The following is a 57,039-nucleotide window of genomic DNA, read 5'->3' on the forward strand; positions in this document are numbered from 1 at the left end:
CGGTGTTTCCGACTCTATCAGACTCTTTCGAGTTCCGATTTCCTCGGTGCTTTCCGGTTCTGGCTTTCGCCTTTCCCTTCCGACGGTGTCGACTCTATCAGATCCTTTCGGGCCTGACTCCCGGTCAACTCGGGTTGTCTGCGCGGCCGTTGCGGGCCGTTTCGACGTGGTGAGACTTTAGCGGAATCCTCGCTCCCGACCTAATCGGGGGTGAATCCTCATTTCGTAAGCGCGCACAAAAGCGATGCCGCGTTCGAAGCGCGGATTACTTGAGTGGTTCTTGCGGAATGGTCGCCCGGGGCCGACTGGAGTCGGTGCTCACGTCGGACAACTCGGAGAACACTACGGATCTCCGAGGGCCGTGTCAACCTGCCGCCAGCTCGCGGCTGCGGTCGCGGGCCGCCTCCAGGGCGGAGAGGAGTGCGGCGCGTACGCCGTGGTTCTCCAGCTCGCGGATGGCGTTGATGGTGGTGCCCGCGGGGGACGTGACGTTCTCGCGGAGCCGCACCGGGTGCTCGCCGCTGTCGCGGAGCATCACCGCGGCGCCGATGGCGGCCTGGACGATGAGGTCATGGGCCTTGTCGCGCGGGAGACCGAGCAGGATGCCCGCGTCCGTCATCGCCTCGACGAGATAGAAGAAGTACGCCGGTCCCGAACCGGAGAGTGCGGTGCAGGCGTCCTGCTGGGACTCCGGCACATGGAGGGTCTTGCCGACCGCGCCGAAGATTTCCTCCGCATGGGTGAGGTCGGCGGGCTCGGCGTGGGTGCCGGCGGAGATGACGGACATGCCCTCGTCCACCAGGACCGGGGTGTTCGGCATGACGCGGATGACCGGGGTGCCTTCGGCGAGTCGCGCCTCGATGAAGGAGGTGGTGATGCCCGCGGCCGCGCTGATGATCAGACGGTCGGCGGTGACGTGCGGGGTCAGTTCGTCCAGGAGTTTGCCCATGTCCTGGGGCTTGCAGGCCAGGATGAGGGTGTCGGCTCGCTTGGCTGCGTCGGGGTTGGTGACCGCCTCGATTCCGTAGCGCTGACGCAGTTCCTCGGCGCGTTCGGCGCGGCGGGTGGTGACCAGGAGGTTTTCCGGGGCCCAGCCTGCCCTGAGCATGCCGCTGAGCAGGGCCTCGCCGATCTTGCCGGTGCCGAGGACGGCGACTTTCTGGGTCATGCGGAGCCTCCTGGGTACGTCGTGCCTGCCGTCATCCTCGCACCGGGGGCCGATCCGTTGGCGGGGCGTCTCAAGGAACGGCCGGGGTGGGGATCAGGGGGTGGGGATCAGGTCGTGCGGCGGCGCAGGGTCGCGGCGCCGAGGCCGAGGACCAGGAGGGCGCAGAGGGCGACGATCAGGGTGTCGCGGATGAAGTCGGATGTGATGTCCGTGTGTTTCAGGACCTCTCCCATGCCGTCCACCGCGTAGGACATGGGGAGGACGTCGGAGATCTTCTCCAGAACCGGCTGCATGTTCTCGCGGGCCGTGAACAGGCCGCAGAGCAGGAGCTGGGGGAAGATCACCGCCGGCATGAACTGGACGGCCTGGAACTCGGAGGCGGCGAAGGCCGAGACGAAGAGGCCGAGGGCCGTGCCGAGGAGGGCGTCGAGCAGGGCCACCAGGAGGAGCAGCCACGGGGAGCCGATGACGTCCAGGCCGAGGCCCCACAGGGCGAGGCCGGTGGCGAGGAGCGACTGGAGGACCGCGAGGGCGCCGAAGGCCAGGGCGTATCCGAGGATCAGGTCGGCTTTGCCCAGGGGCATGGCGAGGAGGCGTTCCAGGGTGCCCGAGGTGCGTTCGCGCAGGGTCGCGATCGAGGTCACCAGGAACATCGTGATCAGCGGGAAGATCCCGAGGAGGGACGCTCCGATGCTGTCGAACGTCTGCGGGCTCGCGTCGAAGACGTAGCGCAGGAGCAGCAGCATCACGCACGGGACCAGGAGCATCAGCGCGATGGAGCGGGGGTCGTGGCGGAGCTGCCGCAGGACCCGGGCCGCGGTGGCGAGGGTGCGGGAGGTGTTCATCGTGAGGTCTCCTCGGACGTCGTGGGGCCGCTGCTCCGTACGGCGCTCACCGCGTCCACCAGGCGGAGGAAGGCCGCCTCGACGGTCTTCGTGTCCATGCGGTGGCGCAGCGCGTCGGGCGTGTCGTCGGCGATGACCTCGCCTTCGCGCATGAGGAGGAGGCGGTGGCAGCGTTCCGCCTCGTCCATGACATGGGACGAGACGAGAAGCGTGGTGCCGCGGCCGGCGATGTCGTGGAAGAGGTTCCACAGGTCGCGGCGCAGGACCGGGTCGAGGCCGACGGTGGGTTCGTCGAGGACCAGGAGCTCGGGAGTGCCGAGCAGGGCGACCGCGAGGGAGACGCGGCTGAGCTGGCCGCCCGAGAGGGTGCCGGCGAGTGCGTCGTGGTGGGTGGTCAGGTCCACGTCCTCGATGGCGCGGGTGACGTGGTCGCGGCGCAGGTCCGCGTGGCCGCGGCCTGGGAGGAGGATCGCGGCGAAGTAGTCGAGGTTCTGGCGGACGGTGAGGTCCAGGTAGACGGACGGGGCCTGGGTCACGTATCCGATGCGCGAGCGCAGGGACGCGGAGCCGGCGGGTTCGCCGAGGACGTCGAGGGTGCCGGTGACCTTGGCCTGGGTGCCGACGACGGCACGCATCAGGGTCGACTTGCCGCAGCCGGAGGGGCCGAGGAGGCCGGTGATCTGGCCGCGGGGGACCTCGAAGTCGAGTCCCTTGAGGACGGTGCGGGGGCCGCGGACCACGGTGAGGTCCGCGGCCTTGACCGCGGGGGAGGGGGGCGCGGTCCCGGATTCATAATTCATCATGTGATGAATATGCGGCGCGAAGGGGTGCGGAGTCAAGGAGGGGGTGCGGGAAGAGGCGGAAGGCGCGGGAAGAGGAGGAAGGAGCGGGTCAGGCGGCTTGGAGGGCCAGGGTGAGTTCCACCGTGTAGTGCTCCTCCAGCCGGCCGTCGGGGAATCGGCGGAGGAGTGCCGTGCGCTCCTCCGCGAGGAGCGGGGCGGCACGGTCCGGCCCGAGGGCGGCGAAGTACGAGCGGCTGCCGAGGTGAGCGAGGTGGGCGTCCACCGAGGTGCTGCGGGTCCAGTGCAGGCGGGGGTGGGTGCGCGATGCGGCCGGGGCGTACTGGGCGAGGAGCCGTTCCGTATCGACCGCCACGGCGTAGCGGTGGTGGCCGGGGACGCGGGCCGCGAGGCGTTTTTCCTGCTCGGCGATCCAGGGGCTGTCGGGGACGTTCCAGAACAGGGCGAGCGCGCCTCCCGGGCGCAGGACTCGGAAGGCCTCCGGGATCGAGCGCGCCGGATCGGTCCAGTGCCATGCCTGGGCATACGTGATGAGATCGGCGCTCGCGTCGGCGAACGGCAGTGCTTCGCCGGCCGCCCTGACCAACGGGATGTGCGGCAGGTCGGTGTGCAGTCGGGCGGCCATGGCGGGGCCGGGCTCCACCGCGATGACTCGGGCGCCGCGGTCGTGGAGCCGACGGGTGGCGATGCCTGTGCCCGCGCCGACGTCCAGGACGTGGCGGTCGCGGAGGAGGTGGCCGGTGAGATTCTCGATCGTGTCGAGGAGTTCCTCCGGGTAGCCGGGGCGGGCCGTGGCGTACTGCGCGGCTATGGCGTCGAAGGAGAGCGCGAAGTCGGTCATGGCCTCATGGTGGCTCCCGGCCGGTGGCCATGGAGGGTTTCGCCGGCTCCGGTCGGCTTCAGCCGGCTCCCGCCGGCTTCCGTCAGCTGCGGCGCTTCTGCTTCCGGCGGTTCGAGGGGTTGCCCGTCCGGCGGGCGGAGCGGCGTTCGTACTGGGTGCGGGCCGTTTCGTACTCGGTGCGGCGGAGGCTTTCGCCGGGGGCCTCTTTGAAGGTGCGCAGGAAGTACGCGAGCAGGGCGCCGATGAAACCGATCGCCATCAGGCCGCGCTGGGAAGCGGCCTGCTCCGGTTCCGGGCGCTTGCTGTACGACTCCCAGGTGCGGCGGAAGGCCAGTGCGCTGCAGGCGGAGAAGGCGACGACGACGAGGAGGTTGACGAAGCCGCCGACCTTGGCGATGGCGAGGCCCTCGTAGGCGAAACGGAGGAGGAGGGCGCCGGCGGTGGCGAGAGTGAGAGCGCCTGCTGCTGCGCCGATCCGGCGCCATGTGTAGCCGTTGCTGTGGTCCAGCCACGTGGTGCCGAAGAGGGGGAGGGCCTCGGGTCGGGGGCCCTTGGGTGTCTCGTGCGGGGTGGCGCTCGGTTTCTCGTGCACTGTCTCGTGCGGTCTATCGCGTGGTGTCTCGTCTGTGCCGGTTTCTTCGCTCACGAGGTCGATTATCGCGGACGGCTCGATTCAGGGTGCGCGCGTGGGGGTGCGGGGGTGCGGGTCGGAATGCTGGTGCCGCCCGGCGGGGGTGCCGCCGTGCCCACCCTCCCCCAAGCTCTCAGCTCCGTTCGAGCAGGGGGTGCCCCCTCGCCCTGCGGCACGACTGCCCACAGCCGGGCAGGCGGACAGGTGGGTGGTCGGGCCGGACAGTTGGGTGGGGTCAGGGGAGCTTTGAGATGTCGCGTACGGCGCCCTTGTCGGCGCTGGTGGCCATGGCCGCATAGGCCCTGAGGGCCTGGGAGACCTTGCGGGTGCGGGATTTGGGGGCGTACGTGCCGTTCAAGGCCGCCTCGCGCGCGGCGAGGGTGGGCTCGTCGACGAGGAGTTCGATGGTGCGGTTCGGGATGTCGATGCGGATGCGGTCGCCGTCCTCGACCAGGGCGATCGTGCCGCCGGAGGCCGCCTCCGGGGAGGCGTGGCCGATGGAGAGGCCCGAGGTGCCGCCGGAGAAACGGCCGTCGGTGATCAGCGCGCAGGCCTTGCCGAGGCCGCGGCCCTTCAGGTACGAGGTCGGGTAGAGCATCTCCTGCATGCCGGGGCCGCCCTTGGGGCCCTCGTAGCGGATGACGACGACGTCGCCCTCCTCGACCTGCTTGAGGAGGATCTTCTCGACGGCCTCCTCCTGCGATTCGCAGACGACGGCGGGACCCTCGAAGGTCCAGATCGACTCGTCTACGCCCGCCGTCTTCACCACGCAGCCGTCTACGGCCAGGTTGCCCTTGAGGACCGCGAGGCCGCCGTCCGCGGAGTACGCGTGGGCCGCGTCCCGGATGCAGCCCTCCGCGGCGTCCTCGTCGAGGGTGTCCCAGCGCTCGGAGGTGGAGAAGGCCTCAGCGGAGCGGACGCAGCCGGGGGCCGCGTGCCACAGCTCGACGGCCTCGGCGGACGGGGAGCCGCCGCGCACGTCCCAGGTCTTGAGCCAGTCGGCGAGGGACGGGGAGTGGACGGAGTGCACGTCCTCGTTGAGCAGGCCCGCGCGGTGGAGTTCGCCGAGCAGGGCGGGGATGCCGCCCGCGCGGTGCACGTCCTCCATGTAGTACGTGCGGTTCTTGCCGACGTTCGGGGCGACCTTGGACAGGCACGGGACGCGGCGCGAGACGGCGTCGATCTCGGCGAGGCCGAAGGGGACCTCCGCCTCCTGGGCCGCGGCGAGCAGGTGCAGGATCGTGTTGGTGGAGCCGCCCATCGCGATGTCCAGGGCCATGGCGTTCTCGAAGGCCGCGAAGGTGGCGATGTTGCGGGGCAGGACGGAGGCGTCGTCCTGCTCGTAGTAGCGGCGGGTCAGGTCGACGACGGTGCGGGCGGCGTCCTCGTACAGGGCCTTGCGGGCGGTGTGGGTGGCGAGGGTCGAGCCGTTGCCGGGGAGGCTCAGGCCGATCGCCTCCGTGAGGCAGTTCATCGAGTTGGCGGTGAACATGCCGGAGCAGCTGCCGCAGGTGGGGCAGGCGTTCTCCTCGATACGGAGGATGTCCTCGTCCGAGACGTTCTCGTTGACGGCCTCCGACATCGCGTCGACCAGGTCGAGGGTGCGGACGCTGCCGTCGACGAGGGTGGCGCGGCCGGACTCCATCGGGCCGCCGGAGACGAAGACGGTGGGGATGTTGAGGCGCAGGGCCGCGTTCAGCATGCCCGGGGTGATCTTGTCGCAGTTGGAGATGCAGATCAGGGCGTCGGCGCAGTGCGCCTCGACCATGTACTCCACGCTGTCGGCGATCAGGTCGCGGGAGGGGAGGGAGTACAACATGCCGCCGTGGCCCATCGCGATGCCGTCGTCGACGGCGATCGTGTTGAACTCGCGCGGGATGCCGCCGGCCGCGGTGATCGCCTCGGAGACGATACGGCCGACGGGGGCGAGGTGGGTGTGGCCCGGGACGAACTCGGTGAAGGAGTTGGCCACGGCGATGACCGGCTTGCGGCCGATGTCCGCGCCCGGTACGCCCGAGGCACGCATGAGGGCTCGGGCGCCCGCCATGTTGCGGCCGTGGGTGACGGTGCGGGACCTCAGCTCGGGCATCGCGGGTTGCTCCTTCGGTGCGTGTGGTCTTGTCGAGCGTACGCCCCGGATCCATGATCCGGACGGGGTGTCCGATATGCGGGACGGCGCCTGAGAACGCCTCAGGCCTCCGTGAGGTAACGCTGGAGGGTGGGGGCGACGAGGGCGATGATGTCCTCCGGGTCCGCGGAGGCCAGGGGTTCGATCTTCACCACGTAGCGGAGCATCGCGATGCCCACCATGTGCGAGGCGGCGAGTTCCGCGCGGAAGCGGGGGTCGGGGACGTGGAGGTCCGACTCCACGCGTTCGATCAGGCGCTTCAGGACGAAGTTGCGCAGCGCCTTGGCGGCCCGCTCGTGCGTGACCGCCGAGCGGACCACCGCGAGCAGCGGGACGCGGGTCGTCGGGTTCTCCCAGACCGCGAAGAAGGAGCGCGCGAGGCGTTCGCCGGCGCCCTCGGGCCCGGGGCCGACGATCCCGGCGGCGAGTGCCTGCGGGCCGCCGGCGACCGGTTCGAAGCTCGCCTCGATGGCGGCCGCGAAGACGTCGTCCTTCGTGCCGAAGTAGTGGTGCACCAGGGCCGGGTCCACGCCTGCCGACTTGGCGATCGAGCGGATGGAGGCCTTGTCGTAGCCGCGTTCGGCGAACTGTTCGCGGGCCGCGGTGAGGATGCGGTCCCTGGTGCCCGGGCCGGTTTCCGACTCCGTACGGGAGGGGCGGCCGCGGCCTCGTCGGGGGGCCGGCGCGCGCTCGAGGTCGGGGGGCGGGGCGGGCTGTCGGCGCTCGGGGTCGGCGGGGGTCACTGTGTCACTGCTTCGGGGCGGCGTTGGTCGTGGCGCTCGGGGTCGTGGTGTTCGAGGTCGTGGTGTTCGAGGTCGTGGCGCTCGGGGTCCTGGTGTTCGAGGTCGTGGTGTTGAGAGGGGACGCCAGGTGGAGGCGGGTGAAGGCCAGGGCCTCGGCGAGGTCGGCCTCACGTTCGGCGCTTGACATCGCGCGCCGCGTGTTGACCTCGATGACGACATGCCCGTCGAAGCCGCTCAGCGCGAGGCGTTCGAGCAGCTCGGCGCAGGGCTGTGTGCCGCGGCCCGGGACGAGGTGCTCGTCCTTCGCCGAGCCGTTGCCGTCGGCGAGGTGGATGTGGGCGAGGCGTTCGCCCATCCGGTCGACCATCTCCAGGGCCTCGGTGCGGGCCGTCGCCGTATGCGACAGGTCGACGGTGAAGTGCCGGTAGTCGTCCTTGGTGACGTCCCACTCGGGCGCGTACGCGAGCATCTCGCGGTCGCGGTAGCGCCACGGGTACATGTTCTCGACGGCGAAACGGACATCCGTCTCGTCGGCCATCCGCCACAGCCCGGTGACGAAGTCCCGCGCGTACTGCCGCTGCCAGCGGAACGGCGGATGTACGACGACAGTCGACGCGCCCAGCCTCTCGGCGGCCGCCCGGGCGCGCTGCAGTTTGACCCACGGGTCGGTGGACCAGACGCGCTGGGTGATCAGGAGGCATGGCGCGTGCACCGCGAGGATGGGGATGCGGTGGTAGTCGGAGAGGCGGCGCAGCGCCTCGATGTCCTGGCTGACCGGGTCGGTCCAGACCATGACCTCGACACCGTCGTAGCCGAGGCGCGCGGCGATCTCGAAGGCCGTCGCCGTCGACTCCGGGTAGACGGAGGCCGTCGACAGGGCGACCTTCGCATCCGGGATCCGCACCACTGGTTCTGCCACGTCCGCCGCGTCTGCCACGCAGGACAGGGTACGGGGCGAGGGCGGGCCCGCTCCCCCGGTGTCGGTCAACCCAGCTCCCCCATGGACGGTGTGTGCATGTGGTCGAGGCGGCGCAGGATGAGGCCCTCGCGCAGGGCCCACGGGCAGATCTCCAGGGCCTCGATCCCGAACAGATCCATCGCGCCCTCCGCCACCAGGGCCCCGGCGAGCAGCTGTCCGGCACGCCCGTCGGAGACGCCGGGCAGTTCGGCGCGCTCGGCCTCCGTCATCGCGGCGAGCCGCGGCACCCAGTCCTCCAGGGACTTCCGCTTGAGCTCCCGCTGCACGTACAGGCCCTCGGCGGAGCGCGCCGCGCCCGCGAGCCGGGCCAGCTGCTTGAAGGTCTTGGAGGTGGCGACGACATGGTCGGGGCTGCCGAAGCGGCTGAACTCCCCCACCGTACGGGCGATCTGGGCGCGCGCGTGGCGGCGCAGCGCCTTCACGTCCTGCGGGTCGGGCGGGTCGCCGGGCAGCCAGGCGGAGGTGAGGCGGCCCGCGCCGAGCGGGAGGCTGACGGCGGCGTCCGGGTCCTCGTCGATGCCGTACGCGATCTCCAGGGAGCCGCCGCCGATGTCGAGCACGAGCAGCTTGCCGGCGGACCAGCCGAACCAGCGGCGTACGGCGAGGAAGGTGAGCCGGGCCTCGTCCTCGCCGGAGAGGACCTGCAGGTCGACGCCGGTCTCGGCGCGGACGCGGGCGAGGACCTCGTCGGCGTTGACCGCTTCGCGTACCGCGGAGGTCGCGAAGGGCAGGACGTCCTCGCAGCCCTTGTCCTCGGCGGCCTCCAAGGCCTCGTTGACCGTGGCGATCAGGCGGTCGACCCCTTCCGGGGTGATCGCCCCGGAAGGGTCGAGGAGTTGAGCCAGCCGCAGATCTGTCTTGTGCGAGTGGGCGGGCAGCGGGCGTGCGCCGGGGTGGGCATCCACCACCAGCAGATGCACCGTGTTCGAACCCACATCGAGGACACCGAGTCTCATACGTAAGACGCTACTGCGGGTTCGGGGATGCGCGGTCCACGACCGGGGTTCCGCGCGCATACCCTGGGTGCGTGCCCAAGACGAAGAACGCGAAGCTGCACAAGTCGGGTAAGCCCGGGAAAATGGGCAAGACCGGAAAAAACGGGAAGCCGGAGAAGGCAGGGCGGACGGGGAAGCCCGGGAAGGCGGAGAAGGGGAAGGTGGACAAGGCAGGCAAGGCGGGCAAGGCGGGCGAGCCCCGGGAGGGCGTGCAGGTGGTTGCCTCGGCCGACGAGCAGGGGCTCGACTTCCCCCGCGCCTGGGTCGAGTTCGCCGACCCCGCCGACGACGAACAGGTCTTCCGCTGCGATCTGACCTGGCTCACCTCGCGCTGGCACTGCATCTTCGGCAGCGGCTGCCAGGGCATCCGTGCCGGACGCGCCGACGACGGCTGCTGCACGCTCGGGGCGCACTTCTCCGACGAGGAGGACGAGCAGCGGGTCGCCGGGTACGTGGCCAAGCTCACGCCCGATATCTGGCAGCACCACGACGTCGGCACGTCCACGGGGTGGACCCAGGAGGACGAGGACGGGGAGCGGCAGACCCGGCGCTGGGAAGGCTCCTGCATCTTCCAGAACCGGCCCGGGTTCTCCGGCGGCGCAGGCTGCTCGCTGCACATCCTCGCGCTGAAGGAAGGGCGCGAACCGCTCGAGACCAAGCCGGACGTGTGCTGGCAGCTGCCCGTGCGGCGGACCTACGAATGGATCGAGCGGCCCGATGACACCAAGGTGCTGCAGGTGTCGATCGGGGAGTACGACCGGCGTGGGTGGGGGCCCGGGGGGCACGACCTGCACTGGTGGTGCACGTCGGCGACGTCGGCGCACGGGGCAGGGGATCCCGTGTACGTGTCGTACGCGGCGGAGCTGCGGGAGTTGATGGGGGTGGCGGCGTACGAGGTTCTGGTGGGGCTGTGCGAGCAGCGTTTGAGCCACCAGTTGCCGCTGGTGGCTCCGCATCCGGCGGATCCGGGGGACGTGGAGGTCTGAGGGCGGGGGCGGTGCTGCCGGGTGCGGGTGCGTTGCGCCTGCGGCGGGCGGGCCCAGTTGTGCGAAGCACCCACGGGTGAGTGGGCCACCTGGGGCTTCGCCCCAAATCCAGCCCCGCCGGCGTTTGAGGCGATCCGGACGCGGTCCGGATGCGGGGTCCGGGACGGAGCCCCGGGAAACGGTGAAAGAACGGGGTGGGGGAAAGAGCTCACTCCGGCGGCGCCCCGGACGTGCCCGGGGCCGAAGTATCGGGGTCCGAAGGGCCCGGGCTGCCCGGAGCGGACGGGCCTGAGTCCGAAGGGGCAGGGCTGCCTGAGTCCGAAGGAGCAGGGCTGCCGGGGTCCGAGGGGTCGGGATCGGACGGAGAGGGACTGCCCGGGTCCGTCGGGTCGGAAGTGCCGGGGTCCGTGGGTTCCGGGCTGCCCGGGTCCGAAGGCCCGGGGTCGGACGGGGAAGGGCTGCCCGGGTTCGTCGGGGACGGCGGGCGCGGGGACGGGTCCACGGGGCCCGGCCCCGGCGCACCCGGGCCGTAACCGTCGATGATCACCACCGCATTGCCCGGCTCGACCGCGATCCGCGCACTCCATGCCCCCGTCGGCTGACGGGCGTGGTCGAGCCATACCTGGATCGTGAGCGATTCCCCGGGCTGGAGCGTCCCCGCGCTCCGACTGAACCGCAGCCAGGACGCCGCCGTGTGCGCGGACCAGTCGACGGCCCGTCCCCCGGAGGCCGTGAGGGTGATGAGCGTCGTATCGCCGTTCGGCTGGGCGTCCACGGTGAGGCGGCCGGGGCCCTTCCCGGGCTTCGTGGGCGCGGCCCCCGGGCTGATGACCTCGACGGAGACGTCGGGCGAGCGGCTGCCGGCCGTGTAGCGGGGGTCGGGTCCGGAGTGCGCGTTGCCGGCGTTCTCGTAGGTGTCCTCGACGCTCTCGCCGTACAGGCCGTCCGGCCCGCCCGCCTCGCTCGCGGAGAGGGGCCGCCCGTCGCTCTCGCCGGTGAGCGGCGCTCCGCGGTAGGCCGCCCACAGCGCGAGCACGGGCGCCGCCACCACCGTGGCCACGACGGTCGTCGTGACGGCCCGGGCCCGCAGCCGGTCGCGGCGGGCCGCCCGGTCCTTGGGGTCCATGGGGAAGCCGCGCCGGTCGAAGCGCGGCATCCCGCCGCGTACCCGCGCGGCCGCGAGCATCGCCGCGTGCACGGCGGCGCGCGGCGCGGGGAGCACCGGGAGCGCGGCAGGTGTGACGGGAGCTGAGAGGGAAGAGGAGGGGGAGGGGAAGGGGGAGGAGAGAGCGGACGGGGCAGGGGCAGGAGTAGAGGCAGAGGCAGAGCCGGCAGGAGAAACGGTTGTGCCGGGCCAGGCGCTCGCTCCCGCGCGTTCCGCAGTGCGGCGGCAGCGCGGGCAGTCGTCGACGTGCCGGACCAGTTCGGCGCGCAGGGCCGCGCCGAGGAGCAGCTGGTTGTCCCCGGTGAGCCGGGCCACGCTCGGGCAGGTGCCGGTCTCGACGACGGCGAGTGCGGCCCGGGTCCGCTCCACCTCGCAGGCGGCGGCCGCGAGAAGTTCACGGGCGGCGCCGCGGTCCATGCCGAGTACGTCGGCGACCTCGGCGGCTCCCAGACCATGCCGTACCGCGAGTTCGAGCGCCTCACGCTGCTCCGGGCTCGTACCGGCCGCCTCTGGCCAGGCGAGCCGCGCGAGCTGGCGCGTCCGGGCCTCGGCATCCGCGGCGGACGCGGAGTCCGTAGGGCGCTCGGAGTCCCCGGTGCGCTCGTCACACTCGAAGTTTCCGGTGCGCTCGGCGTGCCCGGTCGGTTTCCCGGGCGCGGGTGCCGGCCTGCCGCCCGCGTGCGCGCCGCCCTGCCGCTTGCTCCGCGCCTCGGCCAGGCGGCGCAGGCAGGCCCAGCGGGCCAGCGCGTACAGCCAGGCCCGCCGGTCGCGTGCGCCCTCCGGGCCGCGTGCGGTGCGGCGCTCGGCGAGCGCGAGCACATCGCCGAGGGCGGCGGTCGCGGCATCGTGGTCGCAGAGCACGGACAGGCAGTAGGTGAACAGGCCGTCCAGATAGGGCTCGTAGCGAGCCGGTGCGCTCTGCGGGGAGGTGTGGTGCGGGCGGCGGTGGGCACGGCGGTGCGCCCGGTGTGCGCCGGTCGTCTTGGTGGGGTGCTCCGGGCTGCTCGTGGTCACCTGGGCGACCGTAGGGGCCTGGCCAAGGGCTCGCCGGAACCTTTCATACCTTTACCTCTTAAGGGTGAACACACCTCCCGAACGGGGCCAGGAGCTGCCTGTTCCGCGCCTGAATCCGACCGCTCGTCGGGCGCCTCGGCCGGGCGGGTGTGTTGGCCGGGCGGGTGTGTTGTCAGACCCGGCCGCTACGGTTTCCGCATGGCTGCCCGTACGAAATCGTCCAAGGACCGTCCCGCCTACCGCTGTACCGAATGCGGCTGGCAGACGGCCAAGTGGCTCGGCCGCTGCCCCGAGTGCCAGGCCTGGGGGACGGTCGAGGAGTACGGCGCGCCCGCCGTGCGCACCACCGCGCCGGGGCGGGTCACCAGCTCCGCGCTGCCCATCGGACAGGTCGACGGGCGCACGGCCACCGCGCGTTCCACAGGGGTGGACGAGCTGGACCGGGTGCTCGGCGGCGGGCTCGTGCCGGGGGCCGTGGTGCTGCTCGCGGGTGAGCCGGGGGTGGGGAAGTCCACGCTGCTGCTGGATGTGGCGGCCAAGGCGGCGGGCGACGACCACCGGACGCTGTATGTGACCGGTGAGGAGTCCGCGAGCCAGGTGCGGCTGCGGGCCGATCGGATCAAGGCGATCGACGATCATCTCTACCTGGCGGCGGAGACCGATCTGTCCGCGGTGCTCGGGCATTTGGACGCCGTGAAGCCCTCGCTGCTCGTCCTCGACTCCGTACAGACCGTCGCCTCCCCCGAGATCGACGGCGCGCCCGGCGGGATGGCGCAGGTCAGGGAGGTCGCGGGGGCGCTGATCAGGGCGTCCAAGGAGCGCGGGATGTCCACGCTCCTGGTGGGCCATGTGACCAAGGACGGCGCGATCGCGGGGCCCAGGCTCCTGGAGCATCTCGTCGACGTGGTGCTGCACTTCGAGGGCGACCGGCATGCGCGGCTCCGTCTCGTACGAGGCGTGAAGAACCGGTACGGGGCCACGGACGAGGTCGGCTGCTTCGAGCTGCACGACGAGGGGATCACCGGGCTCGCCGATCCGAGCGGCCTCTTCCTCACCCGGCGGGACGAGCCCGTGCCGGGCACATGCCTGACCGTCACTCTCGAAGGCCGCCGCCCGCTCGTCGCCGAGGTGCAGGCGCTGACCGTCGACTCCCAGATCCCCTCCCCCAGGCGCACCACGAGCGGTCTGGAGACCTCCCGCGTCTCGATGATGCTCGCCGTGCTGGAACAGCGCGGCCGGATCACCGCCCTCGGCAAGCGGGACATCTACTCGGCGACGGTCGGCGGAGTGAAGCTCTCCGAGCCGGCCGCGGACCTCGCGGTCGCCCTCGCCCTGGCGAGCGCCGCGAGCGACACCCCCCTGCCGAAGAACCTGGTGGCGATCGGCGAAGTGGGCCTCGCAGGCGAGGTCAGACGCGTCACCGGCGTCCAGCGCAGATTGGCCGAAGCACACCGGCTCGGCTTCACGCACGCCCTTGTGCCGGGCGATCCGGGGAAGGTTCCGGCGGGCATGCGGGTCACGGAAGTGGCCGATATGGGAGACGCGCTGCGGGTGCTGCCGAGGTCGCGTAGGCGAGAGGCCCCACGGGAGGACGACGGGCGCCGGTAGACTTTGCCCCGGTCTCGCCCGTCCGTACGGCACACGGGCCCTGTGCGTACGCGCCGGGGGCACGCACCCGTACGGCACGGAAGCGCATGTCCGTGCCGTGCGCACGTGCGTGTGCGTACGTACACGCGTATGTGCGAGACGGTACGGAACCAGGGCGTGGAGAAGACCCCCATCCCGGAATCCCCGATCCCGGAGGAGAGCAGTGGCAGCCAACGACCGGGCGACACCCGGCAAGGACAAGGCCTCGGCTCAGAGCAGAGGGGTCGGCTCGGGCACCGCTGCCGATGTGCTGATGCGCGCCTCGCTGAGCGCGGTCGCGCCCGGCACCGCGCTGCGCGACGGTCTGGAGCGGATCCTGCGGGGCAACACCGGCGGACTGATCGTGCTCGGCTCCGACAAGACCGTCGAGTCGATGTGCACCGGCGGCTTCGTCCTCGACGTCGAGTTCACCGCGACCCGGCTGCGCGAGCTGTGCAAGCTCGACGGCGGCATCGTGCTGTCCGCCGACCTCTCGAAGATCCTGCGCGCCGGAGTGCAGCTCGTGCCGGATCCCACGATCCCCACCGAGGAGACCGGCACCCGGCACCGCACGGCCGACCGTGTCTCCAAGCAGGTCGGCTTCCCCGTCGTCTCCGTCTCGCAGTCGATGCGGCTGATCGCGCTGTACGTGGACGGGAACCGGCGCGTCATGGAGGACTCGGCGGCGATCCTGTCCCGGGCCAACCAGGCGCTCGCCACCCTGGAGCGGTACAAGCTGCGGCTCGACGAGGTCGCCGGCACGCTGTCCGCGCTGGAGATCGAGGACCTGGTGACGGTCCGCGATGTCTCCGCGGTCGCGCAGCGCCTGGAGATGGTGCGGCGGATCGCCACGGAGATCGCCGAGTACGTGGTGGAGCTGGGCACCGACGGGCGGCTGCTCGCGCTGCAGTTGGACGAGCTGATCGCGGGGGTCGAGCCCGAGCGGGAGCTCGTCGTACGCGACTACGTGCCGGAGCCGACGGCGAAGCGCTCGCGGACCGTGGAGGAGGCGCTGTCCGAGCTGGACGCGCTCTCGCACACCGAGCTGCTCGAACTTCCCGTCGTGGCACGGGCCCTGGGCTTCACCGGATCGCCCGAGGCGCTCGACTCGGCGGTGTCGCCGCGGGGGTACCGACTGCTGGCCAAGGTGCCGCGGCTGCCGGGGGCGATCATCGACCGTCTTGTCGAGCACTTCGGGGGGCTGCAGAAGCTGCTCGCGGCGAGTGTGGACGATCTGCAGACGGTGGACGGCGTCGGGGAGGCCCGGGCCCGGTCGGTACGGGAGGGGCTGTCCCGGCTGGCCGAGAGCTCGATTCTGGAGCGGTACGTCTAGGAATCCGGGGGCGGCACGTCCAGGAGTCCGGGGCGGTACGTCCAGGAGTCCAGGGGGCTTCGCCCCGGACCCGCACCGCGCTTCGTTCTTCGGGATCTACTCAAACGCCGCAGGGACTGATCATGCCTCCTCCAGCACGAAGGAGGCGCGCAGCGTTCCCGTGCCCGCGCCCTTCGCCTCCACCAGGTAGGTGCCCGGGGTGGCCGAACCCGGGGGCGGGGTGGCGCAGTTGGCGGCGGACGGCTTGCGGTTCCAGGTGAGGGTGCTGGTGAGGCCGCTGTCGCCGGGGACGCGGTAGAGAAGGCTGCCCGGGGTGGTCGGGCAGTCGGAGGATTTCCAGAAGGCCTCGTCGTCACCGGCCTTGGTGATGGTGACGACGAACTCCCGCGGGCCGAGGTCGATCTTGCAGTCGGCGGCGGCCGCGTTCTTCGCGCGGATCCGCAGTTTCGGCTTCTCGTCCGGCTCGTAGCGGTTCTTCTCGCTCTCGACCGTCAGCTCCAGGTCGGAGACACGGCAGTCGGGGAGCGTCGAACCGGCCGGCAGCCGCTCTCCGGAGCCGGCACCGCCGGAACCGGCGCCCGCCGTCGTACCGCCCGAGGTCTCGCCCGACGCAGCGCCGTCCGCGCCGTCACCGGAACCCTCGCCCGAGCCGTCGGCGCCTCCGGAGCCTTCGCCCGAGGACGTGCCGCCGTCGCCCGACTCGTCGCGCCCGCCCGGGCGTTCGCTGATCGCGGGGCCGGACTGGTCGGGGCGGCCCGGCGTGATCGACGATGCAGGGTTCTTGCCGTCGTTCTTGCCGTCGGCCTTGGTGTCGTCGTCACCCCCGCCGCCGCCCGTGGCGGCCCACACGATGAGCAGCACCAGCAACCCGAGCACGGTCAGCAGAACCGCCCTCCGTCGCCAGTAGATGGAGGAGGGAAGCGGCCCGATCGGATTGCGCAGAGATCCCACGGCGCAAACTGTACGAGAGATCGTGCCCAACTCCCGCCCCACCCGCCGCCATAGAGCGCAACATTTCCGGATCATCGGTCCGGTGACGGCGGTTCGGACGCGGTTCGACGGGTGTGCGCGGGGGTCCGGGTGTACGTGTCTGGAGTGTGCCTGGAGTGTGCGCGGGTTCCGCGGTTCCGTATCTGCCGATGGTCAGGGACGGATGTCACCCATGGCCGGATGACCGGCTGGTGAGACTCCCCGTACCGTCAAGCACATGGAAGCAAGCACTCCCCACCCCCTCGCGGCCGAGCCTCCCGTCGACACCTCCGGGCTCTACCGCGACATCACCGGCTTCGCGCAGGACGCGCCGGGCTGGCTGCAGCAGTTCTTCGAGGTGTGGACGGACGCCGGGATACTCCTCTTCGGCGTGCTGTTCGTGGCTGCCTGGTGGCGAGCGCGGCGTGCGGAGCCGACGGCGCTCGCGCTCGCCGTGCTCGCGCCGCTCGCGACCGCGGTCGCGTACGTGGTGAGCGAGTCGCTCAAGTCCGTGGTCGACGAGGAGCGGCCGTGCCGGGCCGTGGCCGGGGCGGCCCCCTCGCTCGCCGAGTGCCCGCCGTACGGTGACTGGTCCTTCCCCAGCAACCACGCGACGATCGCCGGTGCTTCGGCGGTGGCGCTCGCGCTGGTCTGGCGCGGAATGGGGTGGCTGACGGTGCCGCTCGCACTGCTCATGGCCTTCTCACGGGTGTTCGTCGGCGTGCACTATCCCTTCGACGTGGCGGTGGGCCTCGTACTCGGCGGGCTGGTGGTCTTCCTCGTCATCCGGCTCCTTCCGCCGCCGGTGACACGTCTGGTGACCGCGATGCGGGCCTCGGAGCATCCGGCCGTGAGGTGGTGCGTGGGGACGGGGCCCGCGGCGCACGCGTATCCGCAGGGCACCAGGGTCTGAGGCTGTCCGTCCGACTACCGGCCCCGGGGCTACCGGCTCCGGGGAGGCACCCGGGGTCGTCCGGAGGTCTGCAGCTGCTCGCCGTTGCACCCGCGGCGGACCGCCTCGAACGCCGGCGAGGACGGATGGGTGTGCCACGCCCGGATCCGCCCCCGACCGTGGGAGGATCGGATCCGCCATGACTGCGACCGCACTCACCACCACCGCCACCACCGCCGAGTCCGCCGAAACCGCCGAGACCGAGTCCGCGACCGCGCCCGGCGCCGCCGAAGCCGCTGCCATGCCCGGCGCCACGCCCCGCCGCGAGGCCCGCGCCGAAGCAGCCGGGGCCCTGCACCGCCCCGTCATCGCCTGGTTCGACGCACACGCCCGCGACCTGCCCTGGCGTCGGCCCGAGGCCGGGGCCTGGGGTGTGATGGTCAGCGAGTTCATGCTGCAGCAGACGCCCGTGAGCCGGGTGCTCCCGGTGTACGAGCAGTGGCTGGCCCGCTGGCCGCGGCCCGCCGACCTGGCCGAGGAGGCGCCGGGCGAGGCCGTCCGCGCCTGGGGCCGGCTCGGCTATCCGCGGCGTGCCCTGCGGCTGCACGGCGCGGCCGTCGCCATAACGGAGCGGCACGGCGGCGACGTACCGGCGATCCACGCCCAGCTGCTCGCGCTGCCCGGCATCGGCGAGTACACCGCCGCGGCCGTCGCCTCCTTCGCGTACGGGCAGCGGCATGCCGTGCTCGACACGAATGTGCGCCGGGTGTTCGCACGCGCCGTGACGGGCGTGCAGTACCCGCCGAACGCCACCACCGCCGCCGAGCGCAGGCTCGCCCGCGAGCTGCTGCCCGAGGAGGAGCGGACGGCCGCGCGCTGGGCCGCCGCCTCCATGGAGCTGGGCGCACTCGTGTGCACGGCGAAGAGCGAGGACTGCGGGGCCTGCCCGATCGCCGCGCAGTGCGCCTGGCTGGCCGCCGGCAAGCCCGCGCACGAGGGGCCGCCGCGCCGCGGCCAGACCTACGCGGGCACCGACCGGCAGGTCCGCGGCAAGCTGCTCGCCGTACTGCGCGAGGCGGTCGCCCCCGTACCGCAGGCCGTGCTCGACCGGGTGTGGGACGAGCCGGTGCAGCGGGCGCGGGCCCTGGACGGGCTCGTGGCGGACGGTCTGGTGGAACCGATGGACGACGGGCTCTACCGGCTTCCGCTCACCTGACGCCCGCCCTGCCGGCTCCGCAGCCCCCTTTACGCGGCACCGACAACCCCCCGCACCGGGACAACACCGGCGCCGCTTTAGGTGCCCCGTACTTCTGTTACACAACCGAGGGACAGCCGTGCGGCCACCGCAGGCTCGTTCGTGAATCGCCGTTACACCGCCTCCGTAACTTCATGGACGGAGCCGGGAGGGATCGGGTTCCACGACGAGTCCAGGACGGAACGGAGGCGGTTGTAATGGCGCACGGCGAGGTGCTCGAGTTCGAGGAGTACGTCCGTACCCGGCAGGACGCCCTGCTGCGCAGTGCACGCCGCCTGGTCCCCGATCCGGTCGACGCCCAGGACCTGCTGCAGACCGCGCTGGTCCGTACGTACCACCGCTGGGACGGCATAGCCGACAAGCGGCTCGCGGACGCCTATCTGCGCCGCGTCATGATCAACACACGTACGGAGTGGTGGCGCGCCCGCCGCCTCGAAGAGGTGCCGACCGAGCAGCTGCCCGACACCGGCATGGCGGACTCCACCGAGCAGCACGCCGACCGTGCGCTGCTCATGGACGTGCTCAAGGTGCTCGCCCCGAAGCAGCGCAGCGTGGTCGTGCTGCGACACTGGGAGCAGATGTCCACCGAGGAGACGGCCGCGGCACTCGGCATGTCGGCCGGCACGGTCAAGAGCACGCTGCACCGCGCGCTCGCCCGCCTCCGCCAGGAGCTGGAGAGCCGGGATCTCGACGGGCGATTCCTGGAGCGTGAGGAGCAGGAGCGTTGCGCGGCCTAGGGCCTGTCTGGAGTTCCCCCGTGGAGCAAGGAGCGGCGCCTGGCGCCGTCGAATCCAAGGCGGAGGAGAGAGTCATGGCGGAGCCATGGCGACTGACGACAACGCAGGAGGCCGGGGGTACCCCCTGCTCGAAGAGCTTGGGGGAGGTGCCAGGCGCCACGACGCCGCGGGGGAACTCCAGACAGGCCCCAGGCGGCAGCCGCCCGGATCATCCGGGCAGGCGTATGGCGGGGAGTACGGCGGTGGCCGGGCTCGCCGCCCTCGGCCTGTGTGCGGCGGCCCTGACGGCCTGCGGCAGCCCGGGCACCGGCACCCGCGACGAGGGCGCGGCGGAGGTCGGCAGGACGCATCCGATGCCGAGTTCCTCGCCGCCGTCGGCCGAGAAGCGGCTGGACACCGTGGAGGCGGTCGACCTCGTCAAGGACGATCCTCAGGTCAGTCCCCGGGTGCGGGCGGATCTGAAGCCCTGTTTCAAGGATGCGTACCCGGTCGACATCTATTACGGCAATCTGACCGGAGGTTCCTCCGACGATGTCGTGGTCAATGTGATGACCTGCGGCGATGCCATCGGTGTGGGCAGCTATGTGTACCGCGCGGACGGCGACGGCTACCGGAACGTCTTCACGACCGAGCAGCCGCCGGTGTACTCGGAGATCGACCAGGGCTCCCTGGTCGTCACCCGTCAGGTGTACGACAGCAGTGACCCCGTCGCCTATCCCTCCGGCGAGGAAGTCATCACGTACCGCTGGCGATCGGGCCGGTTCGAGGAGACCGACCGGATGCACAACGACTACAGCAGCGCGGTGAACGGTCCGGAGGCCGAGGCCGCGCCCGAGGAGAACTGAGAGCCCCCGATGGCCGAACAGAACAAGACGCGTGTGCTGTTCGTCGAGGACGACGACGTCATCCGCGAGGCCACCCAGCTCGCCCTGGAGCGCGACGGCTTCCATGTCAGCGCCATGCCCGACGGGCTCTCGGGCCTCGATGCCTTCCGCGCCGCGCGGCCCGACATCGCGCTGCTGGATGTGATGGTGCCGGGGCTCGACGGGGTCTCGCTGTGCCGCCGGATCCGCGACGAGTCCACCGTGCCCGTGATCATGCTGTCCGCGCGGGCCGACTCGATCGATGTGGTGCTCGGACTCGAGGCGGGCGCCGACGACTACGTCACGAAGCCCTTCGACGGTGCCGTCCTGGTCGCCCGGATCCGGGCGGTGCTCCGCCGCTTCGGGCACGCGGGCGGCTCCGCGGCCTCCAGCGAGGAGCCGGCGGCCGTCGCGGCGGACAGCGGTGTGCTCCGTTTCGGGGACCTGGAGGTCGACACCGAGGGGATGGAGGTCCGCAGGGCGGGCGAGCATGTCGCGCTGACGCCGACCGAGATGCGGCTGCTCCTGGAGTTCTCGCACGCCCCGGGCACCGTGCTGTCCCGCGACAGGCTCCTGGAGCGGGTCTGGGACTACGGCTGGGGCGGCGACACCCGCGTCGTCGACGTCCATGTCCAGCGACTGCGGACGAAGATCGGGCAGGACCGGATCGAGACGGTCCGCGGCTTCGGGTACAAGCTCAAGGGATGAGCGGCGAGGGATGAACGGCAAGGGGGATCGGCGGGTGGCGCCCGCAGAAGACCGCGGCCTCGCGCCGGCCTCGCGTTCCGCCGCTCTGCGGAAGCGATTCCCGGCGCTCGCGAGGCACCTCGACGCGCTGCGGGAACGCTGCGGCGCCCCGGCCGTGCGCCTGCGGCACGGCCTGCACACCGGCCTGCGCTGGAAGCTCAGCCTGGCGATCGCGCTGGTCGGGGCGCTGGTCGCGATCACGCTGAGCTTCGTCGTGCACAACGCGGCCAAGGTCTCCATGCTGGACAGCGCGCGCGATGTGCAGGACGAGCGGGTGGTGTTCGCGCAGCGGATCTACGAGACGACCAAGCGCACCCAGTTCAACGCGAAGCTCGACGACCCCGAACTGCCCGCCGAGCTGAAGGCGAAGGCGGCGCAGGGGCGGCGCGCCACATACGTGCAGATCAACGAGGACGGGCCGCCCGACATCTGGGCCGCCACCCCCTCCGGCGACGGGCACATCCTCTCCCTGCACAACGAGTTCAGCGACCGCAGCGCGGCCATCATGAGCGACCTCGACCAGGCGCTGGTGATCGGCTCCATCGCCGTCGTCCTCGGCGGCAGCGCGATCGGTGTGGTGATCGGCGGCCAGGTCTCGCGCCGGCTCCGCAAGGCGGCGACCGCCGCCAACCGGGTGGCCCAGGGGCAGGGCGGGGTGCGCGTACGGGATGCCATCGGCGGTGTCGTACGGGACGAGGCGGACGATCTGGCCAGCGCGGTGGACGCGATGGCCGATGCGCTCAAGCAGCGCTACGAGGCGGAACGCCGGGTCACCGCCGATATCGCCCACGAGCTGCGCACCCCGGTCACCGGGCTGCTGACCGCGGCCGAACTGCTGCCGCCGGGGCGGCCGAGCGAGCTGGTCAAGGACCGGGCGCAGGCACTGCGGACGCTGGTCGAGGACGTCCTTGAGGTGGCGCGGCTCGACGGGGCCTCGGAGCGGGCGGAGCTGCAGGATCTGATTCTCGGGGAGTTCGTGCGGCGGCGGGTCGCGGCGGCGTATCCCGAGGTGTCCGTGCAGGTGCTGCACGAATCGGAGGTCACCAGTGACCCCCGGCGGCTCGAGCGGATCATCGGCAATCTGCTCGCCAATGCGGCCAAGCACGGCAAGGGGCCCATCGAGGTGCTCGTCGAGGGGCGGGTGATCCGGGTGCGCGACCACGGGTCGGGGTTCCCGCCGGAGCTGCTCGCGGAGGGGCCGAGCCGGTTCCGTACGGGCAGCAGCGACCGGGCCGGGCACGGCCACGGGCTCGGGCTGACCATCGCGGCGGGCCAGGCGCGGGTGCTGGGGGCTCGGCTCACCTTCCGCAACATCGGCGTGGAGGGCGGGCCCGTCGAGGGGGCGGTGGCGGTGCTCTGGCTGCCGGAGCATGCGCCGACCAGCACCGGGAGCTTTCCGATTCTGCGGTTGCCCCCGAAGGCGTAGGGCCCGGGAGGGCTTTCGGCGGTGACCCAGGTCTCAGGTGGATCGGGGCGCCGGTGACATGACGCACAGGCGTTTTGTCCGGTACTAGCCGGAATAGTGGAACGGCGGGGCTTCCGGTTCGGGACCTTCGCCTCTACGAGCCCGCGCCAAATGTCCTTTTTGCCCTCCAGGGTGCGGCGGCGCCCGGAATCTACGTCCACCCGGGCCCGCGAAGTGCGCGTAAACCTCCCCACGGGATAGTTCCGGCTTAATTCAGACGAATGACACGGAAGCCCCCGAAGGGCCGTCAAGAGACGGGCGGCATCCGTCTGGTTTACGAGCTTGCGTAGTAGATGGGGGGTTTGGGCGGGGGCGTCCGGTCGGGTTACCAAGGGATGGCCACCCCGGCCGTGCGGTCCTCAGCGAGGCGCCCTCGACCGGGTCCGTTCATGTCAGGCCCCCGCCCGAGGCTCCGAGCGAGCCCGCCCCCTGGAGGAAACGCGATGTCGAAGCGCGCCAAGTTCCACATACCCGGCCCCCTGCGCACCACCCGCACCCGCACGGCCGCCGCCGTCGTGACCGCGGGCATGGCAGCGAGCACGCTGCTGGGCGCAGGGGTCGCCGCGGCAGCGAACGAGGCCGCCGCCGGTGACGCGCTGAAGAGCGTCACCGCCACGCAGCTCGAGAGCATCAAGGCACAGGCCGCCGCGCAGGCGAAGTCGGCCACGTCCGTGAAGCAGGCCGCCGCCAAGAAGGCCAAGAAGGCCGCCGGCTGGACGGACCCGGTCGACCACTACCGGCTTTCCGCCAGCTACGCGCAGGCCGGCGGGATGTGGGCCTCCAAGCACTCCGGCCAGGACTTCGCGGTGCCGGTGGGCACCCCGGTGGAAGCCGTGCACGCCGGTACGGTCGTCAAGGCCGGCCCGAACGGCGGCGGCGACGGCCCCGCGTACGGCAACGCCATCGTGATCAAGCACTCCAACGGCAAGTACTCGCAGTACGCGCACCTGTCCAAGATCCAGGTGAAGATCGGCCAGAAGGTGAAGACCGGCCAGCGGATCGCGCTCTCCGGCAACACCGGCAACTCCAGCGGCCCGCACCTGCACTTCGAGATCCGCACGACGCCGAACTACGGCTCCGCGATCAACCCGGTCGCCTACCTGCGCACGCTCGGCGTCACGCTCTGACCCTCCGGGCCCGGCAGCCCGCCTGACAACTGAACTACCTCCCGCCCTGCCCCTCGTGGGCGCGGGTGACGAGATCGACGGCGACCTCGAGGATGGCGGCACGCCTCTCCTCGGGGTCGCCGTCGTCGTCACCCAGGTGGAAGTTCGCCGCGTGCATCGTGATCAGCGCGCTGATGCAGCGCACCTGGTCGGCCAGGGCGGCGTCCGGCTCCTTCAGGACGTCCATGAGACCCATCAGACGGTCCTTGAACATGTCGCCGATGCTCAGTTCCCGTACCGTCGCCTGGTTCTCCTGCATGAACCTGAAGAGTGGGACGGCGCCCGTCACGATCTGGCTGTAGCGCCGCAGCAGCTCCTTCTTGGTCTCCAGGCCGTGCGGCTGGCGCTCGCCCCACTCCACCAGCTCCGTGATGGGCCGCGTGCGGTCCTCGAAGACGCTGATCAGGATGTCTTCCTTGGTCTTGAAGTGGTAATACAGCGCCGCCTTGGTGACCTCCAGGCGCTCGGCGATCTCGCGCAGCGAGGTCTTCTCGTACCCCTGCTCGGCGAAGAGCTCCAGCGCGACGTCCTGGATGCGCTTACGGGTGTCGCCCCTGCGGGGCTGCCGCGTGCTGCTGCTCATGGCTCTCTCCTGCCTGCCCCGGGGGTCTCGGAGCCCCAGGTCCAAGGGTGGACACAAACTTACTTGACGCCCGGCTAGTGCCCCGGCTACGTTCACATTCTAATGAACTAGCCGGGCGGCAAGTAAGTATCGCAGTCGGGAAGTGATGGGGATGGCGGAGCGGAGTACGAGGACAGCGGGAACGGCAGGGGCAGCGGGGGCGGCAGAGGCAGCTGGGGCGGCCGAGATGACAGGGGCGGCGGGGGCGGCCGAGACGGCAGGGGCAGCAGGGGCGGCAGGGGCGGCCCCGCAGGGCACTGGCGAGAAGGAACCAGGACAGCGGAGCGTCCGCGTCGTGCTGATGGCGCTGATGCTGGCGATGCTGCTCGCCATGCTCGACAACATGATCATCGGCACGGCGATGCCGACGATCGTCGGCGAGCTCGGCGGCCTCGAACACCTCTCGTGAGTGGTCACCGCCTACACGCTCGCCACCGCCGCGGCCACCCCGATCTGGGGCAAGCTCGGCGACCTCTACGGGCGCAAGGGCACCTTCCTGACGTCCATCGTGATCTTTCTGATCGGCTCCGGGCTCTCCGGCGTGGCCCAGACGATGGGCCAGCTGATCGGCTTCCGCGCCATCCAGGGCCTCGGCGCCGGCGGCCTGATCGTCGGCGTGATGGCGATCATCGGCGATCTGATCCCGCCGCGGGAGCGCGGCAAGTACCAGGGCATGATCGCGGGCGTCATGGCGCTCGCCATGATCGGCGGCCCGCTGGTCGGCGGCGTGATCACCGACCACCTGAGCTGGCGCTGGACCTTCTACATCAACATCCCGCTCGGCGCCCTCGCCCTCGTCGCCGTCACCGCCGTACTGCACCTGCCGAAGAAGCGCTCCGAAGCGCGGATCGACTACCTCGGTGCGGTGCTCCTGACCGTCGGCATCACCTCGATCGTCCTGGTCACGACCTGGGGCGGCACGGAGTACGCCTGGGCCTCCGGCCAGATCATCGGCCTCGCCCTGCTGGGCACCGCCGCCCTGATCGCCTTCGTGTTCTCGCAGACCAAGGCCGCCGAACCGATTCTGCCGCTGCACATCTTCCGCAGCCGCAACTTCTCGCTGATGGCCGTCATCGGCTTCCTCGTCGGCTTCGTGATGTTCGGCGCGACCCTGTTCCTGCCGCTCTACCAGCAGTCCGTCCAGGGCGTCACCGCCACCAACTCCGGCCTGCTGCTCCTGCCGCTGCTGCTTGCGATGATGGTCGTCTCGCTTGTGGTCGGACGCGTCACCACCAGCACCGGCAAGTACCGGATCTTCCCGATCATCGGTGGCGCGCTGATGGTCCTCGGCATGTTCCTGCTCTCGCGGATGGACACCGGGACCACGCAGCTCACCTCCGGCATCTACATGGCGGTGCTCGGCGCCGGCATGGGCTTCCTGATGCAAATCACGATGCTCGTCGCACAGAACAGCGTCGACCTCAAGGACATGGGCGTCGCCTCCTCCTCGGCGACCCTCTTCCGCACGCTCGGCTCGTCCTTCGGCGTCGCCATCATGGGGGCGCTGTTCAACAGCCGGGTCCTGGACAAGATGGCGGCGAACGGCGCCGCGGAACTGCAGAACGCCCAGCTCACCCCGGAACAGGTGAAGGCCCTCCCGGCCGACATGAAGCAGGCTTACGAGGTGGCCGTCTCCTCCGGCACCCAGATCGCCTTCCTGCTCGGCGCCGGGATCACGGTGATCGCGCTGATCGCGGCCTTCTTCGTCAAGGAGATCCCGCTGAAGGGAGCGGGCCCGAAGCCGGCCGAGGCACCGCAGGAGGGTGGGGACGCTCCTCGAGACAAGGTGGCGGCCACAGCGGAGACCGCCTGACCCTTGGCCCGGCCCGGCCGACGGAGCCCCCGATGACTGCTTCGGTCACCGGGGGCTTGGTGCGTCAACCTCCGCTCGCGGAGGGCGTGTTGCTCATATGCTCGGATCATGGTCGATCCGGGAACGGCGGGCATCCGCATCGCATCGAGCGTCATCACCCCTCTGGTCCGCAAGCTCTTCGTTCAGCCGGGCCCGGGCGCGGCTCTGGTCGACAGGCCGGTACGGGTGTCGGCGCTGGTCTCCTTCAAGGGGGAGCAGCGCACCCTCCGCTCCGAGGAAATGACCCGTCTCGTACGGGAACTGGTGAGACGGACGGGCGGCCGAACCGCCCCGGCCGAACTGGACGCGGTGGCCCACGCACTCGAACGCACCCTGCACGCCCTGGGAGACCTGGACCTCGACGACGTACACGCCGTGAGTCTGGGCCACCAGGCCCTGGCCCGGCGCCTGCACGCGGCGGCGGACGGCGAAGAGAACGTCAAATACTTCACGCAGGAGGCCGAGGACCTCTATACGCGCCTCCTGGACAGCGCCTGCCTGCACATCCTGCACTTCTTCACTCAGCGCTCCGCGTTCGTCGCCCGCACGCTCGTGGAGCAGAGCAGACAGCTGCGGACCCTGATCGAGCGCATGGACCTCCTCATCGAGCGCATCGGCTCCCGGTCCGCGACCGACGCGGGCTTCGAGGAGCGCTACACGGCCCACATCGCCAAGAAGCACAGCAGTCTCACGATCTACGGCATCGACCTCACCGAGACCCGGCAGTGGCCGCTGGACACCGCGTACCTGAGTCTGCGGACCACCCGCGAATCCGCCCCCGGACACATGGACGGCGCCGAAGCCCTCGTGGGCGAGCGGGCGTCCCAGACCATCACCCAACCCGTCGAACAGGCCCTCTTGGGACACACCCGCATCCTCCTGCGTGGCCACGCGGGCTCCGGCAAGACCACGCTCGTCCAGTGGCTCGCGGTGACCACGGCCCGCCAGAACCTCCTCACCGGCGAACTCGCCCACCTCATCGGCCGTATCCCCTTCGTGCTGCCGCTGCGCACCCTGACCCGCAAGGGCGCCGACCTGCCGCCGCCCGCCGACTTCCTGCGGTCGGTCGGCTCACCGCTCACCGGTTCCCAGCCGCAGGGCTGGACGGACCGCATCCTGGCGGCGGGCCGCGGACTGCTGCTCGTGGACGGCATGGACGAAGTCCCCGAGCGGGAGCGCGCCCGCGCCCGCGACTGGCTCGCCGACCTGCTCGCCGCCTATCCCGACAACCTCTGCCTGGTGACGTCCCGCCCTTCCGCCGTACGCCAGAACTGGCTCGGTACCGAGGACTTCACCGAGCTGACACTGGCCCCGATGACCCGCGACAACCTCACGGTCTTCGTCGACCGCTGGCATGAGGCGGCGGGCGCGGACCGGGCACTCGCCACCGCCCTCCTGGATGCGATCCGCACCAAGCAGGACCTGGGTCGCCTCGCCACCAACCCCCTGATGTGCGCCCTGATCTGCGCCCTGCACCGCGAACGCCGCGGCTTTTTGCCCCGCGGCCGCAAGGCCCTCTACGACGCCGCGCTCTCCATGCTCCTGGAACGCCGGGACCGCGAACGCGACATGCAGGGCACCGGCCTCGAACTGGACGAGGAGTCCCAGACCGAACTGCTGCAGAAGCTCGCGTACTGGCTGATCCGCAACGGGCGCTCCGAGATGGACAAGGCGGACGCGCTCTGCCAGCTGGAGCGCCTGCTTCCCGCCATGCCGTACGTGGCGGAACAGGGCGACGCCGGGGCGGTGCTGCGCCACCTGATCGACCGGTCGGGCCTGCTGCTCGAACCCGCCGCGGACTCGGTCATGTTCGTCCACCGCACGTTCCAGGACTACTTGGGTGCCCGCGCGTGCGTGGAGGAACGGGACTTCGATCTGCTGCTCGGTCAGGCTCATCAGGACCAGTGGGAGGACGTGTTGCGGATGGCCGTGGCCCACGCCCGGCCTGCCGAGCGGGCTCGGCTGCTGAGTGGGCTGACCGAGCGTGGCGACAACTCAGCCGCCTTCGGCTCCCGTCTTCACCTGCTCGCCATGGCCTGCCTGGAGCACGCACCCAAGCTTGATCCTGGGGTCCGGGCAGAGGTGGAGGAGCGGGCAGCCAGGCTGATCCCTCCGCGTAACGTGTATGAGTGCGCGGATCTGTTCAATCTCGGACCGATGGTCCTCGAACTGCTGCCGGGCCCCGACGAGCTGCCCGACCCGGACTTCGCTCCTTTTGTCGTCCAGACCGCCGGCCTCATCGGCGGGGACGCGGCCCTGCGGTGCATGGTGCAGTACCGGGACAGCGACAGCCCGAGCGTCCAGCTCCAGCTCGCCAAACCCTGGACCAACTTCGACACCGACACATACGGCAGCGAGGTCATCGACCGGCTGCGCCACCGCTCGAACCTCCCGATCACCGTGCACTCCACGGCCGAACTGGCGGCCCTGCGCCGACTCGGCGGCCACGACCATCTGGACTGCATAGGCGACTTCACCGCCGGCGAACTCGTGGAGTACTTGGCGGCCATGCCGGTGCGCTACCTGCGGCTGGGGGAGAACTCACTCCTGGACGACCTTGAATTCCTCACTCACTTCCCGGATCTGCGCAGACTCACGCTCTACCGCTGCCGAGGCGTCACTTCCTTGGAGCCGTTGCGCGATCTTCCACTGCGGGACCTCTTCGTCGGCGGGAGCCCGATCGAGGACCCCAGCCCGCTGCGCACGCTCACGGCCCTGGAATTCGTGAGCCTGCGCACCATCACGGCCGCTCGCGATCTGGCCGACCTCTCCCGGGAGGCACCGCTTGAGCGCATCTTCCTCCCCGTCGACGTGCCCGGGCTCTCCGCCCTCCTCGAATTCCCCCGGCTGAAGCAGGTCGGCCTCGATCTCGAAACCCCTCTGGAAGCCGAGGACTGGGGCGTGCTGGGACAACTGCCGAATCTGGAGGAACTGTCCCTGAACAGCCGCGAGCTGACCTCTCTGGTCGCCAGTGGTGTCACCTTGGAAGAGGTCGGAGGCTTCTTCGTCCACGGCAACCGGAATCCCGTCGACACCCGCCCTCTGGCCGCGATGCTGCCGGCCCTGCACACCCTCACGGTGCTGGATGGCGCCACGATCGACCTGGCTCCCCTGGCGGACTGCCCCCACCTCACAACCGTCTACGTGACGGATACCGCCGTGGTCGAACACGCCGACGCCCTCCCCGGCCACATCAAGCTCACCCTCGCCCCACGCCCCGGCCGACAGTCGTGACGGCACGCCAAAAGAGGCCGGGACGGCCGCTCCCCGGAGGAACGGCCGTCCCGGCCTCTCACCAACTCGCTCCGGACGCTTACGCGTCCTTCGTCAGGTTCGGGCCCGAACCGCCCGTCGCCGACTCGACCGGCGGGACGTCCGGCAGGGCCGACTTCTCCTCGCCGCGGAAGGTGAAGGTGGCGTTCTCGCCCTCGCCCTCCGTGTCCACGACCACGATGTGACCGGGGCGCAGCTCGCCGAAGAGGATCTTCTCCGAGAGGCTGTCCTCGACCTCGCGCTGGATCGTGCGGCGCAGCGGACGCGCTCCGAGGACCGGGTCGTAGCCCCGCTTCGAGAGCAGCTCCTTGGCGGACTGGGAGAGCTCGATGCCCATGTCCCGGTCCTTCAGGCGCTCGTCCACCTTGTCGATCATCAGGTCGACGATCTTGAGGATGTCGTCCTGGCTGAGCTGCGGGAAGACGACGACGTCGTCGACACGGTTGAGGAACTCGGGGCGGAAGTGCTGCTTGAGCTCGTCCGAGACCTTGTTCTTCATGCGCTCGTAGTTCGTCTTCGTGTCGCCCTGCGCCGCGAATCCGAGGTTGAAGCCCTTGGAGATGTCACGGGTTCCAAGGTTGGTCGTCATGATGATGACCGTGTTCTTGAAGTCCACGACGCGGCCCTGGGAGTCGGTCAGGCGACCGTCCTCCAGGATCTGCAGGAGCGAGTTGAAGATGTCCGGGTGGGCCTTCTCGACCTCGTCGAAGAGGACGACGGAGAACGGCTTGCGGCGCACCTTCTCGGTGAGCTGGCCGCCCTCCTCGTATCCGACATAGCCGGGGGGCGAGCCGAAGAGCCGCGAGACGGTGTGCTTCTCGCTGAACTCCGACATGTCGAGGGAGATCATCGCTTCCTCGTCGCCGAAGAGGAATTCGGCGAGCGCCCGGGACAGCTCCGTCTTACCGACACCGGACGGGCCGGCGAAGATGAACGAACCACCGGGGCGCTTGGGGTCCTTCAGACCCGCACGCGTACGCCGGATGGCCTTGGAGAGCGCCTTGACGGCGTCGTCCTGGCCGATGACGCGCTTGTGCAGCTCGTCCTCCATGCGCAGCAGGCGCGAGGACTCCTCCTCGGTCAGCTTGAAGACCGGGATGCCGGTGGCGGTCGCGAGGACCTCGGCGATCAGCTCGCCGTCGACCTCGGCGACGACGTCCATGTCGCCGGCCTTCCATTCCTTCTCGCGCTTGGCCTTGGCGGCCAGGAGCTGCTTCTCCTTGTCGCGCAGGGAGGCGGCTTTCTCGAAGTCCTGCGAGTCGATCGCGGATTCCTTGTCCCGGCGGACGTTGGCGATCTTCTCGTCGAACTCACGGAGGTCCGGCGGCGCGGTCATCCGGCGGATGCGCATCCGGGAACCGGCCTCGTCGATCAGGTCGATCGCCTTGTCCGGCAGGAAGCGGTCCGAGATGTACCGGTCGGCCAGGGTGGCCGCCTGCACGAGGGCCTCGTCCGTGATGGAGACACGGTGGTGGGCCTCGTAGCGGTCGCGCAGGCCCTTGAGGATCTCGATGGTGTGCGGCAGCGAGGGCTCCGCGACCTGGATGGGCTGGAAGCGGCGCTCGAGGGCCGCGTCCTTCTCCAGGTACTTGCGGTACTCGTCGAGCGTCGTCGCACCGATCGTCTGCAGCTCGCCTCGCGCCAGCATCGGCTTGAGGATCGAGGCGGCGTCGATCGCGCCCTCGGCGGCGCCCGCACCCACGAGGGTGTGGAGCTCGTCGATGAACAGGATGATGTCGCCGCGGGTGCGGATCTCCTTGAGGACCTTCTTCAGGCGCTCCTCGAAGTCACCGCGGTAGCGGGAACCGGCGACGAGCGCGCCGAGGTCGAGGGTGTAGAGGTGCTTGTCCTTGAGGGTCTCGGGCACCTCGCCCTTGACGATGGCCTGGGCGAGGCCCTCGACGACGGCGGTCTTGCCGACGCCGGGCTCACCGATCAGGACCGGGTTGTTCTTCGTACGGCGGGACAGCACCTGCATGACCCGCTCGATCTCCTTCTCGCGCCCGATGACCGGGTCGAGCTTGGATTCGCGGGCGGCCTGGGTGAGATTCCGGCCGAACTGGTCCAGGACGAGGGAGGTCGAGGGCGTGCCCTCGGCGGGACCGCCGGCGGTGGCGGTCTCCTTGCCCTGGTAACCGGAGAGCAGCTGGATGACCTGCTGCCGCACCCGGTTGAGGTCTGCGCCCAGCTTGACCAGGACCTGGGCGGCGACGCCCTCGCCCTCACGGATCAGGCCGAGCAGGATGTGCTCCGTGCCGATGTAGTTGTGGCCCAGCTGAAGGGCCTCGCGGAGCGACAGCTCCAGGACCTTCTTGGCACGGGGGGTGAAGGGGATGTGCCCGGACGGGGCCTGCTGGCCCTGGCCGATGATCTCCTCCACCTGCTGGCGGACCGCCTCGAGCGAAATCCCGAGGCTCTCCAGGGCCTTAGCGGCGACACCCTCGCCCTCATGGATCAAGCCCAGGAGGATGTGCTCGGTGCCGATGTAGTTGTGGTTGAGCATCCGGGCTTCTTCCTGAGCCAGGACGACAACCCGCCGCGCGCGGTCGGTGAACCTCTCGAACATCGTTAATCGCTCCTCAGAGCGGTCAGGCAGTTAGGGGTCGGTCCCCTCCCTGTCCTTCCGCAGCTTAGTCCCGCAAGCGGGGACCGCTCATTCCAACTGCCGACACCCGGCCCAGAACCTCGGGGGCTTTTCTGCCCCGAGAGCCGACAACTGCTCCAACCCGATGGTGCGAGACGATGTTCCCGCAGGCCAGGCAGTTACCCCTTCCTCCAGTACGCCGATGGCGAACGTGAGACGCTCCTGCAGTGCGTGTCGCCCCTCCTCACTAGGAATGTCTTACCCGCGGGCACTGACACTCCATGCGGCGCACCCCCGTTCCCTCCGCTACGGGCGAACACCCTTGCGCCCCCGTCTCGGCTTTCACGCCCCCGGAGCGAAACCTTCCGTACATGAATGGGAACGCTGCGTAACTCCGGATGGTTCCCGGGAGTTGCTCCGAACATGCCCCGCATCGCCGAGGAAGCCCCCACGGTCCCGCTCCCCCGCCGCCCCCTCGCATACGACGCGCACAACGCATACGACGCGCACAACGCATTCGACACTTACGACGCTGACGACGCGCACGACGGCGTGCGGCGGTGGTACGAGGAGGAGCTGGGCTGGGCGCTCGCGCCCGGCGCGCGTGTACGGCTGCGCACCGGCATCGGCTTCGACGTGCTCGACGTACCGGCCGCCGCGGGCCACGCGGTGTGCGAGCGGATCGGGCCGCGGGGCACTGGCCCGGTGGCCCTGCAGGGCCACCTGATGCGGTTCCTGGTCGCCGCGGGCAGCGCCCAGGAGCTGCCCGGGCTGCTCGACTGGCTCGAGTGGGGTCCGCTCGTGCCTGATCTGCGGGCCGTGGGCGCCGACGGGGAGATCGACGCGCCGCTGCCGCCCCGGGCCGCCCGACGGCCGACGACGGTACGGGGCCCGGGCCTCCGGGCAGCGCAGCCGCCGCCCGCACCACCGGCCCCGCGGGGAGCCGCCGTATGGCTGCGGCCCCCCGAGCCGGGGTGTGAGGTGGAGCCGGGCCTGCCGGCTCTCACCGCGCTCGGGGGCGGCGCACAGCTTTCGGCGCCGGTTCCCGATCTCGTACGCCTGGTGGACGCGGCGGCGACTCAGTGCCACCGGGCCCGGCTGCTGAGTGCTGCTCAGCCGTTGGCCTTCTGGTAGGCCTCGCGGATCTCCTGGGGGACGCGACCGCGGGGCTTGACCTCGTAACCGTTCGCCTTGGCCCAGGCGCGGATCGCTGCGGTGTCCTCGCCCGCGCCCGCGGCCGCACGGCCCTTGCCACGGCCGCCCGAGGCGCGGCCACCGGTGCGACGGCCGCCCTGCACGAACGGAGCCAGGGCGTCGCGGAGCTTGTCCGCATTGGCGGTGGTGAGGTCGATCTCGTACGTCTTGCCGTCCAGCGCGAACGTCACGGTCTCGTCGGCCTCGCCGCCGTCGAGGTCGTCGACAAGAAGGACCTGAACCTTCTGTGCCACCGGATTTCCTTTCATCGATAACTGCATTTGGAGTACGCCGGAAAGCAAACCGCTTTTGCCGGGAAAACACAAACCCCCGGGAGAAGACCGGGACTCAAGAGGCCTTGAAACATGTGCGTTTCGGACATAGCCACCGCCCCCTCGGGCATAGCGGCCGCTTCAAGCGGCCGCCCCCGGAACACTGCTCAGGAACTGTGCCCGAAAAACCCGGCGCGGTTGAGCGATGCGAAGATCACAGATGCAGAAGCATCCGGCTGTTGCCCAGGGTGTTCGGTTTCACTCGTTCGAGACCGAGGAACTCGGCGACGCCTTCGTCCGCGGACTGCAGCAGCTCGCTGTACACATCGCCGTCGACGGGAGTCTCACCGATCTCCACGAAACCATGCTTGGCGAAGAAGCCGACTTCGAAGGTGAGACAGAAAACCCGCCGCACTCCCAGCCAGCGCGCGGTCTGCAGCAGCTTCGCGAGCAGTTGATGGCCCACTCCCGCGCTTCTGACCTCGGGGTTCACGGCGAGGGTACGGACTTCCGCGAGATCTTCCCACATGACGTGGAGAGCGCCGCAGCCCACCACCATCGCGTTGTCATCACGTTCCGCCACCCAGAACTCCTGGATGTCCTCATAAAGCGTCACCGTCGCTTTGTCGAGGAGGATGCCGTGGCGTACGTAGGCGTCGAGCAGCTCGCGCACCGCGGGGACATCGGCGGTGCGGGCCCGGCGGATGGTGAAGGCCTTCATGTCCGGACGTTATCGCCCTTGACCGCCTTCTTCGGACGGGGGGTTGCCCGGCCCCTGCACCATGCGCACCGCATCGGAGAGCGCTTCCCGCTGCTCGGGCGACATCATGCCGAAGAAGGCGACGAGCGCGGCGGCCGGGTTGTCGCTGCGCGCCCAGTCCTCGTTCATCAGGGCGGCCGCGTAGGCGGCCCGCGTGGAGACCGCCTCATATCGATAGGCGCGCCCCTCCGCTTCCCTGCGGACCCAGCCCTTCTGGTGCAGATTGTCCAGCACGGTCATGACCGTGGTGTACGCGATGGAACGCTCCTGCTGGAGGTCTTCGAGAACCTCCCGCACGGTCACCGGGCGGTTCCACTTCCACACCCGCGTCATGACCGCGTCTTCGAGTTCTCCCAAGGGGCGAGGCACAGCAGCACCATAGTGGGAAATGCCGACTATGGCCCGTCTTTGCCGGAACCCGGGTCGGCGTCCCGGATGCCCCTGGCTACGCTGGTGGGCATGGACTACGTCTCCGCGCTCCTGCCCCCCGTAGTGATGGCCGCCTTCTTCATCGGGCTCATCGTGACGATCGTGAAGACCCAGGGCGGCGACAAGAAGACCAAGGAGGACGCCGCCGTGGACGCGGCGCTCGCCCGCGCCGAGGCGGCGCACCAGGCCTCCCCGGGCGAACCCGGGGCGCCGAAGGCCTGAGCCGCCCCGAGGGCGGGCTCAGGCACGGCTCACAGAGCGCCTCATCCCCCGGGGCTCAGCCCACCGCGCGCTTCTGCGGCGGTTCGGCCGGGGCGGGTGCCGGGCGGCGCTTGGGCGGGAAGACCTCGCCCGGGGTCGGCACGGGTCGCGCAGGCGCCGGGCGCTGCGGCTGCTGCGGGCGCTGCGGCCGCTCCGGCGCCGGTTCCCCGGCGGCCCGGCCGCCCGGCAGGGCCAGCAGCCTGGTGCGCGAGAGCGGGACCGTACGCCCGGAGAGCTTCGCGCGTACGGCGGCCTCCGCGAGCGAGCGGCAGCGGTCGAGGAGGGCCGCGGCGACCGGGTTGCCGCGCAGGGCGCGCAGGGCGGCGAGGTCGTCGGGAACCGGGCGGTGGCCGGCGGCCAGGGCGTCCGCGAGGAGTTCGAGGTACCCGGCGGCGGAGCCGGGCAGGGCCTGGCGGTAGCGGACCAGGTCGGCGAACAGGAACGCGCGCAGCCGTTCGCTCTCCCGTACCGCTTCGTCGAGGCCGGCCGCGAGACGCAGGCAATCGTGCGCGGCGGCCGTGTCGGGGGCGTCGGCGTGGTCGGTCTTCAGGGCGATGGCGAGGGCGCCTTTGAGCACACGCAGCTCGTCTGCGCTGAACGCCATGCCGCCGCAGGATCCGTAGGGCGTGGGCATGAAGCGACGATACGCACTAATCGGACAAGAATGGTTTAAAGCGGCCATTGGTGGGCGCGTTGCCGGAGGCTGCCGTGCCCCCGACGGACACCGCAGGACCCTCCGGCAGAGCTGCCGGAGGGTCCTGCGGCCGTCACCCCCGCGCCACGTTCCGCTCGTACACCAGGCGCAGCCCGATCAGCGTCAGCCAGGGCTCGTGCTCGTCGATGACCGTGGAGTCGGCGAGGACCAGCGGGGCCAGGCCGCCCGTGGCGATGACCGTGACGTCGTCCGGGTCGTCGGACAGCTCCTTGGCCATCCGGTTGACCAGGCCGTCGACCTGGCCCGCGAAGCCGTACAGGATGCCGGACTGCATGGCCTCGACGGTGTTCTTGCCGATGACGTTGCGCGGACGGTTCAGCTCGATCTTGCGCAGCTGGGCCGCGCGGACGCCGAGCGCCTCGACGGAGATCTCGATGCCCGGGGCGATGACCCCGCCCACGTACTCGCCGCGCGCGCTGACCGCGTCGAACGTGGTCGCCGTGCCGAAGTCGACGACGATCGCCGGACCGCCGTACAGCTCGTTCGCCGCGACCGCGTTGATGATGCGGTCGGCGCCGACCTCTTTCGGATTGTCGAAGAGGATCGGCACGCCCGTCTTCACGCCCGGCTCCACGAGGACGGCCGGTACGTCGCCGTAGTGGCGGCGGGTGACCTCGCGCAGCTCGTGCAGCACGGACGGGACCGTGGAGCAGATCGCGATGCCGTCGATGCCGTCGCCGAGCTCCTCGCCGAGCAGCGGGTGCATGCCCATCAGGCCGTTGAGCAGGACCGCGAGCTCGTCGGCGGTGCGGCGCGAGTCGGTGGAGATGCGCCAGTGCTCGACGATCTCGTCGCCGTCGAAGAGGCCGAGGACCGTGTGTGTGTTTCCTACGTCGATGGTGAGCAGCATCAGACGTCAGCCCCGCTGGCCTCGCGCAGGTCGAGGCCGATGTCGAGGACCGGCGCGGAGTGGGTGAGCGCGCCGACCGCGAGGTAGTCGACGCCGGTCTCCGCGTAGACGCGGGCGTTGTCGAGGGCGAGGCGGCCGGAGGACTCCAGGAGCGCGCGTCCCTTGGTGAGGGCGACGGCCTCGATGGTCTCCGAGGGCGTGAAGTTGTCCAGGAGGATCAGGTCGGCGCCCGCGTCGAGGACCTCGCGCAGCTGGTGCAGGGTGTCGACCTCGACCTCCACGGGCAGGTCGGGGAACCGGGTCCGTACGGCCTCGAAGGCCTGCGCGACGCCGCCGGCCGCCACCACGTGGTTGTCCTTGACGAGGGCCGCGTCCGAGAGGGACATGCGGTGGTTGACCCCGCCGCCGCAGCGCACCGCGTACTTCTCCAGGGCGCGCAGCCCCGGGGTGGTCTTGCGGGTGTCGCGGACCTTCGCCTTCGTGCCCTCAAGGGCGTCCGCCCAGGCGCGGGTCGCGGTCGCGATGCCGGAGAGACGGCCCAGGATGTTGAGCGCGCTGCGCTCGCCGGTCAGCAGGTCGCGGGTGCGGGTGGTGACGCTGAGCAGCTTCTCGCCGGGCTCGACGCGGGCGCCGTCCTCGACGTGCCGCTCGACCTCGAAACTGTCCTCGCAGACGATCGACAGGACGGCCTCGGCGATCCTGAGGCCCGCGACCACACCGGCCTCGCGGGCCGTGAAATCGGCGGTGGCGACGGCGTCCTCGGGGATCGTGGCGACGGAGGTGACGTCCACGCCGCCGTCCAGGTCCTCGGCGAGCGTCATGTGCGCGATGTCCTCGACCAGTACGGGGTCGAGGCCCGCCTCGGCGAGCAGGGCCGCGAGCGCGGGGTCGAGACCGCACTCCGTCGCGGCCTCGTCGCCGCAGGCGCAGCCGTCGCCGCACCCGCCGCTCGCTTCGGTGGCGCCTTCGGCTTGGGCAAGGGGGAGGTCGGTGCTCACTGCTGCTCCTGGAGGTCGAGCGCGGTCCGGTCCGGGGTTTCGGTGGCGGGCACGGTGGGCGGGTCCGTTGCGGGCACGGCGGAGGCGTCCGTTGCGGCGGCGGAGGGGTCCGTTGCAGGCACCGCGGAAGCGTCCGTGGCGGCCGCGGAGGGGTCCGTGGCGGCCGCGGAGGGGTCCGTGGCGGGCACGGTGGGTGGGAAGGATGCCGTGGCGGTGGTGTGCACGGCCAGGGAGCGGTCGGGGTTCAGAGTGACGACGATGTGCTTGCGCCAGTTCACCTCGTCCCGCTCGGCGTGGTCCTCGCGCCAGTGACAGCCGCGGGTCTCCGCGCGGCGCCGCGCGGCCGCGACCAGGATCCGGGCGACACACAGGAGGTTGGTGGACTCCCAGGTGTCGGTGCCCGGCTCGGCGGTCCTACCGTGCTCGGCCAGCGAGCCGCGGGCCTCGGCGTGGATCGCCTCGATCGCCTCGGCGGCCTTCGCCAGCGATTCGGCACTGCGCAGCACGCCCGCGCCCTCGGTCATGATCCGCTGGATCGCGAACCGCGCCTCGGCGGGCAGCAGCGGATGCTGCGGTACGTCGGGCTGCGGTACGGGCGCGGGGGCGCCGGGGCCGGTCAGGGCCCCGGACGCTCCCGCCGTGCGCGCGGTGATGTCCTCGGCGATGCGCTCGGCGTACACGAGGCCTTCGAGCAGCGAGTTGGAGGCGAGCCGGTTCGCGCCGTGCACTCCCGTACAGGCGACCTCGCCGCAGGCGTACAGGCCGGGGACCGTCGTACGGCCGCGGCGGTCGGTGCGGACGCCGCCCGAGGCGTAGTGCGCGGCGGGGGCGACCGGGATGGGCTCGGTGACCGGGTCGATGCCATGGGCGCGGCAGGCGGCGAGGATCGTGGGGAAGCGGTGCTCCCACATCTCGGCCCCGAAGTGCCGCCCGTCCAGGTACATGTGGGTGGCACCCTGCTCCTGCATCCGGCGCATGATGCCCTTGGCGACGATGTCGCGCGGGGCGAGCTCAGCAAGTTCGTGCTGCCCGAGCATGAAACGGACCCCGTCGGCGTCGACGAGGTGGGCGCCCTCACCGCGTACCGCCTCGGAGACCAGCGGCTGCTGGCCCTCGGCGTCCGGGCCGAGGAAGAGCACGGTCGGATGGAACTGCACGAACTCGATATCGCTGATCTCCGCACCCGCGCGCAGCGCGAGGGCCACGCCGTCGCCGGTGGAGACCGAAGGGTTGGTGGTCGCGGAGAACACCTGGCCCATGCCGCCGGTCGCGAGCACCACAGCCCGCGCGTGCACGGCGCCCACACCGTCCTGCGCGCCCTCGCCCATGACGTGCAGCGAGACGCCGGCGGTGCGGCCTTCGGCGTCGGTGAGCAGGTCGAGGACCAGGGCGTTCTCGATCGTACGGATCCGGCCCGCGGGCTCGGGGGCGTCGCCGGCGTACTTGGCCGCCTCGACCAGGGCGCGGGAGATCTCCGCGCCGGTCGCGTCGCCGCCCGCGTGGGCGATACGGCGGCGGTGGTGGCCGCCTTCTCGGGTCAGCTCGATGGTGCCGCCCGCGTCGGTGTCGAAGCGGGCGCCGGTGGCGATCAGGCGGCGTACCGCGTCCGGGCCCTCGGTGACCAGGAGCCGTACCGCCGCCTCGTCGCACAGGCCCGCGCCCGCGACGAGCGTGTCGTCGAGGTGCTGCTCGGGGCTGTCGCCCTCGCCGAGCGCGGCGGCGATGCCGCCCTGCGCCCAGCGCGTGGAACCGTCGTCGAGGCGGGCCTTGGTGACCACGACCGTGCTCAGGCCCGCGGAGGCGCAGCGCAGCGCGGCGGTCAGGCCCGCGACACCGGAGCCGACCACGACGACATCGGCGTCGATGGACCAGCCGGGGGCGGGGGCGTGCAGCCGTATGCCGGTGGTGGTGTGCTTGGCGTGCGTGGGGGCCGGGGTCATACGGCGGCTCCGTGGTCCGGGAGGCTCGCGGCTCCGAAGGTGAGCGGGATGTTGTCGATGAGGCGGGTGCTGCCGACCTTCGCGGCGACGGCGAGGATCGCCTCGCCCGTGAAGGCGTCGTCGATCTCCGTGAAGTCGGCGGGGTCGACGAGCGCCAGGTAGTCGAGGGCGAGCGGCGGGCCGGCCTTCGCCGCCTCGTCGAGGACGGCACGGGCGGCGGCGCGGACCGCCGACGGGCCACCGTTGTGGGCCTGCGCCACGGCGTGCGCGTCGGCCGCCGCGCGGGCCTCGCCGAGCGCGCCGAGCGCCTGCGCGCGTTCGCGCGTGGCGGGGGCGGCCTGGGCGCGGGCGTGCAGCGCGCGCTGGGCGGTGAGGCGGTCACGGCCCGCGAAGAGCGCGGCGGACAGGGCGAGCGCGGTCCGGCGCTCGGCGGTCGAGAGGTAGCGGTTGCGGGAGGACAGCGCCAAACCGTCCTCCTCGCGGACCGTCGGTACGCCGATGATCTCGACCGGGAAGTTCAGGTCCCGCACCATGCGGCGGATCAGGGCGAGCTGCTGGGCGTCCTTCTGCCCGTACAGCGCGATGTCCGGGGCCGTGAGGTGGAGCAGCTTGGCGACGACCGTGAGCATGCCGTCGAAGTGGCCGGGGCGGGTGGCGCCTTCGAGGACGGTGCCCATGGGGCCCGCGGCGATGCGGACCTGGGGCTCGCCGCCGGGGTAGACCTCGTCGGCGAAGGGCGCGAAGACCGCGTCCGCGCCGGACCGGCCTGCGATCTCGAGGTCCGCGTCGAGGGTGCGGGGGTACCGGTCGAGGTCCTCGCCCGCGCCGAACTGCAGCGGGTTGACGAAGACGGTGACCAGGACCTGGCCGCGCGGGCCCGCGAGCTCGCGGGCGCGGCGGATCAGGGTGGCGTGGCCCTCGTGCAGGGCGCCCATGGTCATCACTACGGCGCGGTGGCCGTCGTAGGGGAGTTTGCGCAGGTCGTCGGCGGTGCGCAGGAGGGTGGTCATCGGTCTGTTCCACCTGTTTCGTGCGGGCCGCCTGTTCCGTGCGGGCCGTCCGTGCCGTGCGGGCCGTCCGTGCCGTGCGGGCCGTCCGTGCCGTCCGGGCCGTCCGTGCCGTCCGGGCCGTCCGGACGGTCCGGACGGTCAGTGGTTTCCGGGCCGTTGAGGTCGTCCGGTGTGGCGGGGGTGCCGGTCCCGTGGGTCCCGTGGGTCCCACCGGTCGCGGTCGGTCCGGCGGGTCCGGTCGGCCTGCCCGGAGCGTCGGCTTCGCCGCTCCCGTTGCCCCCGTTGCCCCCGTGGCTCCCGTGGCTCCCGTTGGCCAGTACGCCGAGCAGGTCCTCGGCAAGTTCCGGCTTGAGCAGGCCGTGGGCGAGGGCGCGGTCGGCCGTGGCGCGGGCCATCGCGAGATAGCCGGCGACTGTTTGCGGCGCGTGCTTGCGCAGTTCGGTGACATGCGCCGCGACGGTGCCCGCATCGCCGCGCGCCACCGGCCCGGTGAGGGCCGCGTCGCCCGAGCGCAGCGCATTGTCGAGGGCCGCGCCGAGCAGCGGGCCGAGCATGCGGTCCGGGGCGGTGACCCCGGCCTGGCTGAGCAGCTCCATGGACTCGGCAACCAGGGTGACCAGGTGGTTCGCGCCGAGGGCGAGGGCCGCGTGGTAGAGCGGGCGGGCGGATTCCTCGATCCACTCGGGCTCGCCGCCCATCTCGATCACCAGTGCCTCGGCGGCAAGGCGCAGCTCCTCGGGCGCGGTGACGCCGAAGGAGCAGCCCGCCAGGCGCTGTACGTCGACGGGGGTGCCGGTGAACGTCATCGCCGGGTGCAGGGCGAGCGGCAGGGCGCCGGCACGCAGGGCAGGTTCGAGCACCTTCGTCCCGTAACGCCCCGAAGTGTGCACGAGCAGCTGCCCCGGGCGGACCGCGCCCGTCTCCACCAGGCCCTCGACCAGGCCAGGCAGGGCGTCGTCGGGGACGGTGAGCAGCACGAGCTCGGCGCGCGCGAGGACCTCGGCGGGGGTGACCAGGGGAACGTCGGGCAGCATCTCCCGCGCCCGGCGCACCGAGGCCTCACTGACGCCGGAGACGGCGACCGGGCGGTGCCCGGCGAGCTGCAGGGACGCGGCGAGCGCGGGACCCACCCGGCCCGCGCCCACGACGCCGACGGTGAGGCGGGCGGGGCGCTCGCTGGGGTCCGGGTGCCCGGGCCCGGGGAGGTGGCTTGTGTTCACGGGACGACGGCCTTCCGTTCCAGTCCGCTCGGGGTACCGGACGCTTCCGTGCGCTCGGGCAGCTCGGTCTGCTGCTCGAGGATTCTCGTCATGTTAACGCTAGGGGGTACGGCGGGCTTCGGCTGTCCACAGGGCAGGGATCTTCCGATCGGTTCCGCGCAGAGAGTTATCCACAGGCTGTGCGCGGTCGGACGGGTGTGCGGGAAGATCTGTGGACGGACCGGAACGACTTCGGTGGAAAGGGGTGGGCGCGGTGGACTCCTACGGAGAGGCGGGCGCTGTGGGCGGCCAGGGTGCCGCGGGTGGGGCGCGGGACGTTGAGGGTGCCGCAGACCAGGTGCGGGACCGGGTGCGGGATGTTGAGCATGCCGCGGACCCGGTGCGGGACCGTGCGGGTGACGCCGCGTCGATGCAGGATGCGGGCGAGCGGCGGCGGGCCGCGCTGCGGGCGGCCCGGCGCACTCTCGCGCGACCGTCCGTGGACCGTACGCTCGCGGACGGCCTGGAGCGGCTGATGCGCAGGGCGCCCGAGGTGTACGACCTGGGGCGGGGCTGCGACGTCTATGGCGACGGGATCGTCGAGGAACTGGAGCGCCGGGTCGCCGCCCTGCTCGGCACCCAGGACGCGGCGTTCTTCCCGACCGGCACGATGGCCCAGCAGATCGCCGTACGGGTATGGGCGGCCCGCACCGGTGACCCTGCCGTCGCCCTGCACCCGCTCGCCCACCCCGAGCAGCACGAGCGGGACGCGTTCTCCGTGGTCGGCGGGGTGCGCACCGTACATCCGACCGGTGAGCGCCGGCTGCCCACGGCCGATGAGATACGGGACTTCGAGGAACCCTTCGGCACGCTGATGCTCGAACTCCCGCTGCGGGAGGCCGGGTTCGTGCTGCCGCCGTGGGAGGAGCTGACAAGGACCGTGGAGGCGGCGCGCGAGCGGGACGCGGTGGTGCACTTCGACGGCGCGCGCCTGTGGGAGTGCACCGAGCATTTCGGCCGCCCGCTCGACGAGATCGCCGCGCTCGCGGACAGTGTGTACGTCTCGTTCTACAAGTCCCTTGAGGGGCTCGGCGGTGCGGCGCTCGCCGGCCCGCACCACTTCATCGCCGAGGCCAAGGCCTGGCGGCACCGCTACGGCGGCCAGATATTCCAGCAGTACCCGACCGTGCTGTCGGCTCTGATCGGGCTCGAGGACGAACTGCCGCGCCTGCCCGCGTACGTGCAGCATGCGCGGGTCGTCGCACAGGCGCTGCGGGAGGGCTTCGAGAAGGCCGGCGCTGCCTACGTCCGGGTCCACCCGGAGGTGCCGCACACGCACCAGTTCCAGGTATGGCTGCCGTACCCGGCGGCGGAGCTGGACGAGGCTTCGGTACGCCTGGCGGAGGAGACGGGGTCGGCCCTGTTCCGTCGCTGGTCTGCCTCCGAGGCACCGGGCATCTCGGTCACGGAGGTCACGGTGGCGGGTCCGGGCCTCGCATGGACGGCGGCGGACGTGCGGGAGGCGGTGGCGGAGTTCGTGCGGCGGCTGGGGTGAGGCGAGGGGTGCGGGGTGCGTCGGCAGTAGGCGCGGGCGACGACCGCGGGGGCGGTCGGCCGTGGGCGAGCAGCGGTCGCGAGTCCGGTCGGCCCTGGGCGAGCGACGGTCGCGAGTCCGGTCGGCCGTGGGGCCGGTCGGCCGTGGGCGGGCGTCTGGCATCGGGCTCCGGGGCAGCGGCTGCGGGCGAGCGCATGACGCCTTCCGCGAGGCGCGTCGATTGACGCTGGGTGTCAATCGGGGACCGGGTACCAGGGCCTGCGGGGCAGACTGGGGCGCATGAGCTTCGTCCTCGACATCAGCGCCCTGCCGCAGGACCGGCTGCACGAGCGGATCGCCGTCGCGCCCTCCCCGCTGGGCGAGCTGAGCATGACCCTGCACGCGCTGTCCGAGCCCGGCCACCACCCGGGGCTCCAGGGCTGGGCCACCTCCGTGATGGCCGGGCTCGACCAGTGCCTCGCGGAACGGCTGTGCGAGGCGGAGTTCCTGTGGCGGTCCGCGTTCTCGGACATCTTCCTGCCGTTCTCCGGCCTGGCCGATCCCGAGGCCATCCCGGCCGGGACGCTGGCAGAGGAGCTCGATCAGCTGGACAAGCTGGAGGACGAGCAGTTCGTCGACGCGGCCCTGGAGTTCACCTGCACCCTGGCCTACGGGAAGAGCGCCTCCGCGCCGCTGCTCAGCGATGCGGCCGCGCGGCAGCGCGTGTTCGAGCTGGCCGCGAGCCGGGGCAGCCGCCAGGTGCAGTTCACACAGCGGTTGCTCGATGATCCGCCGGCCGTGCGCGGCTGGATCCGGCGACTGCTGCTCGACTGCGAGGAGGCCTTCTTCGGGGACGTGTGGGCGCGGGTTCAGCATCAGCTCGCCGCCGACGCACGGCACAAGAGCGAGCTGCTGCGACGCAAGGGGCTCGGGGCGGCGCTGGCCTCCGCGTCGAAGGCCCTCAGCCTGTCCGCGGACGAGCGGAAGATCGAGATCGACAAGCTGGTGGTGGGGAGCGCGGCGATCGCCGAGGGCGGGACGCTGCGGCTCGTGCCCACCGTGATGGGCCGCCCGCACCTGCTGGTGCTGCACCGGTACGGGTGGACCCCGGTGATCCACTACCCGGTCGCCGCCGAGGCACTGTCCTCGGCAGCTTCGGTGGAGGAGCTGACGCGGCGGATGGAGGCGCTGGCGCATCCCGTGCGGATGCGGCTCTGCCGGAACCTCGCGCGGGCGGCGTACACGACCAGTGAGCTGGTGGATGTGCACGGGATGAGTGCGCCGGAGATCTCGCGGCATCTCGCCGTGCTGCGGAAGGCCGGGCTGATCACGGCCCGGCGGCGTGGGCGCTACGTCCTGCACCAGCTGGACCTGTCCAAGGTGGCCCGGCTGGGCAGCGATTTCCTCGAGGGTGTGCTGCGATGAGGTGCGGAGGCTATCCCCCGGCCCGTACGAGCCCCGTCTCGTAGGCCAGCACGACAACCTGGACGCGGTCGCGCAGGCCCAGCTTGGTGAGGATGCGGCCGACGTGGGTTTTGACCGTGGCCTCGGAGAGGACCAGGCGGGCGGCGATCTCGCCGTTGGACAGGCCCTGGGCGACGAGAACCATGACCTCCTTCTCACGGCCGGTGAGGAGGTCCAGCTCCTTGTGGGCGGGCTGGGCCGACGTGTTCGGGAGCATCGGGGCGAAGCGGTCGAGGAGGCGCCGGGTCGTGGACGGCGCCACCACCGCATCGCCGCTGTGCACCGCGCGGATCGCGCCGAGGAGTTCGCCGGGCGGCACGTCCTTCAGCATGAAGCCGGACGCACCCGCCTTCAGTCCGGAGAAGGCGTATTCGTCGAGGTCGAACGTGGTCAGGATGAGCACCTTCGGCGGCCTGTCCTGCGCGCAGATGCGGCGGGTCGTCTCCACCCCGTCGAGCTTCGGCATCCGTACGTCCATGAGGACCACGTCCACCGCCGTGGTCCGCAGCACCTCGAGCGCTTCCACGCCGTCGCCCGCCTCCGCGACCACGTCCATGTCCGGCTGCGCGGCCAGCACCATCCGGAACCCGGTGCGCAGCAGCACCTGGTCGTCGACCAACATGACTCGTACACGCCCTGCGGGGGCACCTGCCGCTTCGTCTGCCATCCGACCAGCGTAGGCGCGGCTTCGGCCGGACGGCTCATGCCGTGGACGGATATGAAGCAATACCCGAGCATGAGGGAAGCCCCGGTCAGCGCACGGGTGGCGCCGACCGGAGCCGTTCGATCCGCCGGGGAAACCGGCGGATCCTCACGAAGGGGCAGCGCTACGGTCGGTTCGACAGCAAAGCGTCCGCGTCCACGGTCTTCTCCCAGGCCGAGTTCGGCCGCTTCCCCGGCCAACCGAACTCCGTGCCGGAGGACTTGTGTGCGGCATCGGCCCCGGCGGCGGCTTTCAGTCGTGCGAGGCCGATGTAGTGCCCCTTGGTGTCCGTGTCGTCCGCCACGACGATCAGGACGCGGTCGCCGGTGCTTGCCGGTTCGATGCCGTTGAAGACGTATTCGACGGTCTCGGCAAGCTCCTTCTTGGTGAGCTGACGCCCCAGCTTGCCCTCGAAGTCCGAGCGCACCTGCTCGACCGTGACGATTCCGCCCTGCTCGCGCACCTGGACGGTCTTGGGCGCAAGCGGGTTGCGCTGCCGCTCCACCGAGAGCGTGAGGATGGTCTCGACCGTGTTCTCGGGCCCGGTCACCACGGAACGGGTGGCCGTGACAGTTCCGCTGATGACGTTGCTGATCCCCGGCTGCCCTGCGAATGCCGCGAGGCTCGGGGTGTCGAACTGGCGGGTGAGCGCCGCTTCCAGCCGTACCGTGTGGTCCGCGTTCCGCTTCTGCACCGAGGGCCCCTGCGCCTGGGACGCGGAGCTCTCCGCCTTCGCGGGTGTCGTGGGTTGCGCGTCTGCCGAGCAGGCGGTCAGCACCAGCGGGAGAGCGAGACCGGCCGCGAGGACGCCGCAGGCGGTACGGCGCCGGGCCACGGTGTCAGTAGAGGTAGTTGATGCCATTCCTGTCATCCTTTTGCGGCTTGTCGTATGCGGTGCCGGATATCCCCGAGTACATCAGGGTGCTTGAGCTGCTCGTATGCGCGAGCCCCATGACGTGACCATGCTCATGCGCGATGATTCCGTCCCGATGGCTGGACGGGCCGCACGCATCGGCGTTCCGCAGGAGCGGATCGATGGTGACCTTCCCCCACCACCAGTTGCTTGCGTTCGGGTCGACGGTCCTCGTGTCGATGTACATCGCAGTGATCGCGCAGTACCAGCCGCTGCTGGTGGAGCGCCGATAGAAGTCCATTCGACTCTGGCTCTTCGTCGAGGTCCTGAGGTACCACACCTTGGTGTCCGTGGTGTCGTTCCAGTGCTTCACCCCCGCAGGGATCGCCACGGGGTGGTAGTTCTCGGCGGTCGAGTCGAGCCAGTAGTACTGGTAGTTGATCCCGTAGGTGAGCCGGTGCCCGTTGAATGTGCTGTACGCGCTCGCGGGGGCCCCTGTGGCGACGACGAGGCCGAACGCGAGCGCGAGCGAGGGTACGGCCGCCCACGCGAGCCTGAGAAGCTTCTTCCAACTTGCCCTGCCACGCGGTGTCGCCGAGGTGCTCGGCACGTCATCCGTCACGGTTCCCATCCCCTGTCCGTCCCCCTGGTAGGCATGCCGTCCTGCTTCATCGGCGTTGAACGATGGGCGGCTTGGCACTTACCTTCGGTAACTTCACAGGGTTGACAGCGGGTTTCAAGCGTCGGCCCACAAGGTGACGTGATCATGCCAGTTGTTATCGCAAGCGTGTCCGAAACCGCACACCTGGCAGGAGAGGGTCAGTGGGCCGGGCGGAGGGGCAGGAGGGCGCTGATGCGGAAGCCGCCCCCGGGGCGCGGGCCGGCGTCCAGGGTGCCGCCGACCATGCCGACGCGTTCGCGCATCCCGATCAGCCCGTGGCCGCGGCCGTCGGCGCCCCCGTCCTCGTACAGCTCGTGCGGTGCGCCCTTGCCGTCGTCCTCGACGAGCAGGCCGAGGCCGTCGTCGAAGTAGACGATGCGCACGCTCGCCCCCGCGTGGGCCCCGCCGTGCTTGCGCGTGTTGGTGAGGGCCTCCTGGACGATGCGGTACGCGGTGAGCTCGACGCCGCTGGGCAGCGGGCGCGGGGTGCCCTCGACCTTGAAGTCGACGGTGAGGCCGGATTCGCGGCACTGGCCGATCAGCTCGTCGATCTGCTCGACATCGGGCTGCGGCACGTACTCCCCGGCCTCGGCGGGCTCCCCGGTACGCAGCACGCCGAGCAGCCGGCGCATCTCGGCGAGGGCCTGGCGGCCGGTGCCGGAGATGGTCTCCAGGGCCTTCTTCGCCTGGTCGGGCGCCTGGTCCATGACATACGCGGCGCCGTCGGCCTGGACGACCATCACCGACACGTTGTGCGCGACGACATCGTGCAGCTCGCGGGCGATCCGGGCGCGCTCGGCGGCGACGGCGACCTTCGCCTGCGCCTCGCGCTCCTTCTCCAGGCGCGCGGCGCGCTCCTCCAGCTGCGCGAAGTAGGCGCGGCGGGTGCGCAGCGAGTCGCCGAGGACCCAGGCGAGGACGAAGGGGACGGTGAGGACGGCGGCGAGGAAGATGTTCCCCGCGGTGCCCGCCCTCGTCTCGTGCCAGCGGATCTGGGCGATCGGGGCGGCGACCAGGCCGCCGACGAGGGCGAAGCGGCGCGCCCAGGCGACGTGGCGGGTGGCGACCGTGTAGATGATCACGAGCATCGCGAAGTTCGCGACCATCACGTCGATGTCGGTGATCAGCTGGAGCAGACCACCCGCCGCGGACAGCAGCAGCATCTTCTCCGGGGCGAGGCGCCGCAGGGCGACGACGACGCACTGCACGAGGACGAGCACAAGGCTCGCGGCGAGCGGTTCACCGCTCCCCTGTTCGGCCTCCGAGACCACCGCGAGGCCGGTCACCAGGAACAGCACGACAGCCCAGAAGCTGTCGACACCGATCGGGTGCCTGCGGAGGAAGTCGTAGAAGCGCTGCACGTAACCCAGCGTAGAGACGGGCGGCACGTGCTGGGGTCAACCGCAGGGGCGATACGTGAACGGGACTCGTACTCCCCAAGGTGGAGGCGTTGTCGACCACTGAGACGGGGCTGCCCGGCCATGGGGCGGAGCTGCCCGGCCATGGGGCGGAGCCGCCCGGCCGACGCGCGGCCATTGCCCGGCCGGTCTGAGGGCCGGGCCCGGTCCTCACACCCGTTCGCCCGACATCCACCGGTCCGGAGCGGCCGTCCGCCTCCCCGTGCGGGAGCGTTCGGCCTGGGACTCCAGAAGCGCCGAGGCCTCCGCGGCCGGGCGCAGACGGGCCGCGACCGAGGTGTTGGCTCCGGTCTCGACATGCACATCGGCCAGCCCGTGACGCCGCATCCACGGCCCCTGCCACCGCCGTACGCTCTGCACCTTGGCGTGCGGGACCAGGGACAGCTTCCGGCGCAGCAACCCGTGCCGGGCCGCGAAGACGGTCTCGGTGACGGCGAGCCCGTGGCCGCGCCACCACAGCGGCACGCACCAGCGGGCGGCGGCCGGCGGGCGGGACAGGTCGGCGGCGGAGGGCACCACGACGCCCGGCAGGATGCGCTCGATCACCGCGTCGGCCACCTCGCGCGGGGCCACGGGCACCAGCACGTCGTTCGAGGAGCCCGCGACGTCGAGCTCGATCCGTACCCAGCCGCGCCGCCGCCACAGCAGCGGCTCCACGACGTGCACGGTCTGCACCCGGCCCGGCGGCACCGTCTCGTGGGCCTTGTCGAGCAGGCCGTGGTCGAGCCGCAGCCCGTCCTGGGACGCGCCGACCGTCCAGTCGTACTCCTTGATGAACCGCCCGACGCTGCTCGCCGCGGCCGCGCCGAGCAGCGGCAGTCCGGTGCCGACGAGCGCCGGGAGGGAGTGCGTGAGGCTCCACAGGATCACGGGCACGGTGATCCCGCTGATCACCCAGGCCCACATCCCGCCGGACAGGACCAGCGACATGGCGAGCATCCGCGGTGGTACGTGGAGGACGGCCGCGGCCGGGGCCTCGCCGACCGTACGGGCGTGCTCGGGGGCGAAACCGGCCGCGCGGGCGAGGAGCTCCGCGCGCAGGGCGCGGGCGTCGGGTTCACTCAGATAGGCGAGTTCGTCCTTGCTGTCGGTGCCGATGACGTCCATCTTCAGCTTGGCGACGCCCAGGAATCGGGCGAGCAGCGGCTGGTTGAGGTCGACGGCCTGCAACCGGTCGAGGCGGATATGCGCGGTGCGGCGGAAGATCAGGCCGGTACGGATGCGCAGCTCGGTGTCGGTGACCGAGAAGTGCGTGAACCACCAGCTGAGGAAGCCGTACAGCGAGGCGACGACGACGAGCGCGAGACCGGCGAGCACCACCGTCCCGGCGGCGAGCTCGGAGGCCTTCCGGTAGGCGCCGTCCGGGTCGTGCACGGCCCAGCCGGCGCCGACCGCGACGGGCGCCCAGGCGCGGCGCAGCGGGGTGACCGGGTGCAGGCGGCGCTCCACCGAGGCCGCCTGCTCCGCCGCGTCGTCCTGGGTTGTGGACATCGCGGAGGCCTCAGTCCCCGGCTCGGCCAAGGCCCCCCTGCTCGGCTCTGCCAAGACCTCCGTCTCCGGCTCCGCGGATGCCCCCGTCCCCGGCTCCCCCGTGCTCACAGCCCCGCCGATCGTGCCTCGCCGAGCTCGGTCAGGCGGTCGCGGAGGCGTTCGGCCTCGGCCGGGTCGAGGCCGGGGATGGTGGCGTCGGTGGCGGCCGCCGCCGTGTGCAGCTGCAGCGAGGCGAGCCCGAACCTGCGCTGCAGCGGACCCGACTCCACCTCCACCAGTTGCATCCGGCCGTACGGCACGACCGTCTCCTCGCGCCACATCACGCCGCGCTGGATCAGCAGGTCGTCCGCGCGTTCCGCGTACCGCCAAGAGCGCCAGTTCCGGCCGAGCATCGGCCAGCCCCACACCAGGAAGAACCCGGGGACCAGCGCGAACAGCGCCCATCCCGGGCCGGCGAACAGGCCGGTGAGCAGCGCGGTCGCGAGAGTGATCGGGCCGAGCCACAGCACGAGCAGCAGGCGCCGAAGGCGGAGCATCGCGACGGGCAGCCCGTGCCAGCCGGGGTCCGGCCGGACCGGCTCGTCCCCGGACGTCCGCGGCTCCCCGGACCCGGGCACGCCTGCTGACCCGGGCATACCTGCGGACCCGGCCGTGTCCCCGGGCGGCCGAGCCGTCTCCCCGGGCGGCCGAGCCGTGTCCCCGGACCGGGCCGCATCCCCGGACATCTGTGTCATCCCCGTATCCCCTGCCTTCACGCCTACCAGCCTACGTACGTCAGACTGTGCGCCATGAGTCCCAAGACGGATCCGCAGACGGCAACGGTCGGTATCGGCGGAGCCGCGGAGAGCACCGACATGGTGCTCAACATCGGCCCCCAGCACCCGTCCACGCACGGCGTGCTGCGCCTGAAGCTGGTGCTCGACGGTGAGCGCATCGTGCAGGCCGAGCCGGTGATCGGCTATATGCACCGCGGCGCCGAGAAACTCTTCGAGGCGCGTGACTACCGGCAGATCGTGATGCTCGCCAACCGCCACGACTGGCTCTCCGCCTTCTCCAACGAGCTGGGCGTGGTCCTCGCCGTCGAGCGGATGCTCGGCATGGAGGTCCCCGAGCGTGCGGTCTGGACCCGGACGCTGCTCGCGGAGCTGAACCGCGTCCTCAACCACCTCATGTTCCTCGGCTCGTACCCCCTCGAACTGGGCGGCATCACCCCCGTCTTCCACGCCTTCCGCGAGCGCGAGGAGCTCCAGGCGGTCATGGAGGAGGTCTCCGGCGGCCGGATGCACTTCATGTTCAACCGGGTCGGCGGCCTCAAGGAGGACCTGCCGCTCGGCTGGACGCGGCGGGCCCGCGAGGCCGTCGCCTCGGTCCGCTCGCGGATGGACGTCTACGACAACCTCGTCCTCGGCAACGAGATCTTCCGAGGCCGCACCCGCGGCGTCGGCGGCCTGACCGCGCGGGCCGTCCACGCATACGGGGTGAGCGGACCGATCGCACGCGCCTCCGGCGTCGACTTCGACCTGCGCCGCGACGAGCCGTACCTCGCGTACGGGGAGCTGCAGTCGACGCTGCAGGTGGCCACGCGGCAGGAAGGCGACTGCCTGGCCCGCTTCGAATGCCTCCTGGAGCAGACCCACAACTCCCTGGACCTGGCGGACGCCTGCCTCGACCGGATGGCGGACCTGGCCCCCGGTCCGATCAACCAGCGCCTGCCGAAGGTCCTCAAGGCGCCCGAGGGCCACACGTACGCGTGGACCGAGAACCCGCTCGGCATCAACGGCTACTACCTGGTCTCCAAGGGCGAGAAGACCCCGTACCGCCTCAAGCTCCGCTCGGCCTCGTACAACAACATCCAGGCCCTGATCGAGCTGCTGCCCGGCACCCTGGTGGCGGACATGGTGGCGATTTTGGGCTCACTGTTCTTCGTGGTCGGCGACATCGACAAGTAGGACCTGCCCGGCAGGCCCCGCCGCCTCGCCGGGCAGGCCGACCGGCTGCAGAAGCCAGCCGAAGTCGCCCAGGCCGCCGCGCGCGGTCAGTTCGGCGGCCTCGCCCGCCTCGGCGAGGGCGCGTACGTATCCGGCCGGATCGCTCGTCGCCAGCGCGAGCGGCGGCCTGCCGCCGTGCACGCCGAGCGCCCGCAGGGCCTCCCGCTGCGTCAGGAGTACGGAGCCGGGGATGCCGGCGTGGGCGGCGCAGGCGTCCAGCGCCACGTGCGCGGTGATGTCACAGCTGCCGTCCGGAACGGGCCGGCATGCGCGGCCGTCACGGAAACCGGTGAGGGTGCCGAACACGGGCCGCCGCCCGGCCGTGTGCGCGTAGTCGACGGCGACGGCGAGCCCGCCGCGCACGGACCGCACGGCTCCCGCCCAGGCCTCGTCCCGCGGCCAGCCGATCTCGGCCCGGCTGCCGGGCTCGGCGCGATAACCGGGCTCGGTTTCATGACCGGGCTCGGTTTCACGACCGGGCTCGGCTCCATGACCCGGCTCGGCTCCATGACCCGGCTCGGCTCCATGACCCGGCTCGGCTCCATGACCGGGCGCGCCCGTGAGGGGCCACCACCGTGTGAGCCACTGTGCGTCCGGGCCGTCCGCGAGCGGCTCGCCGAGCGTTTCGGTGCCGTCCTCGGCCACGCGTACGAGGCGGGCGATTCCGTCGCCGTCGACCTCGGCCACGTCCACGGGCACGTTGTCCAGCCACTCGTTGGCGAACAGCAGTCCGTTGATCCCCTCGGGGATCCGGTCGGTCCACTCGATCCGCCGGTCACCGAGCTCCCGAGGCCGCGCCGCCCGCTCGACGGCGTACGCGGCCGTCCGCGCGGCCACCTCCGGCTCCAGCGCGTCCAGCACGCCCTGGACCAGCTCCCCGCGCCCGGCGCCCACGTCGACGAAGTCGAGCGTGGCGGGGTGCCCGAGGGCGCGGTCCACGCGCGTGAGGAGGACGGCGACGGCCCGGGCGTAGAGCGCGGAGGCGTGCACGGAGGTACGAAAATGAGCCGCGGGCCCCTCGGCCCGGAGGTAGAACCCCCCGGGGCCGTACAGGGCCCGCTCGGTGGCATTGCGCCAGGTGTCCATCCAGCCCCTCCGCCGCGGTCCGGGCCTTACGGACCCGTGGGTGCCGGCCGGGGCGGCTCTACGAGAGGGCCGACCTCAGCCCGGCGACATCGATCTGCTCGGTCTCATCATGGACCGTGAGGTCGATGACGGAACCGACGCCCCGCTCCGCGGCCCCGCGGTCCTTGAACTCGCCCTCGCCGGAAGCCTTGTGCAGCGCGAGCGCCTCCGCCCCCACCACATCCGCGAGGTCCTCGTTCTGCACCGCCGCGATCGCCTCCGGGCTGCTCCCCGCCTTCGTGCCGAAGAAGTCGAAGCCGCCGACGAGCGGCCTGCGCACCGGCGCCTGCGGCACCACGGCCGCCGCGGGCCGGCTCGCCGGGGGCAGTGCGGCGGCGGCCGGACGCGTGTGTGCGACGGCCGCCTCGGACTTCCCCTGCTCCCCGGCCACCTCGGACTCCCCGTCCGGCGTGCCGCCCGAAGCGGCGCCCGCGGCCCGCTGCTGCGGCACCCGTGCCAGCGCGTCAAGCGCGGCATTCGCCTTCAGATACAGCGCTACCGTCCCCCGCGGCACGGCCCCGTCCCCGTCCGCGGGCGGCAGTGCCTTCGCGGGCCCGGTCGCCTCGATGGCCAGCCTGCGCCGCCCTTCGAGGGCGCTGGCCCGCTCCGTCTCCGCCGTCGCATAACGGCGCAGCAGCGCCGCGTGCTCGCCGCGCAGCGCGGCGAGTTCGCCACGCTTGGAACGCAGCCGGGCCTCGAGCTTGCCGCGCAGTTCGCGCGATTCCTCGAGGTCCGTCTCCAGTTCGGCGATGTGCTCCTCGTGCTTCCACTCGTCGCTCGCCCGGGCCCGGGTCAGCTCGGCGACCTGCTTGCCGGCGAGCCGGTCCCAGCGGCGCATGACGACGGCTCCGGTCACGGCGCAGGCACCGGCGACGCCGGCGAGCAGGCGCAGCGCCAGGGTGTCCGGAACCAGCCAGGTACTCGCCGCGGCGAGTACGGACACGGCCGCGATCGCCGACGGGGGAAGCAGTCGGTGCAGTGGTGGGGAATGGCGGTGGCGTCCACGTGGCATGGCCAGAAATTTACCGCGCGTACGCAGCGGCCGTAGCCCCGCCCGGCAATCTGTTCCCTTCCGGTTACTCATCTCCGTATCCGGAACGCGCCCCGCCGATTGCCGCGGAACTCCGCGGCGCGCAGCCGACGGAACGCGCGACGCAGCCCGGGGCGACTCCACGGCACGCCCGCCACGCAACTCCACCGCCCTGCCCCGGCTTCCGCTACTTCTCGATCAGCCCCTTCGATTCCAGGTACTCCTTGGCCGCCTCGGCTTCCTTCACGCGTTCCGCATCGACCTTGCGGTTGAGCTCGGTCAGGTCCTCGGTGGTGAGGACCTCGGTCAGGGCGGCCAGCGCTTCCGCGATCGCCTTGTCGCCCGCGTCCTTCGTGTTCAGGACCGGCAGCACGTTGTCCGCGTTCTGCAGGTTCTTGTCGTCCTCCAGGAGGACCAGGCCGAAGCTCTCCAGGGTCGCGTCCGTCGTCGTGGTGAGCACCAGCTGGTCCTCGCCGTTCTTCACGGCCTGCTTGGCCTGCGGGGTGCCCACGCCCTTGGGGTCGATCCCGGCCACGTCGATGCCGTAGGTCTTCTCCAGGCCCGGCGCGCAGAAGATCCGCACCTCGCACTCCTCACCGGCGGCGATCCGTACCTCGAGCTTCGAGGCGCCCAGATCCGACAGGGTCCTGAGGTCGTTCTTCTCCGCGAATTCCTTGCTGACCGCGAAAGCGTTCTGATCGACCGCCTCGCCGGCCGGCAGCACGGTCAGTCCGCGCGGAGTGGCGAGCTTGGTCAACTCTGCGACCGTCTTGACCACATCGCTGGATGCGAGAGGCTTCTCCTCGGAGGCATTCGGCCCGTTCACCTTGGTGTTGAGGAATTCCGTGAGCGTGGCCGCGTACTCGGGAACGATGTCGATCTCGCCTTTTTCCAGGGCCGGTTCATAGAGTTCCCTGGTTTCCACCGTCTTGATCGACGTGTCGTAACCGGCCTCGGAAAGCACCTGCGCGTACAGCTCGGCGAGCACCTTGGACTCGGTGAATCCGGCCGAACCCACCACGAGCGAGCCCTTCTTGCCGCCGCCGGAACCCTTGTCCTCCAGGCTGTCACCGCCGCACGCGGTCAGCCCCGCACCGAGCGCCACCACCAGGGCCGTGGCCGCCGCCGTCCGTATGCCACGCGGGAAGTTGTTCATGAGTGAGTCCACCATCCACAGTTGTCACGGATCAGAGAGTTGTCACGGATCAGAGTTGTCACGGATCGGGTCCGCCGGATCAGAGTTGTCACGGATCGCCGTACGTCACCAGGGCTTCGAGCGAATCAGACCGCCGCCGTACGCCCGCGCATCGGGTCGAACCAGCGTCCGGCCAGCACGAGCACCAGTTCCACCAGCAGCGCGAGCACGGCGACGAGCAGCGCACCGGCCACCACCTGCGAGGTGTTCTGCACGGTGAAGCCGTACGTGATGATCCGCCCGAGCCCGCCCTCCCCCGCCATCGCGGCGAGCGCCGCGGTCGCCACGAGCTGCACGGCCGAGGCACGGAGCCCGGTCATGATCAACGGGTACGCCAGGGGCAGTTCGACCCGCAGGAACAGCTGCCCGCCGCTCATGCCCATCCCGCGCGCCGCCTCGACGACCGAGCGGTCGACCTCGCGCATCCCGAGATACGCGTTGGTGAGCAGCGGCGGCACCGCGAACAGGACCAGCGCGATCAGCGTCGGCAGATCGCCGTGCCGCCCGAGCGGGGTGAGCGTGAGCAGCACGAGGATCGCCAAGGTGGGGACCGCACGGCCGATGTTGGAGAGGTTGACCGCGAGCGCACCGCCCTTGCCGATGTGCCCGAGCCAGAGCGCGAGCGGCAGCGCGATCAGGCAGGCCACGCCGAGGCAGACCCCGGTGAAGTACAGATGTTCGGAGAGGCGGTGCCACACCCCCTTCTCGCCCTGCCAGTTGGCACTCGTGGTCAGCCAGTCCAGCGCACCCGAGATCGCGTTCATACCGGTTCAGCCGCCTTTGCCGTCCGCGCGTCACGTATTCGCCCGCCCGGCGCCGGACCGCCGCGCACCCGGGTCCAGGGCGTCAGCACTCGCTGGAGCAGCAGCAACAGCAGATCGGCGGCGATCGCGAGCACCACGCACAGGACGGAGGCGGTGAGCACCTGCGCCTTGAAGTTGCTGTCGAGGCCGTCCATGATCAGCGTGCCGAGCCCGCCGTAGTCGACGAGCGCCCCGACCGTGGTCAAGGCGACCGTGGACACGGTGGCGATCCGTACGCCCGCGAGGATCGCCGGGAGCGCGAGCGGAAGTTCGACCTCCCACAGCAGCCGCGCCGGACCGTAGCCGAGCCCGCGCGCCGCCTCCTTCGCCTCCTGGGGCACCGCTTCGAGGCCCGCCATCACATTCCGCACGAGAACCGTCAGCGAGTAGAGCACCAGGCCCGTGATCACCAGGGCCGGCGAGAGGCCGAAGAGCGGAAGGAGCAGCGAGAACATGGCGAGCGACGGGATCGAGTAGAGCACCGTCGTCAGCGTGAGCACCGGGCCCGCGAAGGCCTTGCCGCGGCGCGCGAGGAGCGCCAGCGGAAAGGCGACCAGCAGGCCGATCACCACCGAGGCGAGGGTGATCCAGACATGCTGGACCGTCGCGTCGATCAACTCCTGGCTGCGCGTGTCGAGATACTCGCCGCACACCCAGTCATTCGCCACCAGGCAGCTGCCCTGACTCACGGCGCTCACCTCCCCCGTCCGCGCCGAACTCATGTCTGACTGGCGACCCTAAACCCACCCACTGACAATCGCCGAGGCCGGTGGTCCTGGAGCACCATGGCGTTCACAACGAGCCCGGCACAATGGGGAGTCATGATCCGGTTCGAGCACGTCAGCAAGCGGTACGCCGATGGCACCACCGCCGTGGACGACCTGTCCTTCGAGGTCGCGGCGGGTGAACTCGTCACCCTGGTGGGCCCGTCGGGCTGCGGCAAGACCACGACGATGAAGATGGTGAACCGGCTGATCGAGCCGAGCTCCGGGCGCATCCTCCTCGACGGCGAGGACATATCCGAAGTCGATCCGGTCCGGCTCAGACGCCGTATCGGCTATGTGATCCAGCAGGTCGGCCTCTTCCCGCACCGGACCGTCCTGGAGAACACGGCGACCGTCCCGCATCTGCTCGGCTGGAGGAAGGCCGCGGCCCGTGAGCGCGCCGCCGAACTCCTCGACCTCGTCGGCCTCGACCCCGGCGTGCACGGCGCGCGCTATCCGGAGCAGCTCTCCGGCGGCCAGCGCCAACGCGTCGGGGTGGCCAGGGCGTTGGCGGCCGATCCGCCCGTCCTCCTCATGGACGAACCCTTCGGCGCGGTCGACCCGGTGGTGCGTGAGCATCTGCAGACCGAGTTCCTGCGCCTGCAGCAGGAACTGCACAAGACGGTCCTCTTCGTCACGCACGACATCGAGGAAGCGGTGCGGCTGGGCGACCGTATCGCCGTCTACGGGCAGGGCCGCATCG

General features: G+C 71.2%; 48 protein-coding genes and 3 pseudogenes (1 of these 51 only partly in view). 18 read left to right on the forward strand and 33 right to left on the reverse strand.

Features of this window, described 5'->3' with window-relative positions:
- Positions 1-364: 364 nt before the first annotated feature.
- From proC to ACLF6P_RS04190, 9 genes are all read right to left on the reverse strand, one after another.
- Positions 365-1,168 (reverse strand): pyrroline-5-carboxylate reductase, encoded by an 804-nt coding sequence (gene proC / locus ACLF6P_RS04150; protein WP_415948160.1) that lies wholly within the window; start codon positions 1,166-1,168, stop codon positions 365-367.
- A gap of 107 nt (positions 1,169-1,275) precedes the next feature.
- Positions 1,276-2,013, reverse strand: a complete 738-nt coding sequence (locus ACLF6P_RS04155) for an ABC transporter permease (protein WP_415948161.1) — start codon at positions 2,011-2,013, stop codon at positions 1,276-1,278.
- Positions 2,010-2,816, reverse strand: coding sequence for an ABC transporter ATP-binding protein (locus ACLF6P_RS04160; RefSeq protein ID WP_415948163.1), 807 nt, complete (start codon positions 2,814-2,816; stop codon positions 2,010-2,012). Before ACLF6P_RS04160 ends, ACLF6P_RS04155 begins: the two co-directional genes overlap by 4 nt.
- 88 nt (positions 2,817-2,904) lie before the next feature.
- The gene (locus ACLF6P_RS04165; RefSeq protein WP_415948164.1) at positions 2,905-3,654 is read right to left on the reverse strand and encodes a class I SAM-dependent methyltransferase; all 750 of its coding nucleotides are present in this window, start codon (positions 3,652-3,654) and stop codon (positions 2,905-2,907) included.
- Positions 3,655-3,736: 82 nt separating this feature from the next.
- Positions 3,737-4,300 (reverse strand): EamA/RhaT family transporter, encoded by a 564-nt coding sequence (locus ACLF6P_RS04170; protein ID WP_415948165.1) that lies wholly within the window; start codon positions 4,298-4,300, stop codon positions 3,737-3,739.
- Positions 4,301-4,520: 220 nt separating this feature from the next.
- Positions 4,521-6,374, reverse strand: coding sequence for a dihydroxy-acid dehydratase (gene ilvD, locus ACLF6P_RS04175; protein ID WP_415948167.1), 1,854 nt, complete (start codon positions 6,372-6,374; stop codon positions 4,521-4,523).
- Between the two features lie 101 nt (positions 6,375-6,475).
- On the reverse strand, positions 6,476-7,156 hold the full coding sequence (locus tag ACLF6P_RS04180) for a TetR/AcrR family transcriptional regulator (RefSeq protein ID WP_415948168.1): 681 nt from the start codon (positions 7,154-7,156) through the stop codon (positions 6,476-6,478).
- Between the two features lie 4 nt (positions 7,157-7,160).
- Positions 7,161-8,075, reverse strand: a complete 915-nt coding sequence (locus tag ACLF6P_RS04185) for a sugar phosphate isomerase/epimerase family protein (protein WP_415948263.1) — start codon at positions 8,073-8,075, stop codon at positions 7,161-7,163.
- 65 nt (positions 8,076-8,140) lie between these two features.
- A complete protein-coding gene (locus tag ACLF6P_RS04190) occupies positions 8,141-9,091 on the reverse strand; it encodes a Ppx/GppA family phosphatase (protein WP_415948170.1) in 951 nt (316 codons plus the stop codon).
- A gap of 122 nt (positions 9,092-9,213) precedes the next feature.
- Here ACLF6P_RS04190 and ACLF6P_RS04195 point away from each other — a divergent pair, with 122 nt between their 5' ends.
- Complete coding sequence (locus tag ACLF6P_RS04195; RefSeq protein WP_415948265.1) at positions 9,214-10,116, forward strand: hypothetical protein; 903 nt, start codon at positions 9,214-9,216, stop codon at positions 10,114-10,116.
- A gap of 208 nt (positions 10,117-10,324) precedes the next feature.
- Here the strand turns inward: ACLF6P_RS04195 and ACLF6P_RS04200 are convergent, their stop codons facing one another.
- On the reverse strand, positions 10,325-12,295 hold the full coding sequence (locus ACLF6P_RS04200) for a BACON domain-containing protein (RefSeq protein ID WP_415948171.1): 1,971 nt from the start codon (positions 12,293-12,295) through the stop codon (positions 10,325-10,327).
- A 198-nt stretch (positions 12,296-12,493) separates the two neighbouring features.
- Between ACLF6P_RS04200 and radA the strand changes: the two genes are divergently transcribed.
- On the forward strand, positions 12,494-13,903 hold the full coding sequence (gene radA / locus ACLF6P_RS04205; protein ID WP_415948173.1) for a DNA repair protein RadA: 1,410 nt from the start codon (positions 12,494-12,496) through the stop codon (positions 13,901-13,903).
- 202 nt (positions 13,904-14,105) lie between these two features.
- Positions 14,106-15,254 carry a DNA integrity scanning diadenylate cyclase DisA gene (disA, locus tag ACLF6P_RS04210; RefSeq protein WP_415948174.1) on the forward strand — a complete coding sequence of 383 codons (1,149 nt, stop codon included), beginning with the start codon at positions 14,106-14,108 and terminating at the stop codon, positions 15,252-15,254.
- A 120-nt stretch (positions 15,255-15,374) separates the two neighbouring features.
- Here disA and ACLF6P_RS04215 read toward each other — a convergent pair whose 3' ends face one another.
- Entirely contained in the window at positions 15,375-16,205 is an 831-nt protein-coding gene (locus tag ACLF6P_RS04215; protein WP_415948176.1) for a hypothetical protein, read from the reverse strand.
- Between the two features lie 256 nt (positions 16,206-16,461).
- On the opposite strand from ACLF6P_RS04215, the gene ACLF6P_RS04220 reads away from it, so the two are divergent.
- From ACLF6P_RS04220 to ACLF6P_RS04250, 7 genes are all read left to right on the forward strand, one after another.
- The gene (locus ACLF6P_RS04220; RefSeq protein WP_415948177.1) at positions 16,462-17,136 is read left to right on the forward strand and encodes a phosphatase PAP2 family protein; all 675 of its coding nucleotides are present in this window, start codon (positions 16,462-16,464) and stop codon (positions 17,134-17,136) included.
- Between the two features lie 280 nt (positions 17,137-17,416).
- Positions 17,417-18,331, forward strand: coding sequence for an HhH-GPD family protein (locus ACLF6P_RS04225; protein WP_415948266.1), 915 nt, complete (start codon positions 17,417-17,419; stop codon positions 18,329-18,331).
- A gap of 236 nt (positions 18,332-18,567) precedes the next feature.
- Complete coding sequence (locus tag ACLF6P_RS04230) at positions 18,568-19,107, forward strand: SigE family RNA polymerase sigma factor (protein ID WP_415948178.1); 540 nt, start codon at positions 18,568-18,570, stop codon at positions 19,105-19,107.
- 242 nt (positions 19,108-19,349) lie between these two features.
- Entirely contained in the window at positions 19,350-19,952 is a 603-nt protein-coding gene (locus ACLF6P_RS04235; RefSeq protein WP_415948179.1) for a hypothetical protein, read from the forward strand.
- Positions 19,953-19,961: 9 nt separating this feature from the next.
- On the forward strand, positions 19,962-20,678 hold the full coding sequence (gene cseB / locus ACLF6P_RS04240) for a two-component system response regulator CseB (RefSeq protein ID WP_415948180.1): 717 nt from the start codon (positions 19,962-19,964) through the stop codon (positions 20,676-20,678).
- 34 nt (positions 20,679-20,712) lie between these two features.
- Positions 20,713-22,143, forward strand: a complete 1,431-nt coding sequence (gene cseC / locus ACLF6P_RS04245) for a two-component system sensor histidine kinase CseC (protein WP_415948181.1) — start codon at positions 20,713-20,715, stop codon at positions 22,141-22,143.
- Positions 22,144-22,625: 482 nt separating this feature from the next.
- Positions 22,626-23,309, forward strand: a complete 684-nt coding sequence (locus tag ACLF6P_RS04250; protein WP_415948183.1) for a M23 family metallopeptidase — start codon at positions 22,626-22,628, stop codon at positions 23,307-23,309.
- 34 nt (positions 23,310-23,343) lie between these two features.
- On the opposite strand, the gene ACLF6P_RS04255 is transcribed toward ACLF6P_RS04250, so the two are convergent.
- Positions 23,344-23,931, reverse strand: a complete 588-nt coding sequence (locus ACLF6P_RS04255; RefSeq protein ID WP_415948184.1) for a TetR/AcrR family transcriptional regulator — start codon at positions 23,929-23,931, stop codon at positions 23,344-23,346.
- Positions 23,932-24,157: 226 nt separating this feature from the next.
- Between ACLF6P_RS04255 and ACLF6P_RS04260 the strand changes: the two are divergent.
- Both ACLF6P_RS04260 and ACLF6P_RS04265 read left to right on the forward strand, forming a co-directional pair.
- Positions 24,158-25,783, forward strand: a pseudogene (locus ACLF6P_RS04260) (MDR family MFS transporter).
- A gap of 108 nt (positions 25,784-25,891) precedes the next feature.
- Complete coding sequence (locus ACLF6P_RS04265; protein ID WP_415948185.1) at positions 25,892-29,056, forward strand: NACHT domain-containing protein; 3,165 nt, start codon at positions 25,892-25,894, stop codon at positions 29,054-29,056.
- 79 nt (positions 29,057-29,135) lie between these two features.
- Here ACLF6P_RS04265 and ACLF6P_RS04270 read toward each other — a convergent pair whose 3' ends face one another.
- Positions 29,136-31,661, reverse strand: a complete 2,526-nt coding sequence (locus ACLF6P_RS04270) for an ATP-dependent Clp protease ATP-binding subunit (RefSeq protein WP_415948186.1) — start codon at positions 31,659-31,661, stop codon at positions 29,136-29,138.
- 441 nt (positions 31,662-32,102) lie between these two features.
- On the opposite strand from ACLF6P_RS04270, the gene ACLF6P_RS04275 reads away from it, so the two are divergent.
- On the forward strand, positions 32,103-32,813 hold the full coding sequence (locus ACLF6P_RS04275) for an SCO3374 family protein (RefSeq protein WP_415948187.1): 711 nt from the start codon (positions 32,103-32,105) through the stop codon (positions 32,811-32,813).
- Here ACLF6P_RS04275 and ACLF6P_RS04280 read toward each other — a convergent pair.
- The 3 genes from ACLF6P_RS04280 to ACLF6P_RS04290 form a co-directional block, all read right to left on the reverse strand.
- Positions 32,792-33,127 (reverse strand): histone-like nucleoid-structuring protein Lsr2, encoded by a 336-nt coding sequence (locus ACLF6P_RS04280; RefSeq protein WP_415948188.1) that lies wholly within the window; start codon positions 33,125-33,127, stop codon positions 32,792-32,794. The two genes, ACLF6P_RS04275 and ACLF6P_RS04280, sit on opposite strands and share 22 nt — an antisense overlap.
- 232 nt (positions 33,128-33,359) lie before the next feature.
- On the reverse strand, positions 33,360-33,866 hold the full coding sequence (locus ACLF6P_RS04285; protein WP_415948189.1) for an amino-acid N-acetyltransferase: 507 nt from the start codon (positions 33,864-33,866) through the stop codon (positions 33,360-33,362).
- Positions 33,867-33,875: 9 nt separating this feature from the next.
- Positions 33,876-34,274, reverse strand: coding sequence for a BlaI/MecI/CopY family transcriptional regulator (locus ACLF6P_RS04290; RefSeq protein WP_415948191.1), 399 nt, complete (start codon positions 34,272-34,274; stop codon positions 33,876-33,878).
- A 90-nt stretch (positions 34,275-34,364) separates the two neighbouring features.
- On the opposite strand from ACLF6P_RS04290, the gene ACLF6P_RS04295 reads away from it, so the two are divergent.
- A complete protein-coding gene (locus ACLF6P_RS04295) occupies positions 34,365-34,556 on the forward strand; it encodes a hypothetical protein (RefSeq protein ID WP_415948192.1) in 192 nt (63 codons plus the stop codon).
- A gap of 55 nt (positions 34,557-34,611) precedes the next feature.
- On the opposite strand, the gene ACLF6P_RS04300 is transcribed toward ACLF6P_RS04295, so the two are convergent.
- The 6 genes and pseudogenes from ACLF6P_RS04300 to ACLF6P_RS04325 all read right to left on the reverse strand — a co-directional run.
- The gene (locus tag ACLF6P_RS04300) at positions 34,612-35,199 is read right to left on the reverse strand and encodes a hypothetical protein (RefSeq protein ID WP_415948267.1); all 588 of its coding nucleotides are present in this window, start codon (positions 35,197-35,199) and stop codon (positions 34,612-34,614) included.
- Between the two features lie 163 nt (positions 35,200-35,362).
- Positions 35,363-36,160 carry a type III pantothenate kinase gene (locus ACLF6P_RS04305; protein ID WP_415948193.1) on the reverse strand — a complete coding sequence of 266 codons (798 nt, stop codon included), beginning with the start codon at positions 36,158-36,160 and terminating at the stop codon, positions 35,363-35,365.
- Positions 36,160-37,158 (reverse strand): carboxylating nicotinate-nucleotide diphosphorylase, encoded by a 999-nt coding sequence (nadC, locus tag ACLF6P_RS04310; protein WP_415948194.1) that lies wholly within the window; start codon positions 37,156-37,158, stop codon positions 36,160-36,162. The genes ACLF6P_RS04305 and nadC overlap by 1 nt, the downstream gene beginning before the upstream one ends.
- A 182-nt stretch (positions 37,159-37,340) precedes the next feature.
- Positions 37,341-39,098: pseudogene (locus ACLF6P_RS04315) on the reverse strand (L-aspartate oxidase); the annotation flags it as partial.
- Positions 39,095-40,108, reverse strand: coding sequence for a pantoate--beta-alanine ligase (gene panC / locus ACLF6P_RS04320; RefSeq protein ID WP_415948196.1), 1,014 nt, complete (start codon positions 40,106-40,108; stop codon positions 39,095-39,097). The pseudogene ACLF6P_RS04315 and the gene panC, both read right to left, overlap by 4 nt.
- A gap of 287 nt (positions 40,109-40,395) precedes the next feature.
- Positions 40,396-41,328, reverse strand: a pseudogene (locus ACLF6P_RS04325) (Rossmann-like and DUF2520 domain-containing protein); the annotation flags it as partial.
- Positions 41,329-41,737: 409 nt separating this feature from the next.
- Between ACLF6P_RS04325 and ACLF6P_RS04330 the strand changes: the two are divergent.
- Both ACLF6P_RS04330 and ACLF6P_RS04335 read left to right on the forward strand, forming a co-directional pair.
- A complete protein-coding gene (locus tag ACLF6P_RS04330; RefSeq protein WP_415948268.1) occupies positions 41,738-42,862 on the forward strand; it encodes a threonine aldolase family protein in 1,125 nt (374 codons plus the stop codon).
- 279 nt (positions 42,863-43,141) lie between these two features.
- Positions 43,142-44,266, forward strand: a complete 1,125-nt coding sequence (locus ACLF6P_RS04335; protein WP_415948198.1) for a DUF5937 family protein — start codon at positions 43,142-43,144, stop codon at positions 44,264-44,266.
- Positions 44,267-44,276: 10 nt separating this feature from the next.
- Here the strand turns inward: ACLF6P_RS04335 and ACLF6P_RS04340 are convergent, their stop codons facing one another.
- The 6 genes from ACLF6P_RS04340 to ACLF6P_RS04365 form a co-directional block, all read right to left on the reverse strand.
- Entirely contained in the window at positions 44,277-44,972 is a 696-nt protein-coding gene (locus ACLF6P_RS04340; protein ID WP_415948199.1) for a response regulator transcription factor, read from the reverse strand.
- 160 nt (positions 44,973-45,132) lie between these two features.
- On the reverse strand, positions 45,133-45,870 hold the full coding sequence (locus tag ACLF6P_RS04345; protein ID WP_415948200.1) for a hypothetical protein: 738 nt from the start codon (positions 45,868-45,870) through the stop codon (positions 45,133-45,135).
- Positions 45,848-46,483, reverse strand: coding sequence for a matrixin family metalloprotease (locus tag ACLF6P_RS04350; RefSeq protein ID WP_415948201.1), 636 nt, complete (start codon positions 46,481-46,483; stop codon positions 45,848-45,850). The genes ACLF6P_RS04345 and ACLF6P_RS04350 overlap by 23 nt, the downstream gene beginning before the upstream one ends.
- 197 nt (positions 46,484-46,680) lie before the next feature.
- Entirely contained in the window at positions 46,681-47,883 is a 1,203-nt protein-coding gene (locus ACLF6P_RS04355; RefSeq protein ID WP_415948203.1) for a sensor histidine kinase, read from the reverse strand.
- Between the two features lie 207 nt (positions 47,884-48,090).
- Positions 48,091-49,431, reverse strand: a complete 1,341-nt coding sequence (locus tag ACLF6P_RS04360; protein WP_415948205.1) for a PH domain-containing protein — start codon at positions 49,429-49,431, stop codon at positions 48,091-48,093.
- Between the two features lie 104 nt (positions 49,432-49,535).
- Complete coding sequence (locus tag ACLF6P_RS04365; RefSeq protein WP_415948207.1) at positions 49,536-50,066, reverse strand: PH domain-containing protein; 531 nt, start codon at positions 50,064-50,066, stop codon at positions 49,536-49,538.
- 153 nt (positions 50,067-50,219) lie between these two features.
- On the opposite strand from ACLF6P_RS04365, the gene ACLF6P_RS04370 reads away from it, so the two are divergent.
- Positions 50,220-51,380 carry an NADH-quinone oxidoreductase subunit D gene (locus ACLF6P_RS04370; RefSeq protein WP_415948209.1) on the forward strand — a complete coding sequence of 387 codons (1,161 nt, stop codon included), beginning with the start codon at positions 50,220-50,222 and terminating at the stop codon, positions 51,378-51,380.
- On the opposite strand, the gene ACLF6P_RS04375 is transcribed toward ACLF6P_RS04370, so the two are convergent.
- From ACLF6P_RS04375 to ACLF6P_RS04395, 5 genes are all read right to left on the reverse strand, one after another.
- Positions 51,345-52,505 (reverse strand): SAM-dependent methyltransferase, encoded by a 1,161-nt coding sequence (locus ACLF6P_RS04375; RefSeq protein ID WP_415948210.1) that lies wholly within the window; start codon positions 52,503-52,505, stop codon positions 51,345-51,347. The genes ACLF6P_RS04370 and ACLF6P_RS04375 overlap by 36 nt on opposite strands.
- A gap of 58 nt (positions 52,506-52,563) precedes the next feature.
- Positions 52,564-53,556: a hypothetical protein gene (locus ACLF6P_RS04380; RefSeq protein WP_415948211.1), complete on the reverse strand. Its 993-nt coding sequence runs from the start codon at positions 53,554-53,556 to the stop codon at positions 52,564-52,566.
- Positions 53,557-53,761: 205 nt separating this feature from the next.
- On the reverse strand, positions 53,762-54,730 hold the full coding sequence (locus tag ACLF6P_RS04385) for an ABC transporter substrate-binding protein (protein ID WP_415948212.1): 969 nt from the start codon (positions 54,728-54,730) through the stop codon (positions 53,762-53,764).
- A 125-nt stretch (positions 54,731-54,855) separates the two neighbouring features.
- Positions 54,856-55,533 carry an ABC transporter permease gene (locus ACLF6P_RS04390; RefSeq protein WP_415948214.1) on the reverse strand — a complete coding sequence of 226 codons (678 nt, stop codon included), beginning with the start codon at positions 55,531-55,533 and terminating at the stop codon, positions 54,856-54,858.
- Positions 55,530-56,261: an ABC transporter permease gene (locus ACLF6P_RS04395; protein WP_415948215.1), complete on the reverse strand. Its 732-nt coding sequence runs from the start codon at positions 56,259-56,261 to the stop codon at positions 55,530-55,532. Before ACLF6P_RS04395 ends, ACLF6P_RS04390 begins: the two co-directional genes overlap by 4 nt.
- Positions 56,262-56,393: 132 nt before the next feature.
- Here ACLF6P_RS04395 and ACLF6P_RS04400 point away from each other — a divergent pair, with 132 nt between their 5' ends.
- Positions 56,394-57,039: the 5' portion of an ABC transporter ATP-binding protein gene (locus tag ACLF6P_RS04400; RefSeq protein WP_415948216.1), read on the forward strand. It continues 515 nt past the right edge of the window; 646 of the gene's 1,161 nt are visible here — the first part of the coding sequence; its start codon is at positions 56,394-56,396; its stop codon lies off the right edge, out of view.

It is taken from the genome of Streptomyces lothianensis (genome assembly GCF_047779955.1).
In the GTDB taxonomy this organism is placed as follows: domain Bacteria; phylum Actinomycetota; class Actinomycetes; order Streptomycetales; family Streptomycetaceae; genus Streptomyces.

What these genes read in the sequence shown, in the direction of transcription:
- ACLF6P_RS04165 (WP_415948164.1), bottom strand. Translation starts at nt 3,654, where the DNA reads ATGACCGACTTCGCGCTCTCCTTCGACGCCATAGCCGCGCAGTACGCC.
- ACLF6P_RS04370 (WP_415948209.1), top strand. Translation starts at nt 50,220, where the DNA reads ATGAGTCCCAAGACGGATCCGCAGACGGCAACGGTCGGTATCGGCGGA.
- ACLF6P_RS04380 (WP_415948211.1), bottom strand. Translation starts at nt 53,556, where the DNA reads ATGCCACGTGGACGCCACCGCCATTCCCCACCACTGCACCGACTGCTT.
- ACLF6P_RS04335 (WP_415948198.1), top strand. Translation starts at nt 43,142, where the DNA reads ATGAGCTTCGTCCTCGACATCAGCGCCCTGCCGCAGGACCGGCTGCAC.
- ACLF6P_RS04250 (WP_415948183.1), top strand. Translation starts at nt 22,626, where the DNA reads ATGTCGAAGCGCGCCAAGTTCCACATACCCGGCCCCCTGCGCACCACC.
- ACLF6P_RS04220 (WP_415948177.1), top strand. Translation starts at nt 16,462, where the DNA reads ATGGAAGCAAGCACTCCCCACCCCCTCGCGGCCGAGCCTCCCGTCGAC.
- cseB (WP_415948180.1), top strand. Translation starts at nt 19,962, where the DNA reads ATGGCCGAACAGAACAAGACGCGTGTGCTGTTCGTCGAGGACGACGAC.
- radA (WP_415948173.1), top strand. Translation starts at nt 12,494, where the DNA reads ATGGCTGCCCGTACGAAATCGTCCAAGGACCGTCCCGCCTACCGCTGT.
- ACLF6P_RS04305 (WP_415948193.1), bottom strand. Translation starts at nt 36,160, where the DNA reads ATGCTGCTCACCATCGACGTAGGAAACACACACACGGTCCTCGGCCTC.
- ACLF6P_RS04160 (WP_415948163.1), bottom strand. Translation starts at nt 2,816, where the DNA reads ATGATGAATTATGAATCCGGGACCGCGCCCCCCTCCCCCGCGGTCAAG.
- proC (WP_415948160.1), bottom strand. Translation starts at nt 1,168, where the DNA reads ATGACCCAGAAAGTCGCCGTCCTCGGCACCGGCAAGATCGGCGAGGCC.
- ACLF6P_RS04330 (WP_415948268.1), top strand. Translation starts at nt 41,738, where the DNA reads ATGCAGGATGCGGGCGAGCGGCGGCGGGCCGCGCTGCGGGCGGCCCGG.
- ilvD (WP_415948167.1), bottom strand. Translation starts at nt 6,374, where the DNA reads ATGCCCGAGCTGAGGTCCCGCACCGTCACCCACGGCCGCAACATGGCG.
- ACLF6P_RS04230 (WP_415948178.1), top strand. Translation starts at nt 18,568, where the DNA reads ATGGCGCACGGCGAGGTGCTCGAGTTCGAGGAGTACGTCCGTACCCGG.
- ACLF6P_RS04275 (WP_415948187.1), top strand. Translation starts at nt 32,103, where the DNA reads ATGCCCCGCATCGCCGAGGAAGCCCCCACGGTCCCGCTCCCCCGCCGC.
- ACLF6P_RS04365 (WP_415948207.1), bottom strand. Translation starts at nt 50,066, where the DNA reads ATGCCCGGGTCAGCAGGCGTGCCCGGGTCCGGGGAGCCGCGGACGTCC.
- ACLF6P_RS04345 (WP_415948200.1), bottom strand. Translation starts at nt 45,870, where the DNA reads ATGGCATCAACTACCTCTACTGACACCGTGGCCCGGCGCCGTACCGCC.
- ACLF6P_RS04295 (WP_415948192.1), top strand. Translation starts at nt 34,365, where the DNA reads ATGGACTACGTCTCCGCGCTCCTGCCCCCCGTAGTGATGGCCGCCTTC.
- ACLF6P_RS04195 (WP_415948265.1), top strand. Translation starts at nt 9,214, where the DNA reads ATGGGCAAGACCGGAAAAAACGGGAAGCCGGAGAAGGCAGGGCGGACG.
- ACLF6P_RS04285 (WP_415948189.1), bottom strand. Translation starts at nt 33,866, where the DNA reads ATGAAGGCCTTCACCATCCGCCGGGCCCGCACCGCCGATGTCCCCGCG.
- ACLF6P_RS04375 (WP_415948210.1), bottom strand. Translation starts at nt 52,505, where the DNA reads ATGGACACCTGGCGCAATGCCACCGAGCGGGCCCTGTACGGCCCCGGG.
- ACLF6P_RS04360 (WP_415948205.1), bottom strand. Translation starts at nt 49,431, where the DNA reads ATGTCCACAACCCAGGACGACGCGGCGGAGCAGGCGGCCTCGGTGGAG.
- ACLF6P_RS04265 (WP_415948185.1), top strand. Translation starts at nt 25,892, where the DNA reads ATGGTCGATCCGGGAACGGCGGGCATCCGCATCGCATCGAGCGTCATC.
- ACLF6P_RS04270 (WP_415948186.1), bottom strand. Translation starts at nt 31,661, where the DNA reads ATGTTCGAGAGGTTCACCGACCGCGCGCGGCGGGTTGTCGTCCTGGCT.
- ACLF6P_RS04390 (WP_415948214.1), bottom strand. Translation starts at nt 55,533, where the DNA reads ATGAACGCGATCTCGGGTGCGCTGGACTGGCTGACCACGAGTGCCAAC.
- ACLF6P_RS04255 (WP_415948184.1), bottom strand. Translation starts at nt 23,931, where the DNA reads ATGAGCAGCAGCACGCGGCAGCCCCGCAGGGGCGACACCCGTAAGCGC.
- ACLF6P_RS04190 (WP_415948170.1), bottom strand. Translation starts at nt 9,091, where the DNA reads ATGAGACTCGGTGTCCTCGATGTGGGTTCGAACACGGTGCATCTGCTG.
- ACLF6P_RS04340 (WP_415948199.1), bottom strand. Translation starts at nt 44,972, where the DNA reads ATGGCAGACGAAGCGGCAGGTGCCCCCGCAGGGCGTGTACGAGTCATG.
- ACLF6P_RS04225 (WP_415948266.1), top strand. Translation starts at nt 17,417, where the DNA reads ATGCCCGGCGCCACGCCCCGCCGCGAGGCCCGCGCCGAAGCAGCCGGG.
- ACLF6P_RS04385 (WP_415948212.1), bottom strand. Translation starts at nt 54,730, where the DNA reads ATGAACAACTTCCCGCGTGGCATACGGACGGCGGCGGCCACGGCCCTG.
- ACLF6P_RS04155 (WP_415948161.1), bottom strand. Translation starts at nt 2,013, where the DNA reads ATGAACACCTCCCGCACCCTCGCCACCGCGGCCCGGGTCCTGCGGCAG.
- ACLF6P_RS04300 (WP_415948267.1), bottom strand. Translation starts at nt 35,199, where the DNA reads ATGGCGTTCAGCGCAGACGAGCTGCGTGTGCTCAAAGGCGCCCTCGCC.
- panC (WP_415948196.1), bottom strand. Translation starts at nt 40,108, where the DNA reads ATGACCACCCTCCTGCGCACCGCCGACGACCTGCGCAAACTCCCCTAC.